The sequence below is a fragment of the Streptomyces monashensis genome, from assembly GCF_001866665.1.
Taxonomy (GTDB): Bacteria; Actinomycetota; Actinomycetes; order Streptomycetales; family Streptomycetaceae; genus Streptomyces; species Streptomyces monashensis.
On sequence record NZ_MLYO01000037.1, the window covers coordinates 1 to 55,998 of the forward strand.

The 55,998-nt window shown below is 73.5% G+C and carries 47 protein-coding genes, 2 tRNA genes and 2 pseudogenes; 29 read left to right on the forward strand and 22 right to left on the reverse strand.

Features of this window, described 5'->3' with window-relative positions; translation table 11 throughout:
- Nucleotides 1-172 precede the first annotated feature (172 nt).
- Nucleotides 173-2,050 (reverse strand): ABC transporter ATP-binding protein, encoded by a 1,878-nt coding sequence (locus BIV23_RS23500; protein ID WP_071382920.1) that lies wholly within the window; start codon nucleotides 2,048-2,050, stop codon nucleotides 173-175.
- 216 nt (nucleotides 2,051-2,266) lie between these two features.
- Here BIV23_RS23500 and BIV23_RS23505 point away from each other — a divergent pair, with 216 nt between their 5' ends.
- Nucleotides 2,267-3,184 (forward strand): lysylphosphatidylglycerol synthase transmembrane domain-containing protein, encoded by a 918-nt coding sequence (locus BIV23_RS23505; protein ID WP_071382988.1) that lies wholly within the window; start codon nucleotides 2,267-2,269, stop codon nucleotides 3,182-3,184.
- A gap of 39 nt (nucleotides 3,185-3,223) precedes the next feature.
- Complete coding sequence (locus BIV23_RS23510) at nucleotides 3,224-3,988, forward strand: crotonase/enoyl-CoA hydratase family protein (RefSeq protein ID WP_071382921.1); 765 nt, start codon at nucleotides 3,224-3,226, stop codon at nucleotides 3,986-3,988.
- A gap of 37 nt (nucleotides 3,989-4,025) precedes the next feature.
- On the opposite strand, the pseudogene BIV23_RS23515 reads toward BIV23_RS23510, so the two are convergent.
- Nucleotides 4,026-5,106: pseudogene (locus BIV23_RS23515) on the reverse strand (DUF5937 family protein).
- Nucleotides 5,107-5,123: 17 nt separating this feature from the next.
- On the opposite strand from BIV23_RS23515, the pseudogene BIV23_RS52040 reads away from it, so the two are divergent.
- Nucleotides 5,124-5,540 (forward strand): annotated as a pseudogene (locus BIV23_RS52040) (MFS transporter); the annotation flags it as partial.
- A gap of 51 nt (nucleotides 5,541-5,591) precedes the next feature.
- Here BIV23_RS52040 and BIV23_RS23525 read toward each other — a convergent pair.
- Genes BIV23_RS23525 through BIV23_RS23535 form a run of 3 tightly spaced genes read right to left on the reverse strand, consistent with a single transcriptional unit; the run spans nucleotide 5,592 to nucleotide 9,786 of the window.
- Nucleotides 5,592-6,905, reverse strand: coding sequence for an NAD(P)/FAD-dependent oxidoreductase (locus BIV23_RS23525; protein ID WP_071382923.1), 1,314 nt, complete (start codon nucleotides 6,903-6,905; stop codon nucleotides 5,592-5,594).
- A complete protein-coding gene (locus BIV23_RS23530) occupies nucleotides 6,902-8,347 on the reverse strand; it encodes an NAD(P)/FAD-dependent oxidoreductase (protein ID WP_071382989.1) in 1,446 nt (481 codons plus the stop codon). Before BIV23_RS23530 ends, BIV23_RS23525 begins: the two co-directional genes overlap by 4 nt.
- A gap of 8 nt (nucleotides 8,348-8,355) precedes the next feature.
- On the reverse strand, nucleotides 8,356-9,786 hold the full coding sequence (locus tag BIV23_RS23535) for an FGGY family carbohydrate kinase (protein ID WP_071382924.1): 1,431 nt from the start codon (nucleotides 9,784-9,786) through the stop codon (nucleotides 8,356-8,358).
- Between the two features lie 253 nt (nucleotides 9,787-10,039).
- On the opposite strand from BIV23_RS23535, the gene BIV23_RS23540 reads away from it, so the two are divergent.
- The 6 genes from BIV23_RS23540 (at nucleotide 10,040) to BIV23_RS23565 (ending at nucleotide 18,484) form a co-directional block, all read left to right on the forward strand.
- Nucleotides 10,040-11,014, forward strand: a complete 975-nt coding sequence (locus BIV23_RS23540; protein ID WP_177240007.1) for a hypothetical protein — start codon at nucleotides 10,040-10,042, stop codon at nucleotides 11,012-11,014.
- 48 nt (nucleotides 11,015-11,062) lie between these two features.
- On the forward strand, nucleotides 11,063-12,613 hold the full coding sequence (locus tag BIV23_RS23545) for an amino acid permease (RefSeq protein ID WP_071382926.1): 1,551 nt from the start codon (nucleotides 11,063-11,065) through the stop codon (nucleotides 12,611-12,613).
- Between the two features lie 181 nt (nucleotides 12,614-12,794).
- Nucleotides 12,795-13,892 carry a mechanosensitive ion channel family protein gene (locus BIV23_RS23550; protein ID WP_071382927.1) on the forward strand — a complete coding sequence of 366 codons (1,098 nt, stop codon included), beginning with the start codon at nucleotides 12,795-12,797 and terminating at the stop codon, nucleotides 13,890-13,892.
- Nucleotides 13,893-14,041: 149 nt separating this feature from the next.
- Nucleotides 14,042-16,261 carry an NADP-dependent isocitrate dehydrogenase gene (locus BIV23_RS23555; RefSeq protein WP_071382928.1) on the forward strand — a complete coding sequence of 740 codons (2,220 nt, stop codon included), beginning with the start codon at nucleotides 14,042-14,044 and terminating at the stop codon, nucleotides 16,259-16,261.
- A 95-nt stretch (nucleotides 16,262-16,356) separates the two neighbouring features.
- Complete coding sequence (locus BIV23_RS23560) at nucleotides 16,357-17,136, forward strand: N-formylglutamate amidohydrolase (RefSeq protein ID WP_071382929.1); 780 nt, start codon at nucleotides 16,357-16,359, stop codon at nucleotides 17,134-17,136.
- Nucleotides 17,137-17,215: 79 nt separating this feature from the next.
- Nucleotides 17,216-18,484 carry a cytochrome P450 gene (locus BIV23_RS23565; RefSeq protein WP_071382930.1) on the forward strand — a complete coding sequence of 423 codons (1,269 nt, stop codon included), beginning with the start codon at nucleotides 17,216-17,218 and terminating at the stop codon, nucleotides 18,482-18,484.
- Between the two features lie 15 nt (nucleotides 18,485-18,499).
- On the opposite strand, the gene BIV23_RS23570 is transcribed toward BIV23_RS23565, so the two are convergent.
- The 3 genes from BIV23_RS23570 to BIV23_RS23580 all read right to left on the reverse strand — a co-directional run bounded on the left by BIV23_RS23570 (nucleotide 18,500) and on the right by BIV23_RS23580 (nucleotide 21,128).
- A complete protein-coding gene (locus BIV23_RS23570) occupies nucleotides 18,500-18,925 on the reverse strand; it encodes a hypothetical protein (protein WP_071382990.1) in 426 nt (141 codons plus the stop codon).
- A gap of 122 nt (nucleotides 18,926-19,047) precedes the next feature.
- Nucleotides 19,048-19,686: an RNA polymerase sigma factor gene (locus BIV23_RS23575; RefSeq protein WP_177235203.1), complete on the reverse strand. Its 639-nt coding sequence runs from the start codon at nucleotides 19,684-19,686 to the stop codon at nucleotides 19,048-19,050.
- Complete coding sequence (locus BIV23_RS23580; RefSeq protein WP_071382931.1) at nucleotides 19,683-21,128, reverse strand: S8 family peptidase; 1,446 nt, start codon at nucleotides 21,126-21,128, stop codon at nucleotides 19,683-19,685. Before BIV23_RS23580 ends, BIV23_RS23575 begins: the two co-directional genes overlap by 4 nt.
- Nucleotides 21,129-21,205: 77 nt before the next feature.
- On the opposite strand from BIV23_RS23580, the gene BIV23_RS23585 reads away from it, so the two are divergent.
- Nucleotides 21,206-23,818 (forward strand): CHAT domain-containing protein, encoded by a 2,613-nt coding sequence (locus BIV23_RS23585; RefSeq protein WP_177240008.1) that lies wholly within the window; start codon nucleotides 21,206-21,208, stop codon nucleotides 23,816-23,818.
- Nucleotides 23,819-23,984: 166 nt separating this feature from the next.
- On the opposite strand, the gene BIV23_RS23590 is transcribed toward BIV23_RS23585, so the two are convergent.
- The gene (locus BIV23_RS23590) at nucleotides 23,985-25,709 is read right to left on the reverse strand and encodes a LuxR family transcriptional regulator AbsR2 (protein WP_071382932.1); all 1,725 of its coding nucleotides are present in this window, start codon (nucleotides 25,707-25,709) and stop codon (nucleotides 23,985-23,987) included.
- A gap of 95 nt (nucleotides 25,710-25,804) precedes the next feature.
- On the opposite strand from BIV23_RS23590, the gene absR1 reads away from it, so the two are divergent.
- A complete protein-coding gene (absR1, locus tag BIV23_RS23595; RefSeq protein ID WP_071382933.1) occupies nucleotides 25,805-26,890 on the forward strand; it encodes a beta-glucuronidase AbsR1 in 1,086 nt (361 codons plus the stop codon).
- A gap of 622 nt (nucleotides 26,891-27,512) precedes the next feature.
- On the opposite strand, the gene BIV23_RS23600 is transcribed toward absR1, so the two are convergent.
- Both BIV23_RS23600 and BIV23_RS53270 read right to left on the reverse strand, forming a co-directional pair.
- Complete coding sequence (locus tag BIV23_RS23600; protein WP_071382934.1) at nucleotides 27,513-28,397, reverse strand: glutathione S-transferase C-terminal domain-containing protein; 885 nt, start codon at nucleotides 28,395-28,397, stop codon at nucleotides 27,513-27,515.
- 77 nt (nucleotides 28,398-28,474) lie between these two features.
- Nucleotides 28,475-28,597 (reverse strand): putative leader peptide, encoded by a 123-nt coding sequence (locus tag BIV23_RS53270; protein ID WP_281250167.1) that lies wholly within the window; start codon nucleotides 28,595-28,597, stop codon nucleotides 28,475-28,477.
- A 190-nt stretch (nucleotides 28,598-28,787) separates the two neighbouring features.
- On the opposite strand from BIV23_RS53270, the gene BIV23_RS23605 reads away from it, so the two are divergent.
- The 7 genes from BIV23_RS23605 (at nucleotide 28,788) to BIV23_RS23635 (ending at nucleotide 35,987) form a co-directional block, all read left to right on the forward strand.
- On the forward strand, nucleotides 28,788-29,948 hold the full coding sequence (locus BIV23_RS23605) for an NAD(P)/FAD-dependent oxidoreductase (protein WP_071382935.1): 1,161 nt from the start codon (nucleotides 28,788-28,790) through the stop codon (nucleotides 29,946-29,948).
- A complete protein-coding gene (locus tag BIV23_RS23610) occupies nucleotides 29,945-30,265 on the forward strand; it encodes a (2Fe-2S)-binding protein (protein ID WP_071382936.1) in 321 nt (106 codons plus the stop codon). The genes BIV23_RS23605 and BIV23_RS23610 overlap by 4 nt, the downstream gene beginning before the upstream one ends.
- Entirely contained in the window at nucleotides 30,258-31,715 is a 1,458-nt protein-coding gene (locus tag BIV23_RS23615) for an FAD/NAD(P)-dependent oxidoreductase (protein WP_071382937.1), read from the forward strand. The genes BIV23_RS23610 and BIV23_RS23615 overlap by 8 nt, the downstream gene beginning before the upstream one ends.
- A 32-nt stretch (nucleotides 31,716-31,747) precedes the next feature.
- Nucleotides 31,748-32,644 (forward strand): dihydrodipicolinate synthase family protein, encoded by an 897-nt coding sequence (locus BIV23_RS23620; RefSeq protein WP_071382938.1) that lies wholly within the window; start codon nucleotides 31,748-31,750, stop codon nucleotides 32,642-32,644.
- 31 nt (nucleotides 32,645-32,675) lie between these two features.
- Nucleotides 32,676-33,677, forward strand: coding sequence for a proline racemase family protein (locus BIV23_RS23625; protein ID WP_071382939.1), 1,002 nt, complete (start codon nucleotides 32,676-32,678; stop codon nucleotides 33,675-33,677).
- Nucleotides 33,678-33,712: 35 nt separating this feature from the next.
- The gene (locus tag BIV23_RS23630; protein ID WP_425443516.1) at nucleotides 33,713-34,429 is read left to right on the forward strand and encodes a GntR family transcriptional regulator; all 717 of its coding nucleotides are present in this window, start codon (nucleotides 33,713-33,715) and stop codon (nucleotides 34,427-34,429) included.
- Nucleotides 34,430-34,610: 181 nt separating this feature from the next.
- Complete coding sequence (locus BIV23_RS23635) at nucleotides 34,611-35,987, forward strand: amino acid permease (protein ID WP_071382941.1); 1,377 nt, start codon at nucleotides 34,611-34,613, stop codon at nucleotides 35,985-35,987.
- A gap of 326 nt (nucleotides 35,988-36,313) precedes the next feature.
- On the opposite strand, the gene BIV23_RS23645 is transcribed toward BIV23_RS23635, so the two are convergent.
- Both BIV23_RS23645 and BIV23_RS23650 read right to left on the reverse strand, forming a co-directional pair.
- Nucleotides 36,314-36,387, reverse strand: a tRNA-Pro gene (locus BIV23_RS23645).
- 44 nt (nucleotides 36,388-36,431) lie between these two features.
- Nucleotides 36,432-37,859 (reverse strand): MFS transporter, encoded by a 1,428-nt coding sequence (locus tag BIV23_RS23650; protein WP_071382943.1) that lies wholly within the window; start codon nucleotides 37,857-37,859, stop codon nucleotides 36,432-36,434.
- Nucleotides 37,860-38,020: 161 nt separating this feature from the next.
- Between BIV23_RS23650 and BIV23_RS23655 the strand changes: the two genes are divergently transcribed.
- Nucleotides 38,021-38,599: a TetR/AcrR family transcriptional regulator gene (locus BIV23_RS23655; protein WP_071382944.1), complete on the forward strand. Its 579-nt coding sequence runs from the start codon at nucleotides 38,021-38,023 to the stop codon at nucleotides 38,597-38,599.
- A gap of 15 nt (nucleotides 38,600-38,614) precedes the next feature.
- Here the strand turns inward: BIV23_RS23655 and BIV23_RS23660 are convergent, their stop codons facing one another.
- Complete coding sequence (locus BIV23_RS23660; RefSeq protein ID WP_071382945.1) at nucleotides 38,615-39,145, reverse strand: hypothetical protein; 531 nt, start codon at nucleotides 39,143-39,145, stop codon at nucleotides 38,615-38,617.
- Between the two features lie 129 nt (nucleotides 39,146-39,274).
- On the opposite strand from BIV23_RS23660, the gene BIV23_RS23665 reads away from it, so the two are divergent.
- Nucleotides 39,275-39,619 (forward strand): cupin domain-containing protein, encoded by a 345-nt coding sequence (locus BIV23_RS23665; RefSeq protein WP_071382946.1) that lies wholly within the window; start codon nucleotides 39,275-39,277, stop codon nucleotides 39,617-39,619.
- Here BIV23_RS23665 and BIV23_RS23670 read toward each other — a convergent pair.
- Entirely contained in the window at nucleotides 39,609-40,235 is a 627-nt protein-coding gene (locus BIV23_RS23670) for a poly-gamma-glutamate hydrolase family protein (RefSeq protein ID WP_071382947.1), read from the reverse strand. The two genes, BIV23_RS23665 and BIV23_RS23670, sit on opposite strands and share 11 nt — an antisense overlap.
- 8 nt (nucleotides 40,236-40,243) lie before the next feature.
- A complete protein-coding gene (locus BIV23_RS23675) occupies nucleotides 40,244-41,275 on the reverse strand; it encodes a LacI family DNA-binding transcriptional regulator (RefSeq protein WP_071382948.1) in 1,032 nt (343 codons plus the stop codon).
- Between the two features lie 150 nt (nucleotides 41,276-41,425).
- On the opposite strand from BIV23_RS23675, the gene BIV23_RS23680 reads away from it, so the two are divergent.
- From BIV23_RS23680 to BIV23_RS23690, 3 genes are read left to right on the forward strand one after another with little or no spacing between them, the layout of a single operon-like run.
- On the forward strand, nucleotides 41,426-42,592 hold the full coding sequence (locus tag BIV23_RS23680; protein WP_071382949.1) for a phytanoyl-CoA dioxygenase family protein: 1,167 nt from the start codon (nucleotides 41,426-41,428) through the stop codon (nucleotides 42,590-42,592).
- Nucleotides 42,593-42,607: 15 nt separating this feature from the next.
- A complete protein-coding gene (locus BIV23_RS23685) occupies nucleotides 42,608-43,393 on the forward strand; it encodes an SDR family oxidoreductase (protein WP_071382950.1) in 786 nt (261 codons plus the stop codon).
- A 46-nt stretch (nucleotides 43,394-43,439) separates the two neighbouring features.
- Complete coding sequence (locus tag BIV23_RS23690; RefSeq protein ID WP_071382951.1) at nucleotides 43,440-44,453, forward strand: Gfo/Idh/MocA family protein; 1,014 nt, start codon at nucleotides 43,440-43,442, stop codon at nucleotides 44,451-44,453.
- Between the two features lie 71 nt (nucleotides 44,454-44,524).
- On the opposite strand, the gene BIV23_RS23695 is transcribed toward BIV23_RS23690, so the two are convergent.
- The 5 genes from BIV23_RS23695 to BIV23_RS23715 all read right to left on the reverse strand — a co-directional run bounded on the left by BIV23_RS23695 (nucleotide 44,525) and on the right by BIV23_RS23715 (nucleotide 48,776).
- Nucleotides 44,525-44,719 (reverse strand): hypothetical protein, encoded by a 195-nt coding sequence (locus BIV23_RS23695; RefSeq protein WP_071382952.1) that lies wholly within the window; start codon nucleotides 44,717-44,719, stop codon nucleotides 44,525-44,527.
- A gap of 130 nt (nucleotides 44,720-44,849) precedes the next feature.
- Nucleotides 44,850-45,758 carry a sugar phosphate isomerase/epimerase family protein gene (locus BIV23_RS23700; protein ID WP_071382953.1) on the reverse strand — a complete coding sequence of 303 codons (909 nt, stop codon included), beginning with the start codon at nucleotides 45,756-45,758 and terminating at the stop codon, nucleotides 44,850-44,852.
- Nucleotides 45,759-45,760: 2 nt separating this feature from the next.
- Nucleotides 45,761-46,672 carry an ATP-binding cassette domain-containing protein gene (locus BIV23_RS23705; RefSeq protein WP_071382992.1) on the reverse strand — a complete coding sequence of 304 codons (912 nt, stop codon included), beginning with the start codon at nucleotides 46,670-46,672 and terminating at the stop codon, nucleotides 45,761-45,763.
- A 5-nt stretch (nucleotides 46,673-46,677) separates the two neighbouring features.
- Complete coding sequence (locus tag BIV23_RS23710; protein WP_071382954.1) at nucleotides 46,678-47,757, reverse strand: ABC transporter permease; 1,080 nt, start codon at nucleotides 47,755-47,757, stop codon at nucleotides 46,678-46,680.
- Nucleotides 47,757-48,776: a sugar ABC transporter substrate-binding protein gene (locus BIV23_RS23715; RefSeq protein ID WP_071382955.1), complete on the reverse strand. Its 1,020-nt coding sequence runs from the start codon at nucleotides 48,774-48,776 to the stop codon at nucleotides 47,757-47,759. Before BIV23_RS23715 ends, BIV23_RS23710 begins: the two co-directional genes overlap by 1 nt.
- 177 nt (nucleotides 48,777-48,953) lie before the next feature.
- Between BIV23_RS23715 and BIV23_RS23720 the strand changes: the two genes are divergently transcribed.
- The 6 genes from BIV23_RS23720 to BIV23_RS23745 all read left to right on the forward strand — a co-directional run bounded on the left by BIV23_RS23720 (nucleotide 48,954) and on the right by BIV23_RS23745 (nucleotide 55,811).
- Nucleotides 48,954-49,745 (forward strand): GntR family transcriptional regulator, encoded by a 792-nt coding sequence (locus BIV23_RS23720; RefSeq protein ID WP_071382956.1) that lies wholly within the window; start codon nucleotides 48,954-48,956, stop codon nucleotides 49,743-49,745.
- Nucleotides 49,746-49,969: 224 nt separating this feature from the next.
- Nucleotides 49,970-51,283: an ABC transporter substrate-binding protein gene (locus BIV23_RS23725; protein WP_071382957.1), complete on the forward strand. Its 1,314-nt coding sequence runs from the start codon at nucleotides 49,970-49,972 to the stop codon at nucleotides 51,281-51,283.
- An 8-nt stretch (nucleotides 51,284-51,291) separates the two neighbouring features.
- Nucleotides 51,292-52,281 (forward strand): carbohydrate ABC transporter permease, encoded by a 990-nt coding sequence (locus BIV23_RS23730; protein ID WP_071382958.1) that lies wholly within the window; start codon nucleotides 51,292-51,294, stop codon nucleotides 52,279-52,281.
- Nucleotides 52,278-53,165 carry a carbohydrate ABC transporter permease gene (locus BIV23_RS23735; protein WP_071382959.1) on the forward strand — a complete coding sequence of 296 codons (888 nt, stop codon included), beginning with the start codon at nucleotides 52,278-52,280 and terminating at the stop codon, nucleotides 53,163-53,165. Before BIV23_RS23730 ends, BIV23_RS23735 begins: the two co-directional genes overlap by 4 nt.
- A 177-nt stretch (nucleotides 53,166-53,342) precedes the next feature.
- A complete protein-coding gene (locus BIV23_RS23740; protein WP_071382960.1) occupies nucleotides 53,343-54,722 on the forward strand; it encodes a PP2C family protein-serine/threonine phosphatase in 1,380 nt (459 codons plus the stop codon).
- 21 nt (nucleotides 54,723-54,743) lie between these two features.
- Nucleotides 54,744-55,811 (forward strand): MASE1 domain-containing protein, encoded by a 1,068-nt coding sequence (locus tag BIV23_RS23745; RefSeq protein ID WP_071382961.1) that lies wholly within the window; start codon nucleotides 54,744-54,746, stop codon nucleotides 55,809-55,811.
- A 28-nt stretch (nucleotides 55,812-55,839) separates the two neighbouring features.
- Here the strand turns inward: BIV23_RS23745 and BIV23_RS23750 are convergent.
- Nucleotides 55,840-55,916 (reverse strand) — tRNA-Pro (locus tag BIV23_RS23750).
- Nucleotides 55,917-55,998 lie beyond the last annotated feature (82 nt).

Here is a 55,998-nt window from a genome sequence, read left to right on the forward strand (position 1 = left end):
CTGAAGTAGCAGTAGCTGCCGAGGCCGTACGCCTGGTGGCTGGTGACGGAGTCGGCGACCTTGTAGGCCGCGTAGCCCTTCGCGGCACCGTTCATCCAGGACGACTGGTCCGTCAAGAGGGTGGGCAGCGGCCCCGCCGCTGCCCACCCGCCCGCCCCGCCGCCCCGCCCGCTCAGGCCGGTGCCACCTCGTCGCCCCGCTCGGCGAACTGCGTCCGGTACAGCTCGGCGTACCGGCCGCCGGCCGCCAGCAGCTCCTCGTGCGTGCCGCGCTCCGCGATCCCGCCGGACTCCACGACCAGGATCTGGTCGGCGGCCCGGACCGTGGACAGCCGGTGGGCGATGACCACGGCGGTCCGCCCCTCCAGGGCCTCGGCGAGCGCCTCCTGGACGGCCGCCTCGGAGGTGTTGTCCAGGTGGGCGGTGGCCTCGTCCAGGATCACCACGCGCTGGCGGGCCAGCAGCAGCCGGGCGATCGTCATGCGCTGGCGCTCCCCGCCGGACAGCCGGTAGCCGCGCTCGCCGACGACCGTGTCCAGGCCGTCCGGCAGGGACCGTACGACACCGTCCAGCCGGGCCCGGCCGAGGGCGTCCCACAACTCCTCGTCCCCGGCGCCGGGGCGGGCCAGCAGCAGGTTGGCGCGGACGGTGTCGTGGAAGAGGTGGCCGTCCTGGGTGACCATGCCGAGCGTGGCCCGCAGCGAGGCGGCGGTCAGGTCACGGACGTCGGTCCCGCCGATGCGCACCGCGCCCGCGTCGACGTCGTACAGGCGCGGCAGCAGCTGGGCGATGGTGGACTTCCCGGCGCCGGAGGAGCCGACGAGGGCGACGGTCTGCCCGGGTTCGGCGCGGAAGGAGATGCCGTGCAGGACCTCGGCGCCGCCGCGCGTGTCGAGGGTGGCCACCTCCTCCAGCGAGGCGAGGGAGACCTGGTCGGCGGCCGGGTAGGAGAAGCGGACGTCGTCGAACTCGACCGCGACCGGCCCCCCGGGGACCTCGACGGCGTCCGGCTTCTCCTCGATGAGCGGCGTGAGGTCCAGCACCTCGAAGACCCGCTCGAAGCTGACGAGCGCGCTCATCACCTCCACCCGGGCGCCGGCGAGCGCGGTGAGCGGGGCGTAGAGCCGGGTCAGCAGCAGGGAGAGCGAGACGACCGCGCCCGCCTGCAGGGTGCCGTGCAGCGCGAACCAGCCGCCGAGGCCGTAGACGAGGGCCAGCGCGAGGGCGGAGACCAGGGTGAGGGAGGTGATGAACACGGACTGGGCGGTGGCCGTGCGCACGCCGATGTCCCGGACCCGGGCGGCGCGCGCCGCGAACTCCGCGGACTCCTCCTCGGGCCGGCCGAACAGCTTGACCAGGGTGGCGCCGGGCGCGGAGAACCGCTCGGTCATCCGGGTGCCCATGGCCGCGTTCAGCGCCGCCGCCTCCCGCTGCATCCGGGCCATCCGGCTGCCCATGCGGCGGGCGGGGAGCACGAACACCGGCAGCAGCACCAGCGCGAGCAGGGTGATCTGCCAGGACAGGGTCAGCATCACCGCGAGCGTGAGCACCAGGGTGACGACGTTGCTCACCACACCGGACAGGGTGTTGGCGAACGCCCGCTGGGCGCCGATCACGTCGTTGTTGAGTCGGCTGACCAGCGCGCCCGTACGAGTCCGTGTGAAGAACGCGACCGGCATGCGCTGCACATGATCGAACACAGCCGTTCTGAGGTCGAGGATGAGTCCCTCCCCGAGCGACGACGACAGCCGTCGCCCGAGGATGCCGAGCCCCGCCTCCGCGAGCGCCACGAGCGCGATCAGCAGGGACAGCCGTACGACCTTCCCGGAGTCGTGCCCCGCCACGATCGCGTCGACGACGCGGCCGGCGAGCACGGGGGTCGCGACGGCGAGCAGGGCGGTCACCACCCCGAACAGGACGAAGCGGACGATGCCCGCGCGGTGCGGCCGGGCGAAGGCGCCGATACGGCGCAGCGTGGCGCGGGCGAAGGGACGGCGGTCGTCCTGGGCGTTCATGACGCTGTGCAGCTGCGTCCATGCGGTGGTCTCCATGCTCATGGGCAAGAACGTAGAACCTCAAGCTTCGTTGAGGTCAATGTCCGCCGCATTTCACTCCCGAAGGCCCCGATGACCACAGCCTGTAAACCGCCGTCCCCTAATCCGCCACCCGCCGTTGGGACGGCACGGAAAACCTCTCCGGGTGTGACCGCGCCACACTTCCCCGCCCTGCGCACGCGCCGCCTGCCGGCGCTCGCCCGGCGCCTGCCCGTGCGGCAGATCCTGTGTCTGCTGCCGCTCGTGCTCGTGACCGTCGTCGCCGTGCAGAACCGCTCGGTGCTCGTCGAGGGCTTCGGCCGGCTGCGCACGGCCTCGTGGCCCTGGCTGCTGGCGGCGGGCGGCGCCACGTGTCTGACCTGGGTGGCCGCCGCCTTCACCCGGCAGGGCGCCGTCGTCCAGCCGCTGCCGAGGTGGCGGCTGCTGGCCACCCAGTTCGCGGCCGGCTCGGCGAACCACCTGCTGCCGACGGGGCTCGGCGCCGGCGCGGTCAACCTGCGGTTCATGACCGTGTGCGGGGTGCCGCTCGCCCGCTCCTCCGCCGCGCTCGCGCTGTATCTGCTCGCCGAGTCGGTCGGCCGGCTGAGCCTGCTGGCCGCGCTGCTGTTCGCCTTCCCCGACGCGCTGCGGCTCGGCACCCTGATCCCGGCCGGGGCCGTCGGCCCGCTGCTGGTGATCGCCGGAGCGGTGCTGGTGGTGGCGGTCGCCGCGCTGGCGCTCGTACGACGGCTGCGCACGGCCGTGCTCGGCTTCGTCCGCACCGCCCTGGGCGAGGCCCGCTCCGTGCACACGCGGCCGGCCCGGGCGCTCGCCCTGTGGGGCGGCTCGCTCGCGTTCCCGGCGCTGCAGGCCGCCGGTCTGGTGGCGGTCGGACAGGCGCTGGGGCTGCCGGTGCCGCCCGCGCACATGGCGCTGGCGTACCTGGCCGCGACGGTGGCGGTGGCGCTGGTGCCCACGCCGGGCGGCATCGGCTCCGTCGAGGCCGCGCTGATCGTGGCGCTGGTCGCGGCGGGCGGCCCGGTTGCGGTGGCCACGGCGGTGGTGCTCGCCTACCGGATCATCACGGTGTGGGTGCCGCTGGTGCCCGGGGCGCTGACGCTGGGGGCGCTGGTGCGGTTCAAGGTCATCTGAGGCAGAGTGGCGCTCCCAGCCGAGACGAGGGAGTTCACCGTGCCGGTCCGTGTGGAGCGCGAGGGGTACGTCACGACGGTCGTCCTGTCCCGGCCGGAGTGCCGCAACGCGGTGGACGGCCCCACAGCCGTCGAACTCGCCGACGCCTTCCGGGAGTTCGAGGCCGACGAACGGGCCCGGGTGGCGGTGCTGTGGGGCGAGGGCGGCACGTTCTGCGCGGGCGCGGACCTGAAGGCGATCGGTACGCCGCGCGGCAACCGCGTGGCCGAGGACGGCGACGGCCCGATGGGGCCATCCCGGATGCGGCTGTCCAAGCCGGTGATCGCGGCCGTGGCCGGGCACGCGGTCGCGGGCGGCCTCGAACTCGCCCTGTGGTGCGATCTGCGGATCGCCGAGGAGGACGCCGTCTTCGGCGTGTTCTGCCGCCGCTGGGGCGTGCCCCTGATCGACGGCGGCACGGTGCGGCTGCCCCGGCTGATCGGCGCGAGCCGGGCCATGGACCTGATCCTGACCGGCCGTCCGGTGCCGGCCCGGGAGGCGTACGAGATGGGCCTGGCCAACCGCGTCGTGCCGACCGGGTCCGCCCGCGCCGAGGCAGAAGCGCTCGCGGCCCGGATCGCCCGCTTCCCGCAGGCGTGTCTGCGCAGCGACCGCGCGTCGGTCCTCGACCAGCAGGGGCTGACCGAGGAGGCGGCACTGCGCACCGAACTCCGCCACGGCGTGGGCGTGCTGGCGCAGAGCACGGAGGGCGCCGCCCGCTTCGCCTCCGGCGCCGGGCGGCACGGCTCGTTCGGCGAGAGCTGAGCGCGCGGCGCCGGTCCGGGCCTGCCGGTGTGCCGGCTCAGCGCAGTACGGCCGCCAGCAGGTCGGTGCCGAGGGCCGTCAGGGCGGGCAGATCGAGGGTGTGCCGGACGTAGCGGCCCTGCCGCCTGGCTGTCAGCAGGCCCGCGCGGCGGAGCACGGCGAGGTGGCGGGAGACCTCCGGAGGCGAGAGTTCCCAGAAGTGGGCCAGCTCACCGGTGGTGTGCGGGCCACGGGCCAGGGTGCGCAGCAGCCGCAGCCGTACCGGATGCGCGAGTGCCTCCAGCCGCAGGGTGACCGTCTCCAGCGACACCGGCTCCGCCGGGCCGGGCTCGGGGACGGGGTACTGCACCACCGGGTGCCAGCCGGGCGCGTGGACCGCCACCAGGTGCGGGCGGCCGAAGACGCTGGGGATGAAGGTGACCGCGGCGCGGGCGGCGGTCGCCTTGTCCTGCACCTCGTCCACGACGATGCGGTCGCCGTCCGCTGCCAGGGTGACCGCACCGGACACCGAGGCGAGGGCCGCCGCGACGCCCTGGCGTCCGAGCAGGTCGTTCTTCAGGCGCAGATCGGTGGCGAGCTGCACGGCGACCTCCGCCCACGCGGCGTCGAAGAACGCCTCGGCACACTGTTCGAGGGTGTCGCGCACCCGCGCCCGCACCGTGGCCGGGTCCGCGAGCAGCCGTTCCGAAGGCCTCCTGCAGCGCGCCGCGGGCCTGGGCCACGTCCAGGGCCCGCTCGCGCGCCGTCGCGTCGGTGAGCGGCGACGCCCCGGCGAAGCCGATCCGGTTGCTGCCGCACGTGGTGACGAGCGCGGCGGTCACGTACGTCTCGTCGTCGATCCGGTCCACGTCGTCCAGTTCCTCGGCGAGGGTGGGCCGCGGCCGGGCGGGGACCAGGAAGTCGGCCTGTGAGGAACGCCAGAGGAACTCCGCCTCCCGCAGCCGCTCGTCCAGTTCGGGCCGCAGCCCGGCCCGGACGTCCGCGGCCCAGCCGGCGAGCCGCGGATGGTGCCCGGGCTCGGCCAGCACGTGCAGCATCGCGGTCAGTTCGGCCAGCGGGGAGGCGGCGAAGCGCAGTCGCTCGGACGGCAGGCCGCTGATGTCGATCCTCAACGTCACCCCTCATCATCACCGACCGGACGGTGCTGGTGGTCACCCTCCAGGTCCCGGTCACCGTCGCGCTGTCCCGCTTCTCCCGGCGGGCCGTGCTGGCGCTCGCCGGTGTGGTGCTCGCCGTGTCCTACCTCGGCTTCCTCGCGGCCGCCTCGCCGGGCCACGGCTGGGCCGCCCCGGCCGTCGCCGCGGTGTCCGTGCTCTGCACCATGGGCGAGATCGTCTATGCGGGCAGCGCCACCGCGCTCGTCACCGCCCTCGCCCCGGCCCACGTCCTCGGGCGCACGCTCGCCCGCTTCCAGCTCTCCACGGGGTTCGGCCTCGCCGTCTCCCCGGCGGTCATCACCATGCTCGCGACCCACGGCCCGACCGCCCTCTGGGGCGACCTCGCCGCCGCGACGCTGCTCTCCTCCGGCGCCGTCGCCCGCGGCAAGGACCGCGAAGACCGGGGAGCACGGCCCGGCGACGGCCCGACCCGGCCCGGCCGCGGATCAGCCGCGGCTCACCCGCACCTCGCCGCCTCCGGGATCGACCCGGTCGTGCCAGCGGGCGGTGAGCGTCAGGGGACGGTGCGGCAACAGCGCCCCGGGCCACGGCCGTTCGCGGTGCAGCAGGCGGCCGTCCTGGTGGACGCGCAACACTGCGGGCCGGGGCGAGAGGGCGTCGTCGCGCAGGACGTAGCGCTCGGGCCGGGCCGCGGGCGTGACGCGGTTCGGGGCGATCCAGCGCAGCGGGGCCTCGACGGTGAGCGGGACGCCGGGGCCGGGCCAGGCGCCGCCCGCGAGGAGGTCCAGGACGGCGCGGGCCGCCCGGGCGCCCTCGCGGGCGGCGGTGCCGGCGGGTTCGACGGCGTGCAGGACGTTCCCGGCGGCGAACACCCCGGGCCGTGAGGTGTGCAGGGCGCCGTCGACGGCGGGGCCGCGGGTGCCGGGGTCCGGCACGAGGGCGCCGCGGCGGGCGAGTTCGTGCTCCGGGACGAAGTCGCCGGTGAACACGACGGTGTCGCAGGCCAGTACGGTCGTACGGCCGTCACGGTGGCGGACGCGGACCCCCGACAGGCGTCCGTGGCCGAGGAGTTCAGTGACGGTGGTGTCCGTCAGCAGCGGGACGCGGCGGCGCAGCCGGACCGACTGCGCCCGGAAGGCGGGGACGTGGGCGCGGGGCTGTTCGGTGACCAGGGCGACGACCTCGGCACCGGCCGCGCGCACGGTGTCGGCGGCCGCGTAGGAGACGCCCTCGGCACCGACGACGACCGCGCGGGTGCCGACGCGCTGCCCGAACAGGTGGACGGACTGCTGGAGTTCACCGGTGGTGTAGACACCGGCGGGCCGGGTGCCGGGCACAAGCCGGGCCGTGCGCGGCCGTTCCCGGGCGCCGGTGGCGAGGACGACGGCCCGCGCCTCGACGGTCTCGGGTCCGCCGGGACCGACGGCGGTGAGCACCGGGCACGGCGGCACGTCCCGGTCCGCGGCGCCCGGGGCGGCCACGGACTCCGGTACCCCCGTCACGCCCCAGTCCAGGACGGTCACCCCGGTCCGGATCACGGCGCCCGACCGCTCGGCGGCCTTCGTCAGCAGCCGGGCGTACGCGGGGCCGGTCAGCGGGTGCGCGCGGGTACCGAAGCCGCCGTGGGCGCAGTGCCGGGGCACTCCCCCGGCCTCCTGCTCACGCTCCAGCACCTCGACCCGGCCGGCACCGGACGCGGCCAGGCGGGCGGCGGCGGCCAGCCCCGCGGGGCCCGCACCGACGACGAGGACGTCGACCCGGCGGACCGGCGGCCCCGGCGCGCCTCGCTCAGCGGTCATGACCGCGCCTCCTCGCTCCGCGTCGCCTCGCCCTGTGCCGCCTCGCCCTGTGCCCGCTCGAACAACTCCCGTACCGCCGCGCCGCAGTAGAACCCCTGGCAGCGGCCCGCCCGGGCCCGGGTGCGGCGGCGCAGGCCGTCCAGGCTGCGCGGTGGGATCGGGCTCGCCAGCGCGTCGCGGATCTCGCCGCGGGAGACGCGCTCGCAGTGGCAGACGAGGGTGCCGTACTCGGGGTCGGCGGCGATGAGTTCGGGCCGCTGGTACGGGCGCGGGAAGGCCTCGCCGAGGTTGGGCATGGTCAGCGGCGCCAGGTCGCGGACCGGGCCCAGGTCGAGCCCGGTGTCCGCCAGCAGGCCGGTGACGTGCGCGGCGATCGCCAGGGACGCGGTCAGGCCGGTGGAGCGGATGCCGCCGACGGTGACGTACCCCTGCTCGGGGTGGGCGGCGATGCGGTAGTCCTCCCGGCCGGTCGCCGCACGCAGCCCGGCGTAGACGGCGGTGACCTCCTCGTCCAGCAGGGCGGGCAGGATGCGGCGGCCCTGTTCCCTGAGGGCGGCGAGCCCGGCGGCGGTGGAGCCGGTGGCCCGTTTGTCGTCCAGGTCCTCGGCGGTGGGGCCGAGCAGGACGTTGCCGTGGACGGTGGGCGCGACCAGGACGCCCTTGCCGAGCGCGGTCGGGACGGGCAGCAGGATGTGCCGCACGAGGGGCCGGGCGAGCTTGTCGTGGACGAGGAGCTGGCCGCGGCGCGGGGTGACGGTGAATTCCTCGTGGCCGAGCAGCCGGTCGAGGGTGTCGGCGTGCAGTCCGGCCGCGTTGACGAGGCGGCGGGCGCGCAGGGGGCCCCGGGAGGTGCGGAGCTGGTGGACTTCGCCCCGACCGACCTCCTCCACCGTGGTGTTGAGGTGGAGGTCGACTCCGGCGCGGACCGCCTGGGTGGCGTACGCCAGGGTCGTCGTCCAGGGGCAGATGATGCTCTCGCCGGGGACGTGCAGGGCGCCGAGCGCGCCGGGGCCGAGGTGGGGTTCGCGGGCGTACACCTCGTCGGCGGGCAGCAGGCGCGTCGCGTCGTAGCCGCCCCGCCGCGCCTTGTCGGCCAGCCGGGGCAGCGCGGCCCGTTGTTCCTCGTCCCAGGCGACGAGCAGGGCGCCGACGCGTTCGACGGGGATACCGGTCTCGGCGGCGTAGGCGCCCAGCCGCTCGTACCCCTCGCGGACCAGGCGGGCCTCCAGGGTGCCGGGGACCGCGTCGAAACCGGTGTGCAGGATCGCGGTGTTGGCCTTGGAGGTGCCCTGGCCGACGTCGTCCTGGGCCTCCAGCAGGGCGATGCGGAGATCCGGGTGGCGGGCGAGTTCCCGGGCGATCGCGCAGCCGACGACGCCGGCCCCGACGATCGCCACGTCGTACGGCTCGGCGGGCAGCGGGCCGTGTGCGGTGACGGTCACGGTGCCGGTCATGCGTCGAGCAGGGCCTGGACGGCGGTGCGGAAGCGGGCGCGGCGTTCGGCGGCCTGGTCGGCGCCGATGCGGGGTTCGTACACGGCGGCGGGCTCTGGGCCGGGCAGCACGTGGTCGACGCCCAGCGCGGGGTCCGCGCCGAGGCGGGCGAGCGTGGCGGCGCCGAGGGCGGTGGCGTCGGGCAGCGCGGACACCTCGACGGGGCGCTGCAGCAGGTCGGCCTGGGTCTGCATGAGGAGCGCGGAGCGGGTCAGGCCGCCGTCGACGCGCAGCAGGTCCAGGCCGGTGCCGAGGTCCTCGGCGGCGGCGTCGGCGAGTTGGGCGACCTGGGCGGCGATGCCCTCGCACAGGGCGCGCGCGACGTGGCCGGCCGTGGTGTCGAGGCCGAGTCCGGTGAGCGAGCCGCGCAGGTCGCCGCGCCACCAGGGGGCGGCGAGTCCGGCGAGGGCGGGGACGAAGGTGACGCCGCCGCTGTCGGGGACGGCGCCGCCGACGGCGTCCAGATCGGCGGCGCCGGAGAGGACACCGAGCTCGGTGAGCCAGCGGACGGCGGAGGCGGCCGCGAAGACCTGGCCGTCGAGGCAGTAGCTGGTCGTGCCGGCGATCCGCCAGGCGACGCAGCTGACCAGGCCGGAGCCGCCGCGCCGGGCCCGCTCGCCGGTGTGCGCGAGCAGGAACGCGCCGGTGCCGTAGGTGCACTTGGCGGCGCCGGGGCGGGTGACGCGCTGGGCGAGCAGGGCGGCCTGCTGGTCGACGGCCAGGCCGGTGAGCGGGATCTCGGGGCCGAAGGCCGTGGTCGTGCCGATGTGCTGGGCGTTGTCGGTCACCTGCGGGAGCCGCTCGTCCGCCAGGCCGTAGATCTCCAGCGCCCGCGGCGACCACTGTGCGCTGTCGAGGTCGAGGAGCTGGGTGCGGCCGGCGGTGGCGGCGTCGGTGGCACAGGTGCCGGTGAGGCGGTGGACGAGCCAGGCGTCGGAGGTGGTGACGACGCCCTCGCGGGTGAGCCGGCGCCGGATCCAGGCCATCTTGGGGGCCGCGAAGTACGGGTCGAGGGGCAGGCCGGTCAGGTGCCTCAACTCATCTGCGTGCGCGGCGAGTTCGGTGCAGACCGAGTCCGCGCGGCGGTCCTGCCAGACCAGGGCGTCGGTGAGCGGGCGGCCGGAGGCCGGGTCCCAGGCGAGGACGGTCTCGCCCTGGTTGGCGAGGCCGAGCGCCACGACCGGCTCGGAGGCCTCGGCGAGCGCCTGGCGCCCGGCGGCGAGCACCGAGTCGTACAGCTCGGTCGGGTCGGCCTCGACCAGGCCGCCGGGCAGGTACCGGGGGCGGACCTCGGCGAACCCGGTGCCGAGGACGCCGCGCTCCGGGCAGACCACGAGGGCCTTGGTGCCGGACGTGCCCTGGTCGACGGCGAGCACCGGCCCGGTCATCGCACCGTCTCCCGTCGCACCTCGAAGATCACACCGCGTCAGCCTGCCGTCGCGCCGTGTCCGGAGTCAAGCACCGACGGACCGTCAACTGGACCGGATTGGTAGTTGAGTTGACAACAATGGTGGGCCGGTACCTCCCCCTCTATAGTGACCGCCGACCACCGCACCACGCCCAATCCCCGCCCACAGGAGGGCTGTTGCCACGCCACCCCGCCACCTCGCCCGTGCTCCGGTGGCCCCGGACCGACGGCTGATGGCCAGAGACGGAGCACGTCCCTCCTACGACCCGGCCGGTCCCGACCGTGCGCTGCGCGCCGCCCTCCAGGATCTGCGCACCGGCCGCTGGATGGCCATGCGCACCCTGCTCGCCGACACCGCGGACCGGTGGCAGTGGACCCAGCGCACCCAGGTCCTCGCGGCGGCCGCCGCCGGCTCCGACGTGGTGCGCGCGTGGCTCGCCGAGGAGCCGGACAGCGCCCACGCGCTGGTGATGCACGCCCGGGTCGCGGTGGAGCGGGCCCTGCGCGCCCAGCGGGAGCGGCACCTGCGGACCCACGAACTGTGGATCGAGGCCTGGGACGCCGCCCAGGCGGCCACCCGGGCCGCCCCGCACGACGCGGTGCCCTGGGTGTGTCTGGTGGCCCTCGCCCAGCTGGACCCGGAGCAGCGCTGGGAGGAGCACCGGGCGGTGGCGCCCGAGCCGTTGCTGCCGCCGGGGCCCTGGGGCCTGCTGGCCGAGGCCCACAAGCGCGACCCGTTCAACCGCGAGGCCCACCACCGGATGCTCCAGTTCCTCTACGCGCGCCGCGGCACGGGCCGGCTCGCGGAGGCCGCCGGCTACGCGCAGTGGGCCGCCGGGCAGGCCCCGGCCGGCTCCGCACTGCACGTGCTGCCGCTGTACGTCCGGGTCGAGCGCTACCGGCGCGAGAGCGGGCACGACGCGGCGCTCGACCTGCACTGGGTCGCGGAGGAGGCGGCCCGCGAGGCACGCCGCGCCCTGCACTCCTGGTTCGAGCACACGCACCGCGGCGAACGCTCGCTGCTGGACCTCAACCACGTGGCCCACGCGCTGTGGGGCTCGCTCCAGTTCCCGGACGCGGCCCGGGTGTTCGACGCGATCGGCCCGTACGTCACGCCCACGCCCTGGATGTACCGCGCTCCCGGCCGCGACCGCGCCGTGGAGGTCTTCCTCCAGGCCCGGGACCGCTGCCGGGCGGCCCGCTCCTGACCGCACCGCCCCCGTCCGCAACGCCGTCGACCCGGAGGTCTCCCCCGTATGTCCGCCACCCCCGATCCCACGCCGGCGCCCCTGTCCTCGCCCTCGCCCGGCCTGCCCCAGCAGGACGAGGAGCAGCGGCTGCGCGAACTCGGCTACCGGCCGGTGCTGGCCCGCCGCATGGGCGGCTTCGGCAACTTCGCGATCAGCTTCTCGGTGATCTCGATCCTGTCGGGCTGCATGACGCTGTACGGCTTCGGCCTGAACACCGGCGGCCCCGCCGTGATGCTGTGGGGCTGGGCGGGCGTCGGCCTGTTCGTGCTCTGCGTCGGTCTCGCGCTCGCCGAGGTCACCAGTGCCTATCCGACCTCGGGCGCGCTGTACTACATGGCCGACCGGCTCGGCGGCCGGCGCTGGGGCTGGTACACCGGCTGGCTGAATCTGCTCGGTCTGCTCGGCGCGATCGCCGGTATCGACTACGGCGCCGCCCTGTTCACGGGGGCGTTCGCGAACCTCCAGTGGGGCTTCACGCCGACCCCCGGCAGGACCATGCTGGTCTTCTGCGCCATCCTGCTGCTGCACGCGGTGCTGAACCTGTTCGGCGTCCGCCTGGTCAGCGTGCTCAACTCGGTCAGCGTGTGGTGGCACCTGGCGGGCGTCGCGGTCATCGTCGGCGCGCTCGCGATCGTCCCCGACCACCACCGGTCGGCCTCCTTCGTGTTCACGAAGTTCGTCAACGAGACCGGCTGGCACAACCCGCTCTACGTGGCGGCGATCGGCCTGCTGCTCGCGCAGTACACCTTCTCCGGCTACGACGCCTCCGCGCACCTGTCCGAGGAGACCTCGCAGGCCTCGGTGTCCGCGGCCAAGGGCATCGTGCGCTCCATCTGGGCGTCCTGGCTCGCCGGCTTCGTCCTGCTCGCCGGGCTGACCTTCGCCATCCAGGACTACGACGCCACGCGCACCACCGCCACCGGTGTACCGCCCGCGCAGATCCTGCTCGACGGCCTCGGCACCGACGGCGCGAGCGCGCTGCTGCTGGTCGTGATCACCGCCCAGCTGTTCTGCGGCAACGCCGAGGTCGCGGCGGCCAGCCGGATGGTGTTCGCGTTCAGCCGGGACGGCGCGCTGCCCGGCTCGCGCCTGTGGCGCACGGTGAGCGGCCGCACCCAGACGCCGGTCGCCGCCGTGTGGCTCGCGGTGATCGTCGCCTGCGTCCTCGCCCTGCCCTCGCTGTACTCGGCGACCGCCTACAACGCGGTGACCGCCATCAACGTCATCGGCATCACGCCCGCCTACGCCATCCCGGTGCTGCTGCGGCTGCGCGCGGGCGACCGGTTCCGGCCGGGGCCGTGGCAACTGGGCCGCTGGAGCAGGCCGATCGGCTGGATCGCGGTGGTCTGGGTGGCCTGTGTGACCGTGCTGTTCTGCCTGCCGCAGGCCTCGCCGGTCACCGTCGACACGATGAACTACGCCTCGGTGGCGCTCGTCGCCGTGCTGGTGCTGGCGAGCGTGTGGTGGTACGTCGCCCGCCGCTCGTACGGCACACCCACCACCGCGGCGTACGGCGACGACCGCGAGCAGGCCGAACTCGCGGAGGGCATCATCTGATCCGCCGCTGCGCGGAGCGCCGGTCCGGGTGCGAACTGGTGTTCCGGATACGGCAGGATGAACGATCGCGCCGGTCACCGCGGTTCGGGGCCGGCGCGCTCGCACATCCCGCACATCGAGCAGGTGACCACGTGACGCGTCCTCCCCACTCCGCAGCCGCCGCGAGACCCGGAGGTGACCGGTGAACCGCGCGCCGACCCTGGACGATCTCGTCCTCGCCGGCATCGCGCTCGCCGCGGGCCTGCTGCTGGCCTTCCTGTCGCGCGCGGTGCTGCGCTGGCTGGCGGGGCACGCCAAGCGGACCAAGTGGAGCGGTGACGACGTCATCGTGGACGCGCTGCGCTCGGTCGTACCGTGGGCCGCGATCGCGGGCGGCGCGGCGGTCGCGGCGGCCGCGCTGCCCCTGACCCGCACGGTCCAGCACCACACCGATCAGATCCTCGAGGTGTGGCTGATCTTCGTGGCGACCCTGTCGGCGGCCCGGGTGATCGCCGGTCTGGTCCACACGGTCACCCAGTCCCGCTCGGGCGTGGCGGGCTCGGCGACCATCTTCGTCAACATCACCCGCGTGCTGGTCCTCGCGATCGGCTTCCTGATCGTCCTGCAGACGCTCGGCATCTCCATCGCACCCCTGCTCACCGCCCTGGGCGTGGGCGGTCTGGCGGTGGCCCTCGCCCTCCAGGACACGCTCGCCAACCTCTTCGCGGGCATCCACATCCTGGCCGCCAAGACCGTCCAGCCGGGCGACTACATCCGGCTCGGCAGCGGCGAGGAGGGCTATGTGGTGGACATCAACTGGCGCCAGACCACCGTCCGCCAGCTCTCCAACAACCTGGTGGTCATCCCCAACGGCCAGCTCGCCAAGGCCAACATGACCAACTTCACGCGCCCCGAGCAGCGGCTGACGGTGCTGGTGCAGGTCGGGGTGGCGTACGACGCGGACCTGGAGCACGTGGAGCGGGTGACCAAGGAGGTCGTCGCGGCGACCATGCGCGAGGTCCCCGGAGCGGTCCCGGAGCACGAGCCCGCCGTCCGCTTCCACACCTTCGGCGACTCCCGCATCGGCTTCACGGTGATCCTCGGCGTCGGCGAGTTCAGCGACCAGTACCGCATCAAGCACGAGTTCATCAAGCGCCTGCACCGCCGCTACCACGAGGAGGGCATCCGCATCCCGGCCCCGGCCCGCACGGTGGCGCTCCAGCAGGCAGCGGTGGTGATCCCGCAGCAGCGCAGCGGGGAGGACGTACTCCCGGGCGTGATCCCAGGGACCACGGAGTAGTGCACGCGTTCGACAGGGCGGGAGCGTCCCGGCCGGCGGCACCGCTCGATCGGAAAACGCCGGCCCAGTCGCGGACCCCTGTCGAGCCGACCCCGATCACGAGATATCTTGATGTCGAGCAATGTTGCAGACGTGGAGCGGAGCACCCGGTGACTGACTCGACCATCATCTACACCTACACAGACGAGGCCCCGGCCCTGGCGACGCATTCGTTCCTGCCGGTGATCCAGGCGTACGCCTCGCAGGCCGGTGTGCCGGTCACGACGCGCGACATCTCGCTGGCCGGGCGCATCATCGCCCACTTCCCGGAGTACCTGAACGAGGACCAGCGCATCCCCGACGCGCTGGCCGAGCTGGGCGAGCTGGCCAAGACCCCCGCGGCCAACATCGTCAAGCTGCCGAACATCTCGGCGTCCATCCCGCAGCTGAAGGCCGCCGTCGCCGAGCTCCAGGGCAAGGGCTACGCGCTGCCGGACTACCCGGACGACCCGAAGACCGACGAGGAGCGCGAGATCCGCGCCCGCTACGACAAGGTCAAGGGCTCCGCCGTCAACCCGGTGCTGCGTGAGGGCAACTCCGACCGCCGCGCCCCGGCCTCGGTGAAGAACTACGCCAAGACCCACCCGCACCGCATGGGCGCCTGGACCGCCGAGTCCAGGACGAACGTGGCGACGATGAGCGAGAACGACTTCGCCGCCACCGAGAAGTCCACGGTCGTCGCCGAGGACGGCACGCTCCGCTTCGAGCTGGTCGGCGCGGACGGCACCGCCACCGAGCTGCGCGAGCCGCTGAAGGTCGTCGCGGGCGAGGTCGTCGACGCAGCCGTGCTGCGCGTCGCCGCGCTCAAGGAGTTCCTCGCCGCGCAGGTCGCCCGCGCCAAGGCCGAGGGCGTGCTGTTCTCCGTGCACCTGAAGGCCACGATGATGAAGGTCTCCGACCCGATCATCTTCGGCCACGTGGTACGCGCCTTCTTCCCGAAGACCTTCGCGCAGTACGGCGAGACGCTGGCCGCCGCCGGCCTGTCCCCGAACGACGGCCTCGGCACCATCCTGGCCGGCCTGGCGAACCTGCCCGAGGGCGACGCGATCAAGGCCTCCTTCGACGCCGAACTGGCCGACGGCCCGGCCCTGGCCATGGTCGACTCGGACAAGGGCATCACCAACCTGCACGTCCCGTCCGACGTGATCGTGGACGCCTCCATGCCCGCGATGATCCGCACCTCCGGCCACATGTGGGGCCCGGACGGCCAGGAGGCCGACACCCTCGCGGTCCTGCCGGACCACAGCTACTCCGGCGTCTACCAGGCCGTCATCGAGGACTGCCGCGCCCACGGCGCCTTCGACCCGGCCACCATGGGCACGGTGCCGAACGTCGGCCTGATGGCGCAGAAGGCCGAGGAGTACGGCTCCCACGACAAGACCTTCGAGATCCCGGCCGACGGCACGGTCCGCCTGGTCGACGCCGCGGGCGACGTCGTCCTGGAGCAGGCCGTCGCCAAGGGCGACATCTTCCGCGCCTGCCAGACCAAGGACGCCCCGATCCGCGACTGGGTCAAGCTGGCCGTCACCCGCGCCCGCGCCACCGGCGACCCGGCGGTGTTCTGGCTGGACGAGAACCGCGGCCACGACGCGGTCCTGATCGAGAAGGTCAAGGCGTACCTGCCCGAGCACGACACCGAGGGCCTGGACATCAAGATCCTCTCCCCGGTCGAGGCCACCAAGCTGTCGGTGGAGCGCATCCGCCGCGGCGAGAACACCATCTCGGTGACCGGCAACGTGCTGCGTGACTACCTGACCGACCTCTTCCCGATCCTGGAGCTGGGCACCAGCGCCAAGATGCTGTCGGTCGTCCCGCTGATGGCGGGCGGCGGCCTGTTCGAGACGGGCGCCGGCGGCTCCGCGCCGAAGCACGTCCAGCAGCTGGTCAAGGAGAACTACCTGCGCTGGGACTCCCTCGGCGAGTTCTTCGCCCTGGTGCCGTCCTTCGAGCAGTACGCCGAGGCCACCGGCAACGCCCGTGCCAAGGTCCTCGCCGACACCCTCGACCGCGCCACGGCGACCTTCCTCAACGAGGACAAGTCCCCGACCCGTCGCGTCGGCGGCATCGACAACCGCGGCAGCCACTTCTACCTGTCCCTGTACTGGGCGCAGGAGCTGGCCCGGCAGACCGACGACGCCGACCTGGCCAAGGTGTTCGCGCCGTTCGCCGAGTCCCTCGCGGCCGACGAGCAGAAGATCGTCGGCGAGCTGCTCGCCGTCCAGGGCGAGCCGGCCGACATCGGCGGCTACTACCAGGTCGACCAGGCCAAGGCCGACGCGGTCATGCGCCCGTCGGCCACCTGGAACGCGACGCTCGCGTCCCTGAGCTGACCGCTCACGGCGGCCGGTCCGCCGTACCGCACTCCGCCCCGGCCGGGTACCTCCCGGCCGGGGCGCAGCCGTTGCCGAGCCTCCCGGAGCCGCGCGTGCCCTCCTTCGAACTGCTCCCCGGCGACCCCGGCTCGCCCGTCCTGCTGCACGTGCCGCACTCGGCGCGGGCGATCCCGGCGGACGTGCGCCGCGGGATCGTCCTGGACGACGCCGCACTGGAGCGGGAGCTGGACCACATCACGGACGCGCACACCGCCGAACTCGCCGAGCGGGCGGCCGAGTCGGCCGGGGTGACGCCGTGGCGGTTCGTGAACCGGCTGTCCCGGCTGGTCGTGGACCCGGAGCGGTTCCCGGACGAGCGCGAGGAGATGGCGGCCGTCGGGATGGGCGCCGTCTACACCCGGACCACGCACCAGGGCGAGCTGCGACGGCCGGACACCGATCCCGAACCCCTGCTGGAGCGCTGGTTCCGGCCGTACGCGCGCGCCATGACCGAGGCGGTGGCGGACCGGCTGGCGGCGACCGGGCGGGCCGTGATCATCGACGTGCACTCCTACCCGACCGCACCGCTGCCCTACGAGCTGCACGCCGCGGGCCCGCGTCCCGCGGTGTGCCTGGGCACGGACGCGTTCCACACGCCGCCGCGGCTGGCCGAGGCCGCCCGCGAGGCGTTCGCGGCCTGCGGGGAGACGGGGCTGGACAGCCCGTTCGCCGGGACGTACGTACCCCTGGAGTTCCACGGCGGGGACAGCCGGGTCGGCGCCCTGATGGTGGAGATCCGCCGGGACACCTACATGGCGGAGCCGGGCGGGGCGGCGGGGCCGGGGCTGGAGCGGCTGGCCGGGGCGCTGGCCGCGCTCGTCGACTCCGTCTGACACCGTCCGGCGCCCTGCCGGCGCCCCGCCTGGAGCACTCCCGCAGGACAGCGCCCCGCCCCCGTACCAGGGTGGGGGCATGACCGAGGAGACCACGCTCACCGGCCAGGCCCCGCCGCCCGTGCGGGACTGGTCCACGCCCGACCTGGACGGAACGGACTTCGACCCCTGCCTCGCCGGCCTCATGCGCGAGGGGCCGCTGACCCGGATCCGGCTGCCGTTCGGCGAGGGCTGGGCGTGGCTGGCGACCCGCTACGACGATGTGAAGCTGATCACCAACGACCCGCGGTTCAGCCGCGCCGAGGTGACACATCGTCAGGTCACCCGCATGGCACCGAACTTCGCGCCCCGCCCCGGCTCGCTCGCCTGGGCGGACCAGCCCGACCACAACCGGCTGCGCAAGCCGGTGGCCGGCGCGTTCACGGTGAGCGCGATGAAACGGCTGCGGCCCCGCGCCCAGGAGATCCTGGACGAGCTGATGGACGGGGTCGTACGGGACGGGCCGCCCGCCGAGCTGATCGAGCGGGTGCTGGAGCCGTTCCCCCTCAGCGTCGTCAGCGAGGTGATGGGCGTGCCCGCCGCCGACCGGGCGCAGGTGCACGCCTGGACCCGGGAGATCATCTCCACCAACGGGGTCGAGGCGGCCGGCCGGGCCAAGGAGGGCCTGTACGGGTGGATCACCGCGACCATCCGGGCCCGGGCCGCCAGGCCCTGTCGTGAAACTCCCGTCTGCCCCGCGACGACAGGGCCTGGCCCGGGCGAGGACGTCTACTCGATGCTCGGCGCGGCCGTGGCGCGCGGGGACGTCCGGGAGGAGGAGGCCGTCGGGCTCGCCGGGCCCCTCCAGATCGGCGGCGAGGCCGTCACGCACAACTGCGGCCAGATGCTGTACCTGATGCTGACCCGGCCGGAGCTGATCGAGCGGATGCGGGCGCGTCCCGAGGCGCGCGGCCCGGTGCTGGACGAGCTGCTGAGGTGGATCCCGCACCGCAGCTCGGTCGGGCTGTCCCGGATCGCCCTTGCGGACGTGGAGATCGCCGGCCACCGGATCGCCGCGGGCGACCCGGTGTACGTCTCCTACCTCGCGGCCAACCGGGACCCGGCCGTCTTCCCCGACCCGGACCGCATCGACCCCGACCGCGAGCCGAACCCGCACCTGGCGTTCGGCAACGGCCCGCACTTCTGCACCGGAACGCTGCTGGCCCGGCTGCAGACCGAGCTGCTGGTCGACACGCTGCTGGAGCGGCTGCCCGGGCTGCGGCTCGCCGTGCCGCCGGAGCGGGTGGCCTGGCGGCACCGGACGATGATCCGCGGCCCGCGAACCCTGCCGGTCACCTGGTCCGGCTGACCTCGCACCCCGGGTTCAGGCCCGCAGCCACTCCGTGACGATCACGTCCGCGCCGGTCCGCAGCCTGAGGGCGAACGGTCCGGCCGGGGGTGCGTCGCTGGTGAAGCGGCCGAGCGTGTCGACCATGACCGGGCGGGCGGTCTGCGGGCCGCCGAGCACCTCGACGCGCGCCGACCCCGCCGGCATCACCTGCCCGATCAGCCCGCCCTCCGTCACCTCGACGTCCACGGTCACCTCACCCGCCCGGAACGTCAGCATCCGCGGCGGGTCCGTGACGCCCCTGACGGGCAGCGCGTCCACCAGCGAGTCGAAGGTCAGCTCGGCGATCTGCGCGTCCAGGTCGTGCAACGCGTAGGCGTCCAGCGCCAGTTGGCGCAGGGCGTCCGGGACGGGGTCCAGGACGGTGGCCGCCTGCCGCAGCTCCTCCTCCAGCAGTGCCATCGCGAACTCGGCGTCGCCCGCGTCCTCGTCGGACGGCACGCCCTCGTCGTCCGCGCCCGCCGGGAGGAAACCGTCCGCTTCGTCCGCGCCCTCCGGGGGCACGCCGTTGCCGTCATCGCCGCTCATGCCGCACCTCGTGCGTCCATTCGCGCCCGCAGCCGGCGCAGACAGCGCTGGCGCAGAGGCCCGATACTGCCGACCGCGATACCGAGCGCGGCCGAGATCTCCACATAGCTGGGCGGCGGGGACGCGACCAGCACGCGCAGCAGCTGCCGGCAGCGCTCGCCCATCCCCTCCAGCTCCTGCCACAGGCGGCGCACCCGCTCGGCACGGTCCGCCGCCTCCTCCGAGTCGATCAGCGACTCCTCCGGTGTCCGGTCGTCGCTGGCCCGGTCCAGCACCTGCGGATCGTCCGTCAGGGTCAGCCGCGTCAGGCTCTTGAGCACCTTCAGGCACTCGTGCCGGGCCGTGCTGGCGAGCCACGAACCGGCCTTGTCCGGCTCGCGGATCCGCCCCAGGTTCTGGGCGAAGCGGAACCAGACGGTCTGGTAGACCTCATGGGCGTCCGCGTCGGAGAGCCGGTGTGCGCGCACCACCGACCACACCAGCGGACTCATCCCCTCCACCAGCGCCTTCCAGGCCGCGGCGTCCCCGTCGACGGCGGACTGGACCAACCCCCCGACCTCTGTACGGTCCACGGCTCCACCCCTCGTGTACGGCACGTCATCGTACGCCGTGGAGTGGAGGGTTCCGGACCTCATACCGGTACCGCCGGGTCGACGACGGCTGCCGGGCGCCAGGTGGGCGGCCGGAGCACCGGGACGCGCGCCCCGCGCACCTCCGCGCTGCCGGTGGCCGCCGCGAGCAGCGCGTCACGGGCGGCGCGCGGGTCGCGCTCCCCGTACGCCGTCATGTGCGCGGCGACGAGACCCGCGACCACCGGCGTGGCGAACGACGTGCCGCTCCACTGCGCGAGCCCGTCGAACATCACCTGGTGCGGCTTGGCACCGGTGTTCTCCCGGCTCTCGCTCAACGCGCCGGTGTGGCGCGGGAACTGGCAGGTGCAGGCGTAGTCGTAGTCGAACCGGCAGGCCTCGTAGGTGGAGTGCTGGTAGACGTACGGCACGGGCCTGTCGAAGCCGGTGAGGGCGCTGGTGAGGCGCTCGCCGGGGGCGAAGACCTGTACCCAGGGCCCGTGGTTGCTGAAACAGGCCTCGCACGTGCCGTCCGCGCTCAGCGCGCCGACCGACAGGACGCTGTCCCGGTAGGCGGGCACGCCGGTGTAGGCGGCGGGCCAGAACGGCGCGTGGCTGGAGTTGTTGCCGGCGGCGGCCACCAGCAGGGTGCGCTGCTCGCGCAGTTCCGCCATGAAGGCGTCCAGGCCGATGAGGCCGTCGGTGATGCCCTCGGTGGTGGTGCCGGCGGAGAGGCTGATGATGTCGGGCCAGCCGCCGTCGTCGACCGCCTCGAAGAGCCGGGCGCCGAACTCCGACTCCAGGATCGCGCCCGCGTCGCTCAGCGTGTTGCGGACGGTCACCTCGGTGCGGGGCGCGACGGCCGCGAGGATCCCGGCGATGAACGTGCCGTGGCCGACGTACTGGCGCAGCACCCCGTCGGCGTCGGTCTCGGCGGGCTGGACGTCGCCCGTGGTGTGGGCGAGCGGCGGGTAGGCCGCGTGGTCGTGCACGAGACCGGTGTCGATCACGAGGACCTCGACGGGGCTGCCGCGGCCCTCGGCACTCTCCTCGCCGTAACGGTCCTCGGCGACGGCCGGGTTGGCCCGCCGGGTGCGCGCGACGGGCACCGGCTCGTCGCCGGGGCAGGCGTTGACCGCGATGTGCACCACGTGGTTGCGGCTCACCAGCCGCCGGCCGTGGCGGCCCTCGGCCTCGCGCAGGGCGCGCAGGGCGTGCGGGACGGTGTCGTCGCCCTCGGCCGGGTCGCCGATCCGGATGCGGGTGACGCCGGTGCGGTTGGTCTGCGGGCCCTCCCGGCGCACCTGGTCGGGGACGAGCCCCGCGGTCTCCGTGAAGTGGGCGCGCACGGTGTCCTCGACGACCCGGGCCTCCTCGCCGTCCCGGGCGAGGACGACGCCCCGCTCGTACAGGAAGTGTCCGGTGTCGTCCGGGCCCATCGCCAGGGCGGTGCCGGGCATGGACCGCTGGATGTGGTCGAACTGCTCGTGGAAGCGCTGTGGTGCCATGGTGTCTCCTCCCCCGACAAGACGGTGTACGACAGTGGGAGTCCCGAGGACACCGTCTGATACAGCTGGCCACTACCATGCGAGACGTGACGCCGGGAAGCGAGTCAGTTTCCGAATTGCTGCCCCTGGTCTTCGCCGACCCGGGCGAGGCCCGGGCGCGCGCGGAACAGGTGCTGCGAGCCGGACCGCCGCCGCTGCACGCCAGCGTCGCCCACCAGGTCCTCGGCATCTGGCAGCGGGACTTCGGCGACCTGCGGATCGCGCTCGGGCACCTGCGCCGCGCCCGGGACCTCGCCGCCCGCGCCGACTCGGCCGACCGGGAGGCCGATGTGCTCGCGACCCTCGGGGTCGCACTGGTGCACGCGGGGCGCACGCGGCAGGGGCTCACCTCCTTCGAGCGCGGGGTCGCCCGGGGCAGCGGACACACCCGGGCCCGGGTGCTGTACCGGCGGGCGTACGTGTGGTGGGTGCTGGGGCACCACCGCGAGGCGCTGGAGGACGTACGGCGGGCACTGCCGGTGCTGCGGCAGGTCGGCGACGACATCTGGACCGCGCGGGCGCTGACCCTGCGGGCCACCGTGCACCTGGCGCTCGGCGCGGTGGACCGGGCCGTCGCGGACTTCACGGCGGCCGAGCGGCTGTGGGACACCACCGGCCAGGAGCACGACAAGGCCGACGCGGTGGAGAGCCGGGGCCTCGCCGCCTTCCGGTCCGGGGACGTCCCGGCCTCGCTGCGGCTGCTGGACGAGGCCGAGGAGCGCTACGCCAAGCTCGGCACGCCGACGTACATGCTGTCCATCCGGCGCTGCGAGGTGCTGATGGCGGCCGGCCTCGCCCCGGAGGCGCTGGCCGAGGCGGACGCGACGATCGCGCTGCTGGACCGCATCGGCGGGCAGTCCACCCGCAAGGCCGAGCTGCTGCTGGCGGCCGCGCGCGCGGCCCGCTCGGCCGGGGACCCGCACACCGCGGTCGCCCGCGCCGCCGTCGCCGTACGGCTGTTCGCGGCCCAGCGGCGGATGTGGTGGGAGACACACGCCCGGCTGGTGCTGATCGAGGCCCGGGTGGCGGCCGGGCGCAGCTCGGGGCGCCTCGTCGCGGACGCGGCGGCGGTCGCCGAGAAGCTCGCCTCCTTCGGTTCGCCCGCCGCGCCGGAGGCCTCGCTGCTCGCGGGCCGGATCGCGCTCGCGCTGGGCTGGACGGCGGACGCCGAACGGCACCTGGCGGTGGCCGCGCGCAGCCGGCACGCAGGGCCGCCGCCGGCCCGGGTGACCGGCTGGGCCGCCCAGGCGCTGCGGGCCCGGGCCGCCGGGTCCCGGCGCGGGGTGCTGGAGGCCTGCCGGCGCGGCCTGGACGTACTGGACGACCACCGGATGACGCTCGGCGCCTCCGAGCTGCGCGCCCGCACGACCGCGCAGGGCGCCGAACTGGCCGCGCTCGCCCAGGAGGCGAGCCTCGCGCAGGGCGGCCCGCGGCGGCTGCTGGAGTGGAGCGAGCGCTGGCGGGCCACGGTCCTGTCGGCGCCGCCGACCCGGCCGCCGGCCGACCCGGCCCTGCTCAGCGGCCTGACCGCCTACCGGGAGATAGCGGCCCGCGCGGAGGAGGCCCGCATGGAGGGCCGCCCGGTGCCCGCGCTGGAGCGGGAACAGCGGCGGCTGGAGCGGGAGATCCGCTCCCGTACCCACCACATCCACGGGGCCGCGTCCGACGAGGGGGACCGCTTCGACACGGCCCGGCTGCTGGAGCGGCTCGGCGACGCCCGCCTGGTCGAACTCGCCGTCGTGGACGGCCGGGTGCACATCCTGCTGTGCGGACAGGGCCGGGTGCGGCGGTTCGCCGGCGGCCCGCTGACGGAGGCGCTGGCCGAGGCCGAGTACGTCCAGGCGGGGCTGCGCCGGCTCGCCCACCCCGGCGCCGAGGCGCGACTGCCGATGGTGGAGGCGGGCGGGCAACGGCTCCAGGAACTGCTGCTGGGCGGCGCGGCCGGGCACCTCGGCGGCGCTCCCGTGGTGATCGTGCCGCCGGGCGCCCTGCACCGGGTGCCGTGGGCGCTGCTGCCCGCGCTGCGCGAGCGGGTGCTGAGCGTGTCGCCGTCCGCGAGCAGCTGGCTGCGCGCCCGCGAGACCGAACCGCCGCCGGGCGGCCGGCACGTCCTGGTGCGCGGCCCCGGCCTCGCCACCGGCGGCGCGGAGGTGCCGGAGGTGGCCGACCGGTACGGCACGGCGACGGTGCTGGAGGGCGACGGCGCCCAGGTCCCCCGGGTCCTGGAGCACCTCGACGGCGCGGCGCTCGCGCATCTCGCGGCGCACGGTACGTTCCGCGCGGACAGCCCGCTGTTCAGCAGCCTGCGGATGGCCGACGGCCCGCTGATCGTGCACGACTTCGAGCGCCTCGACCGCAGCCCGTACCGGATCATCCTCTCCAGCTGCGACACCGCCCGCCTCGCCTCGGTCGGCGCCGACGAACTCCTCGGCCTGGTCACCGCGTTGCTCCCGCTCGGCACGGCCGGTGTGGTGGCGAGCAGCGCCCCGGTCAACGACGCGGCGGTGGTCCCGCTGATGCTCGCCCTGCACAAGGGCCTCGACACCGGCCTCTCCCTGGCCGAGGCCCTGCGCGACGCCCGTACGACCCTGCCGAACGACCCGCTCCACCAGGCGACGGGCTGGGCGTTCGCGGCGTTCGGAGCGGCGTGAGCACCGGCCGGCGCTCTGCGGGTCCGGCGCAGTCCGGCGCGGTCCGGCGGCGCCCCGAAGGGGGGCGCGGGGCTCCCTCGACACGCGGCTCCGCCGCGTGGGCGCGACCCGCCGCGACGGACCCGCGGACGACCGACGGCACAGTGCGGCACTTCCGGCGGAGCGCTCAGGCCGACACGCACTCCGGCAGCGCGACGACCCTCGGCAACGCCCCCCGGTCCCCGCTGCCCAGCCGGGTGTACGCGCTGTAGAGATGGTTGCCGACCGTCCGCACGGACAGGGTCAGCCGCTCGGCGATCTCCCGGTTGCTCAGCCCGGCCGCGGCGAGGGTGACGATCTGCCGCTGCCGTGCGGTCAGTTCGCCGAGCACGAGCCCGTCCAGCGCGGACGTCCGCGCCCCCTGGCAGCAGCGTGCGAGCGCGACGGCCCGGGTACGGGAGAGCCGTGCCGCCCGCGGATCCCGGTGCACCCGTACGGCCTGTGCGTGCGCCTCCGCCGCGAAGAGCAGGAACCCGCGCTCCGCCAACGCCTCGGCGGCCCGGTCCAGTCCGCCCCCGTCACCGCGCCGCAGCGCATCGGCATGACGCGCGAACGCGCTCCCCTGCGGCAGCCGCCCCACCGCCCGCTCGGGCTTTCCCGAGCGCACCGCTTCATACCGGGCGAACACCGCATCCACGTCGTCGAACCTCAACCCACCCTCCGCCAGCCGGAGTTCCGCCTCGCAGGCCGCGTCACCCGGCGTCTCCCGCACCCCCTCGCGCGCCCAGGCGGCGGCGTCCCGTACCTCGCCCCGCAGCCGCGCGAACCGAGCCCGTACGGCGGCGTACCCGGCCGGGACCGGCATGCCCTCCGCGACCAGCCACTCCCCCACCGGGGCGGACGCCTCCCGGACGTCCAGCCGCTCGATCCCCCGTACCAGGGCGCGCCGTTCGGCCTCCAGGGCGGGGCCGAGGTCGCGCGGCCCACGCGTCAGCCGGCGGGCGCGCAGCCGGCCGGTCACAGCGCGCAGGGCCGGGCCGTGCAGGGGATGGGCGAGGGTGACGGCCGCCGCCCGGTCGTCGACGTGGATCAGGCCGTCCGTCTCCAGACGCTCCAGGGCGTCGAGGTCGAGGCCGTCCAGCGGCAGGGCGAGCGGCTCGGCGAACGCGAGGCGTTCCAGCGTCTCCCGTTCGCCGGGGCCGGAGCGCTCCAGCAGCGGGGCGAGCCGTTCGCGCACGGCCGGGGTGACCGGCAGCGGGCCGCGCAGGCTCCGCTCGCCGGAGCCGGGAAGGGACGTCAGCAGGCCGCCGGCCGCCGACGCGGCGACCAGGTCCCGCAGCAGCCGCAGATCGCCCCGGCACACGCCGTGCAGACGGCGCACGGTGAGCGGGTCGAGCCCGGCGGTGGCGAGGAGCTGCGCGACGTCCTCGTACGGCAGCGGCGACAGGGCCAGCCGGGGCAGCAGTTCACCGGTCCACAGCCGGGAGACCGCAGCGGGTACGGGCACCCCGTCCACCGCGGCGACGACCAGCCGGGTACGCCCGTGCACGGCGAGGTGGTGGACCAGGGCGGCCGAGGCCTCGTCCAGCAGATGGGCGTCGTCCACGACGAGGAGCCGCAGGCCGGACAGGATCCGGACCGCGCGCTGCGGCGAGACGGCGTCGGGCAGCAGGTGCGCGAAGGCGGCGAAGGGCAGCTCCCGGGCCGCGGGCGTGCCGGTGACCTGGGCGTGGTCGGTGCCCCGGACCGCCTCCGTGATCAGCCGGGTCTTTCCGTGGCCGGCCGGTCCGGTCACCACGACGCCCTGCCGGACGGCCGCCCACGCGCTGCGCACCCGCTCCAGTTCGTCGTCCCGGCCGGTGAAGGGCCAGGGCGGCCGAGCGGTCGTCGCGTCCTGTTCGTAAGTCGTCACATCATCAGGAGCGCGCGTACTCAGGTTTGATACAGGGCGACTTGAGTAGACCCCGACTCAGGCGCCCGGCAGCGCCCGGCGGGCAGTCTGGGCGCATGACCCGACGCCTGTGCTCGCTACCGCGGCGGCCGGCCCCGGACTTCGCACCGGGGCTGACAGCCGAGCGGCTGGGCGCGCTGCTCGCCGGGCGGCGGATGTGGGTCAACGGCACGGTGCTGCACTACTACTTCTACGACCACGGCTGCGACGCCTCCGTGATCCCGGTTCCCGGGACCGGGGAGCTGCGCCGGATGCCGTGGGCCGGTGGGGAAGCACCACGGGACGCGGTTCGCGACTGTCTGCGCGAGTGGCAGGAGCTCGGCATCGGTGTCACGTTCACCGAGGTCGGCGACCGGCACGAGGCGGAGCTGCGGATCGGGTTCCAGCAGGGCGGCGGCTCCTGGTCCGCGGTGGGCCGGGAAGCGCTGTCGGTCGGCCGGGGCGAGCGCACCATGAACCTGGGATGGGATGTGACGGGGCCCCAGGAGCGCGGCACGATCCTGCATGTGATCGGGCACGCGCTCGGCATGGTGCACGAGCACCAGAGCCCGTACGCCGGGATCCACTGGGACGACGAGGCCGTGTACGCCGAACTGGCGGGCCCGCCGAACTTCTGGAGCCGGGAGACGACGGACACCAACGTCCTGCGCGCGCTCGACGCGGGCGAGGCGAGCGGATCGGTGTGGGATCCGCAGTCGGTGATGACGTTTCCGTTCGGGCCTGGGCTGGTGCTGGAGCCGGAGCAGTACCGCGGGGGGCTGCGTCCCTCCGGTGCTCCGTCCCCGGCCGACAAGGAGTTCGTGCTCCGCTGGTATCCGCCGGCCTCTCCGGCCGGTCCGACCGCGCTGGTGCCGTTCCGTTCAGCGCCGCTCGGGCTCGGACCGGGCGAGCAGGCCGACTTCACCGTCGCGCCGCCGGAGACCCGCGAGTACACCGTGGGCACCTTCGGCGACGCCGACACCGTGCTCGTGGTCTTCGAGGAGCGGGACGGGGAGCCGCGTTTCCTCGCGGGGCACGACGACGGCGGCGGGCCGGACAACGCCGCCGTCCGCGTCCGGCTCGTCAAGGGCCGCCGCTATGCCGTCCGGGTCCGGTTGTACTCGACCTGGGGTTCGGGGGAGACAGCGGTCATGTGCTGGTGACGGCACAGGGACGACGACAACCACAGTCCGGCACCGGGGGAACGGTCGCGGACGTCACCTACGGGGGAGGTGACGTCCGCGACCGCGCCGTTTCCCCGTCGCACGGCGTGCTTCACCCGGCTGCTTCACCCACCGGGCTTCACGAGGCGGCCCGTTCGCTCCGGGCCGCGTCCGGGTGGGCGAGGGCCCAGGTGGTCGCGGATCGACCATGTGCGGGCCTCGGCGAGCCGGCGCCACTCGCGGGCAACGGCGATCGGGTTCGGCGGCCTCCTCGTCGGTGTCGACGAGCACGCAGGCCGCGGCGGGCGGGACGAGCAGGTCGCCGGGGCGGCGGCCGGCGCGGGCGGCACGGTGAAGGTGTCCGGGAAGTCGGACTCGGCGCGATGGCGGGGCTCCTGCCTGGGGCGGCACCCCGGTCGTCGCACGCCGCACGGGCGTGGGCCGCGACGGCGCTACGGCGCGGGGCGGCCCGCGGCGGCGCTCGGGACACCGGGGCGGGGCAGGGGCTGGACGGGCGACCGTGACGCGGCCGACCGTTTTCGGCCGCCGGTTGGGGCAGCCGGCCGCCGGTATGTCAACGGCCGTCCGCCAGACGGACGTTCAGCGTCCCCGCACGCCGCTCTCACCTGCGGGAAGCGTCCTCGGCGCCGACGGCGTGCGTCGCCCAGTCCAGGATCTGGACGGCCGCCCCGGCGGCTTCCAGTCCCTGGCAACGGCCGTGGTGGCGGCGGGAGATGCCGTCGAGGTCGAGGTGCCGGCCGAAGGCGGGACGCGCGGCCAGCCGGCGGGCCCAGGCCCACAGGGCGCGGTGGCCGGCGATGCGGTGCACGGCGGAGGCGTCGAGGTGGCAGCGGTGGACGGTGTCGAGCTGGACCAGGGTCACCCACAGTTCGACGTCGGCGGCGGTGAGCCGGTCGTCGACCAGGTACTCCTCCCCGGCCAGCCGCCTCTCCAGCCGGCTCAGGGTGTCGAGCAGCACGTCGAGGGCGGCGGCGCGCCCGTCCGGGTCGCCGCCCGCCTGTCCGGCCCGCTGCGCGGCCTCCCCGATGTCATCGCACATCCCCTCGACGGCCTCGATCACGGACTCCTGGCCGCACGGGTACAGCACGGCGCGCCCCTCGTGCGGGAAGCGGTCGAGGTCGCGCAGGATCTCGCGGGCCCGGGTGCTGACGATGCGGCCGGACCAGTCGTCGCTGAGCACGGGGGCGAGGGCCGGCCCGGTGTAGTGGTGGGCGCTGGCCTCGTACAGCGGGCGCAGCGCGGCGTGACCGCCGCCGGGACCGTCCGGGACGGCGGGCAGGAGGGTGACGGGACAGCTGTCGCCCAGGCCGAGGACGTCGTGTCCGACGGCGAGGCGCAGTCCGTCGGGACCGGCGGTGGATAGGTGGAGCCGGTAGCGGTGGGCCACGGCGTAGTGGCCGCTGCGGGCGTCCCGGCCGATCCGGCCCCGGAAGACGGGGGCGGCGCGGTGGACGGACGGGACGGCGGCGAGCGGAGTGCTGGACATGCGTCTCCCCGGGTGGTGGGCGTGCGGTGGGGCGCGCCGACGGACGGCGTCGGCCGGTGGGCGCGCGGGAGCCGGGCTCAGCGGCGCGGGCTGATCGCGCTGCACACACGCAGCAGATCGATGTGGCGGCGGGAGGTGAGCAGGGGGGCGCGGAGCGGTGTACGGCCGGTGCGGCCGGTGACCGATGCGAGGCGCGCCATCATTCCCTACCTGTTCACTAGGGTTCCCGCCCTGAAGTGTCGATCCGGCTCCGTGCGACGTCAAGAGGGGGGCCACGCCTCAGACTCCGGGCGGGAGGGAAAGGAGGACGGTGCGGCTCGGGACGATGCGCGCGCGGCCGCGCGTGTCCGAGGTCTCCCCAGACAGTGCGCCATGTGACATAGTACTGCCGTGGCAAAGCGACTGACCTGCGATGTCGTGGTCGTCGGAGCCGGCATGGTCGGCGCGGCCTGTGCTCTGTACGCCGCGCGGGCGGGCCTCGACGTACGGGTGGTGGACCGGGGACCGGTGGCCGGCGGCACCACCGGGGCGGGCGAGGGCAACCTCCTCGTCTCGGACAAGGAACCGGGCCCGGAGCTCGAACTCGCCCTGCTGTCGGCCCGGTTGTGGGAGCGCCTGGCGGACGGGCCGGGTGCGGCGGCCGAGTACGAGCCCAAGGGCGGCCTGGTGGTCGCCCGGACGCCCGCCGCCCTGGCCGCGCTGACGGAGTTCGCGGCCGGACAGCGCGCCGCCGGCGTCCTCGCCGAGCCGGTGAGCGCGGCCGAACTGCCGGACCTGGAGCCCCACTTGGCCGCGGACCTGGCGGGCGGGGTGCACTATCCGCAGGACGCACAGGTCATGCCCGCCCTGGCCGCGGCGCATCTGCTGCGCGCCTGTGGCGCCCGGCTGCACACGGGCCGGACGGTGACCGGGGTGATCCGCGGGCCGGACGGCACGGTCCGCGGCGTCCGCACCGACCGGGGCGACCTGTCCGCACCGGCGGTGGTGAACGCGGCCGGCACCTGGGGCGGCGACCTCGCGGCACTCGCGGGCGTCCGGCTGCCGGTCCTCCCCCGGCGCGGCTTCGTCCTCGTCACCGAGCCGCTGCCGCGCCTGGTCCGGCACAAGGTGTACGCGGCGGACTACGTGGCGGACGTGGCGAGCGACTCGGCCGCCCTGCGCACCTCGCCGGTCGTGGAGGGCACGGCCGCCGGACCGGTGCTGATCGGCGCGAGCCGGGAACGGGTCGGCTTCGACCGCTCGCTGTCCCTGCCCGCCGTACGGGCGCTCGCCGCCGGGGCGATCGGGCTGTTCCCCTTCCTGGAGCGGGTCCGCGCGCTGCGCACGTACGCCGGATTCCGGCCGTATCTGCCCGACCACCTCCCGGCGATCGGCCCCGACCCCCGGGCACCCGGGCTCTTCCACGCCTGCGGGCACGAGGGCGCCGGCATCGGACTCGCCACCGGCACCGGCCGGCTGATCGCCCAGGCACTCACCGGCGGGACACCGGAGCTGGACCTCACCCCGTTCCGCCCGGAGCGGTTCGACGCGGACGGAGGCGACACGCCGTGAATCCCCTGGAGTTGACCCGGGCCCGGCCGGGCCGGCCTTTCACCGTCACCCTGGACGGGCGGCCCGTCGAGGCGCTGCCCGGACAGACGGTCGCGGCGACGCTGTGGGCGGCCGGCGTGCCGGCCTGGCGCACCACGCGCGGCACGGGCCGGCCGCGCGGGGTGTTCTGCGGGATCGGGGTGTGCTTCGACTGCCTGGTGACCGTCAACGGCCGTGCGAACCAACGCGCTTGCCTGGTCCCGGTGCACCCGGGCGACGCGATCCGCACCCAGGAGGGGACAGGGCCGGCCGGAGGGACGGTACAGGGCGATGAGTGAGCGTGTTCATCTCGCCGTCGTCGGCGCCGGTCCGGCGGGCCTCGCCGGGGCGCTGGCGGCGGCTTCCCGGGGCGTGCGCGTCACCCTGGTCGACGCGGGCGACCGGGCGGGCGGCCAGTTCTACCGGCAGCCCGCCCCCGCCCTGAACGCCCGCCGCCCGCAGGCGCTGCACCATCAGTGGCGCACCTGGCGGCGGCTCGCGGACGGCCTGGCCCGGCACACCGAGGCCGGGTACCTCACGCATCTGACGGGACATCATGTGTGGTGCGTACAGCGGGAGTCGGACTCCCTCGCGGTGCACGCCCTGCTCGGACCGGAGCAGGAGGAGGGCGTCACGGTGCACGCCGACGCGGTCCTGCTCGCGACCGGCGGTTACGAGCGGGTGCTGCCCTTCCCGGGCTGGACGCTGCCCGGAGTCGTCACGGCGGGCGGTGCGCAGGCCATGCTCAAGGGCGGCCTGGTACTGCCGGGCCGTACGGTCGTGGTCGCGGGCACCGGACCGCTGCTGCTGCCGGTGGCCACGGGGCTCGCCGCGGCCGGTGCGCGGGTGGCCGCACTGGTGGAGTCCGCCAGCCCCGCGGCCCTGCTGCGCCGGGCGCCCGGCCTCGCGGCGCAGCCCGGCAAGCTCGCCGAAGGCGTCTGGTACGCGGGGCTGTTGGCGCGGCACCGGGTGCCCGTCCTGGCCCGGCACACCGTGGTGGCGGCGCACGGCACCGACCGGCTGACGGCGGTCACCGTCGCCGCGCTGGACCGCACCGGCCGGATCCGGCCCGGCACCGCGCGCCGCATCCCCTGCGACACCCTCGCCGTCGGCCACGGCATGCTGCCGCACACCGATCTCGCCGAGACCCTCGGCTGCGCGCTCGCCGGCACGGCCGTACGGGTGGACGCGGAGCAGCGCACCGACGTGCCCGGGGTGTGGGCCGCCGGCGAGGCCACCGGCGTCGGCGGCGCGGCCCTCGCCCTGGCCGAGGGGCACATCGCCGGCCGCTCGGCGGCCGCTCGCATGCGGGGCACCGTCCCCGACCCGCCCGCCTGGGCCGCCGCCGACCGGGCCAGGACCCGGCACCGGGCCTTCTCCACGGCGCTCGACACCGTGTACGCGCCGCCCGCGGGCTGGGCGGAGCGGATCCCGGACGACACGGTGGTGTGCCGGTGCGAGGAGGTCACCGCGGGCGAGGTCCGTACGGCCGCCCGGACGCTCGGGGCCACCGACCTGCGCTCCGCGAAGCTGCTCACCCGGGCCGGCATGGGCTGGTGCCAGGGCCGGATGTGCGCACCCGCGGTGGCCGGCCTCACCGGCTGCCCGCTGACGGCGGCACGCCGCCCGTTCGCACGCCCCGTCCCGCTCGGCGTACTGGCGGGCCTGCCGGACGCCCCGGACGGACCAAAAGCTCCGGGGGCTCCGGAGGACCGGGCGGCGGACGACAGCTCACCCGCACAACAGTGATATGTCACATACTCATTGATTGGGGACCGCTCATGACCCACCCGGAGAACCGCCCCTGGCGCGGCGTCCTCGTCGCCACCGCGCTTCCCCTGCGCGCCGACCTCTCCGTCGACCACGACCGCTACGCCGAGCACTGCTCCTGGCTGGTCGACAGCGGCTGCGACGGCGTCGTGCCCAACGGTTCGCTCGGCGAGTACCAGGTGCTCACCCCCGAGGAGCGGGCCCGGGTGGTGCGGACGGCGGTGGCGGCGATCGGCGGGGAGCGGGTGATGCCGGGCGTCGCCGCGTACGGCTCCGCCGAGGCGCGGCGCTGGGCCGAGCAGGCGGGCGAGGCGGGCTGCGCGTCGGTGATGCTGCTGCCGCCCAACGCCTACCGTGCCGACGAGCGCTCGGTGCTCGCCCACTACGCGGAGGTCGCCCGGTCCGGCCTGCCGGTGGTGGCGTACAACAACCCGGTCGACACGAAGGTCGACCTGGTGCCCGAACTCCTCGCCCGGCTGCACGGCGAGGGCCACGTCCACGCGGTCAAGGAGTTCTCGGGCGACGTCCGCCGCGCCTACCGCCTCGCGGAACTCGCCCCGGAACTCGACCTGTTGATCGGCGCCGACGACGTCCTGCTGGAGCTGGCGGTGGCCGGTGCCAAGGGCTGGGTGGCGGGCTACCCCAACGCGCTGCCGCGCGCCTCGGCGCAGCTGTACCGCGCCGCCGCGGCCGGCGACCTCACCACCGCCCTCCCCCTGTACCGGCGGCTGCATCCCCTGCTGCGCTGGGACTCGCGGACGGAGTTCGTGCAGGCGATCAAGCTGTCCATGGACGTCGTCGGCCGGTACGGCGGCCCGGTGCGCCCGCCGCGTGTCCCGCTGCTGCCGGAACAGGCGGCCGCGGTCCGCGCGGCCACCGAGAAGGCCGCCGCCGCGGGCCTCGCCTGAGCACCCACCCCGCGCAGGAGGGAGTCGGACCATGCGCAGCAAGCTCGTCCTGCACGCCGTCGACTCGCACACCGAGGGCATGCCGACCCGCGTGATCACCGGCGGGATCGGCACCGTACCCGGTGCGACGATGAACGAACGGCGGCTGTACTTCCGCGAACACCGCGACCCGATCAAGCAGTTGCTGATGAACGAGCCGCGCGGCCACTCCGCGATGAGCGGCGCGGTCCTCCAGCCGCCGAGCCGTCCCGACTGCGACTGGGGGGTTCTCTACATCGAGGTCTCGGGCTATCTGCCGATGTGCGGGCACGGCACGATCGGGGTGGCGACCGTACTGGTCGAGACCGGCATGGTGGAGGTCGTGGAGCCGGTGACCACCATCCGGCTGGACACCCCGGCGGGGCTGGTGGTGGCCGAGGTGGCGGTGGAGAACGGTGCCGCACGGCACGTGACCCTGAGGAACGTGCCCTCGTTCGCCGTCGCCCTGGACCGCGAGATCACCCTGCCGGACGGCCGTACGGTCACCTACGACCTCGCCTACGGCGGCAACTTCTACGCGATCCTCCCCCTCGACGCCTTCGGCATCCCTTTCGACCGCGCCCGCAAGGACGACATCCTCGCGGCCGGTCTCGCGCTGATGGAGGCGATCGACTCCGAGGCGCAGCCGGTGCATCCCGAGGACCCGTCGATCCGCGGCTGCCACCATGTGCACCTCTACGCGCCCGGCGCCACCGCGCGGCTCTCGCGGCACGCGATGGTCATCCACCCGGGCTGGTTCGACCGCTCGCCGTGCGGCACGGGTACGTGTGCGCGCATGGCGCAGTTGCACGCGCGCGGCGAACTGCCGTTGCACACCGAGTTCGTGAACGAGTCCTTCATCGGCACCCGGTTCACCGGACGCCTGCTCGGCGAGACCGAGGTGGCCGAAGTCCCGGCCGTGCTGCCGAGCTTCACCGGCCGCGCGTGGATCACCGGCACCGCCCAGTACCTGCTCGACCCCACCGACCCCTTCCCGGCGGGCTTCGTCCTCTAGACGCCCTCCCGACATCCTCTAGAATCCGCGCGGTGATGCGTGACATGGCACAGGAACAGCACAAGCCGGACCCGGACTCGGGTCTGCCGGCGCTCCCCCGGCTCGGCGGCCGGCGCAGCAGCTACCGGGAGCGGGTCGCCGACGCGCTGCGCGCCGCGCTGATCGCGGGTGAGCTGCGGCCGGGCGAGGTCTACTCCGCGCCCTCGCTCGCCGCCCGCTTCGGTGTCTCGGCGACACCGGTGCGGGAGGCGATGCTGGACCTCGCCAAGGAGGGCCTGGTCGACACCGTGCCCAACAAGGGCTTCCGGGTCACCGCGGTCTCCGACCGGCAGCTGGACGAGTACACGCACATCCGCGCGCTGATCGAGATCCCCACCGTGGCCGCCCTGGCCCGCACGGCCGACCGGGTCTCGCTGGAGGCGCTGCGGCCGGCGGCCCGGGAGATCGTCACCGCGGCGGCGGCCGGCGATCTGATCGCCTACGTGGAGGCCGACACCCGCTTCCACCTCGGTCTGCTGGCCCTGGCGGGCAACGCCCACCTGGTCGAGGTGGTCGCCGACCTGCGCGGCCGCTCCCGCCTCTACGGCCTGACCGCCCTGGTGCGGGCGGGCCGGCTGCTCGCCTCCGCCCAGGAACACCTCGAACTCCTCGACGCCCTGCTGGAACGCGACGAGCGGTCCGTCGTCGAGATCATGACCCGCCACCTGGGGCATGTCCGCAGCCTGTGGGCGGCGGGCGGAGACAGCGACTAGGCAGCCGAGGGCGCCACAGCATATTTCACGGCTCAGGCACTCTTGCGCTGCATTTTTTACGTCATCGCCCCGGCCGGACGCGACAAGGACCGGCAATTTTGCGGTTGGTGGGAGCTTCCCGGACCATACTCCCGTTCCGGCGATCCCGGGACATCTGTTCGATGAGAGGCAGACCACCCACATGGCCACGGCCGTCGACACCACACCCGCCGACACCACGGACGCCACGGACCCCGGCGGCGCCGGCAAGCACTCCCGGAGCTTCGGCCTCCCGGTCGCCACCGCGCTGGTCATGGGGAACATCATCGGCGGCGGGATCTTCACGCTTCCCGCCTCCATCGCCCCCTACGGCACGGTCAGCCTGATCGCCTTCGGCGTGCTGACCGTCGCCGCCATCGCCCTCGCCCTGGTCTTCGGCCGCCTCGCCGCGCGCGATCCGCGTACCGGCGGGCCGTACGTCTACGCCCGCGAGGCCTTCGGCGACTTCGCCGGCTTCCTGACCGCCTGGTCGTACTGGATCACCGGCTGGGTGTCGAACGCCGCGCTCGCCGTGGCCGCCGTCGGCTATCTGAACGTGGTGCTCCCGGTGGGTGGCAGCCACTGGTCCGCGTGCCTGACCGCCCTCGTCCTGCTCTGGCTGCCGGCCCTCGCCAACTTCGCCGGCACCCGGTACGTGGGCGCCGTCCAACTCGTCTCCACGGTGCTGAAGTTCGTGCCGCTGCTGCTCGTCGCGGTCGGCGGGCTGTTCTTCTTCGACCCGTCCCGCATGGGCCCGTTCAACTCCAGCGGTCACGGCGCGGTCGGCGCGGTGTCCGCCTCCGCCGCCCTGCTGCTCTTCTCCTACCTGGGCGTGGAGTCCGCCGCCGTCAGCGCGGGCGAGGTCAGGGACGCCCGCCGCAACGTGGGCCGCGCGACGGTCATCGGCACCACGGGCGCCGCCGTCGTGTACCTGCTGGGCACCCTGTCCGTCTTCGGCACGGTCCCGCACGACCGGCTGGTGCACTCCACCGCGCCGTTCTCGGACGCCGTGACCGCGATGTTCGGCGGCGGCTGGGGCGGTACGGCGGTGGCGGTGGCGGCGGTCATCTCGATGACCGGCTGCCTCAACGGCTGGACGCTGCTCAGCGCCCAGACCCCGTACGCCGCCGCCAAGGACGGCCTGTTCCCGGCCGCCTTCGCCCGGCGCCGCCGGGGCGTGCCGACCTTCGGCGTCGCCGTCACGGCCGTCCTCGCCTCGCTGCTCACCGCGTACAACTACCTGTCGGGCTCGACCAGGGTCTTCGACGTGCTGGTCCTGGTCACCACGTTCACGGCGACCGTGCCCTACCTGCTGGCGACGGCCGCGCAGCTCTTCCACCTGGTCTCCGGCAAGGGCGAGTCGGTGAACCGCTCCCGGCTGGTACGGGACGCGGTGATCACCACGGTCGCCGCCGGCTTCTCCCTGTGGCTGATGGCGGGCGCCGGCTACGCGGCGGTCTACCAGGGCACGCTGTTCCTGTTCGCCGGCGTCCTCGGCTACGCGGTGCTGGCGGCCCGCCGTCGGCGGAGCGCGTCGTAGGCCGAGGCGGGCGAGCAGGTCGGCGCCGCCTCATGGGCAGTCCCTGTCAGGGGCGGCGGCGATCCGTTCCCGCGCGGCGCTCAGCGCGTCCTGCGCATCGGTCTCCTGATCAGGTGGCACCGGCCCGGTGACCAGCCGCTGCCGCGCGTCCGCGTCGTGCGCTGCCCGGCTCCGGATCAGGCCGAGCGCGTCGGCGGCCTCGCCGTCAGCAACAGCCCCGCCCACAACGGCGCTTCGCCGGACGGCTCCGGCTCGCCGGTACCCGAGAAAGCACGTGAGGCTGTTACGGGAAACCCGTAACAGCCTCTGACCTGCGCTTTCGCAAGTCGGGACGACAGGATTTGAACCTGCGACCCCTTGACCCCCAGTCAAGTGCGCTACCAAGCTGCGCCACGTCCCGTTGCGATCCACCCGGGGTGCCCCGCGTGATCACGCAGGTCAACCTTACCGCACCCGTGCCGGTGCCCGCGTCACCTCCGTCGCGGCGGGTGCCGGTGTACGGCCTGGGCGGCGGGCCGGGACCAGGAGGGCGGCGCCGGCCGCGGCCAGGCAGAGGAGGGCGAGCAGCGCCCAGCCGTGGGTGTAGCCGGAGGCGTAGGGCAGGCCGGAGGGCTGGAGGCGACCGGTCACCAGGACGCTGGTGAGAGCGGCGCCGATGGAGCCTCCGATGGTGCGGATGTTGGCGTTCATGCCGGTCGCGGCGCCGGTCTGCTCGGGCGGGACACTGCCGACGATCAGGTTGGCCATCGAGGCGAAGGCGAGCCCGATGCCCAGGCCGAAGACGCCCGCGACCACGGCTGTCTGCCACTGCGCGTCATGCCAGAAGGTGAGGAACGCGCAGGCCAGCGCGCCGAGTGCGGCGCCTGTGGTGAGCAGCGCCTTGGCGCCGACGCGGGGCTCCAGGCGGCCGGAGAGGACACCGGAGAGGAACATCGCGAGCAGCATCGGCAGCATGAGCAGCCCGGAGGCGGTGACACTGGCGCCGAAGCCGTATCCGGCGGTGGTCGGGGTCTGGACGAAGCCGGGCAGGAAGGACCAGATCGCGTACATGCCGGCGCCGAAGAGCAGGGCGGCCGCATTGGTCGTCCACACCGCAGGCAGCCGCATCACGCGCAGGTCGATCAGCGGGCTGCGGGAGCGGGCCTCGGCGGTCAGCCACACGGCGAACAGCACGACGGCGGCGGCGAACAGGCCGAGCACCTTCGCCGAGCCCCAGCCCCACTGCCCGGCCTGGCTCAGCGGCAGCAGCAGGGCCACCAGCCACGCGGAGAGCAGCGCGGCACCGGCCCAACTCACCGCCCCCTGCGCCCGCCTGGGGGATTCGGGGACGTAGCGCACGGCGATCAGCACGGTCGCGGCGACGATCGCCACGGGGATCCAGAAGAGCCAGCGGTAGTCGAGCGCGGAGACGATCGGGCCGGCGGCCACCATGCCGACCCCGCCGCCGGCGGCGATCACCGCGGAGAGGTTGCTGATGCTCGTGCCGACCTCGGCCGCGGTGAACTCGTCCCGGATGATGCCGAAGGACAGCGGGAAGAGGGCGCCGCCGACGCCCTGGACGACCCGGGCGACGATGAGCACGCCGATGTCCGGCGCGAGCGCGGCCACGAGGCAGCCGGCGAGGACGGTCAGCAGGACGGCGACGAGCGTGCGCTTCTTGCCGGCGAGGTCGCCGACCCGGCCGAGGATCGGGGTGAAGACCGAGGCGGACAGCAGATAGGCCGTCATCACCCAGGTCGCGGTGGACTGGGAGGTGTGCAGGGCGTGCTGGACGGTCGGCAGGGCCGGCGCGATGAGCGACTGGAGCATGGAGAACACGCCCGCACCGGTCGCGAGGACCGCGAAGGTGAGGCGGGTGGACGTGCGGGGCATGGCGGAGCCTCTCCGGAAAACCGGGACGGGGAAGTGTGGGGTGCACGAGCGATTGCTAAAGTGGAGGTGCTCCTCCACTCTAGCGGAGGCGTACCTCCGCTTCAAGATTCGGAGGTGATCCTCCGGATCGTCCCGTCGTCCATGTTCCTCAGGAGGCAGCCGTGACGGCCACGCCGTTCCCCGTCGGCGAGCTCGTGGCGGCCCGCCGGCCGCACCGCAAGGACGCCGCCCGCAACTACGACGCGCTGCTCGCGGCCGCCCGCGAGGCGTTCGCCGAGCACGGCTCGGACGCCTCCCTGGAGGACGTCGCGCGCCGCGCGGGCGTCGGCATCGGCACGCTGTACCGCAACTTCCCCACCCGCCGCGATCTGTTCGAGTGCGTCTACGCCGACGAGGTCAACGCCCTGTGCGCGGCGGCCCTGGAGGTCGCCGACCGGGAGCCGTGGGAGGCGCTGACCGCCTGGCTGGACCGGTTCGCCGGGTACATGGTCACCAAGCGCGCGGTGCGCGAGGCCCTCAACGACGAGTCGGAGATCTTCCAGTCCTGCCGGGACTCGATGTACTCCGCCGGGGGCCCGCTGCTGGAGCGCGCGCAACGGGCGGGCGTGGCCCGGCCGGACATGGACTTCACCGACCTGCTGCGGATGGTCGCGGGGATCACGGCCACGGTGTTCGATGACGACGCCCAGCGCGACCGGGTCCTCGCGATCGCCCTGGACGGCGTGCGCACCGGCCGCTGAGCCTCTCGCGGGCGCCTACTTGATCAGCGCGTTCGCCACCACCACGACCATCCCGAGCAGCGCGTCCCCCAGCCCCATCAGGATCGCGGTGGGCCAGCGGCGGGCCGACCAGCGGGCGGTGATCAGGCCGAGGCCGAAGAGGATGACGAGGTTGAGGAGGAAGGCCGGGTACACCAGGCCCTTCGGGGGCCACCAGCCCCAGCCCGCGCCCGCGAGGACGAAGACCGTCGGCAGGACGGCCGTGACCAGCGGCCACTCGTCGCGCATGGCGCGCAGGGCGTCCCAGCGGCGGTGCGGGGCGCGTTCGGCGATGTAGTGGGCGTAGCCGTGGGCCAGGGCGGAGGCGAACGCGGTCACCAGCAGCCAGAGGGCGTCGTAGCGGCGGCCGGCCGGGCTCGTGTGGCCGTACTGGGAGAGCGCGGCGACCATCGAGCTGGCGAGGACGGCGCCGTAGACCCCGCCGAAGAGGACCGCCTCGCGCGTGCTGTGCTGCCGGTGCGGCTGCGGCGCGCCGGGCTCGGCGGCGGCCGCCGTGGAGTCAGCCATGCTCCCCACGGTCCCCCGGGCCCGGCACCGCCGCCAGCGGTGGCCCCCGACGAAGTGTCCCGTGACCGGCCCCGATGCCCCACACCCTGTCGCCCCCGGCCCGCCCGGCGCGCTGGCTAGGGTCGCCTCATGACGCACAGCTTCGCGCTCCACATCCCGGACGCCGACCTCGAACCCGAGCCCCTCGCCCCGGAGCAGATCGTCTCCGGGAACCCTCAGGTCAGCGGAAAGGTCGTCTGGGAGTCGCCGGACGGCAGGCGGATCCGCGGGATCTGGCAGATCACCCCGGGCGTGGTCACGGACACGGAGGCGGACGAGGTGTTCGTGGTGATCAGCGGCTCGGCGACGATCGAGGTCGAGGGCGGGGCGACGCTGAGCGTGGGGCCGGGGGACATGGCGGTGCTGCGGGAGGGCGACCGGACGCGGTGGACGGTGCACGAGACGCTGCGCAAGGCGTACGCGGTCAGTCTGTGAACTCGGCCGGCACGTCGGCGTGGCTTCCCGCGCCCCCGTGGCCCAGCGTCTCGACCCCCGCCGCCAGCGCCTCCACCACCGCGTCCGGCGGACGGTTCGTGCCGCCGCTCGTGCGGGCCGGCAGGGGCAACTCCACCTGGACGCCGGTGAGTCGGGTCAGGTTGACCGGGTTCCTGGGGTGCAGGCCGCGCAGGTCGGACGGGATCGCCGTGAGGTCGGTGACCGCCGGGAAGTGCGGGGCGCGGGCGGCCAGCGCCGCGGCCACGACGCGGGCCGCCGCCCGGTTGCGGCCGCCGAGGAAGACCGTGTGCGGTGCGCGCATGTGACCGTGCAGGGACACCGTGAGGGAGACCCGCGAAAGGAACTCCCGCAGCAGCGCGCAGTGTTCGACCGCCATGCGCGGTGACGTGATGTGCACCGGTCGCGGGTTTCCCGGCTGGGTGAAGACCAGGCTGGTGGCGCCGCAGCGCCGGGCCAGGATCCCGGCGAGTTCGGCGGTGCCGCCCTCGTTGCTGCCGTGCAGCGCCAGCAGCCCGACGCCGTCGCCGGGGACGAGGGTCGCGAGCAGCGCGACCCCCTCGATCGTGACCTGCTCCACGCGTGCGGTACGCGTCACCGTTCTCCTCACTCCCCCGGCTGGGCCGGCATGTTGTACGGCGTGACGACCTGGATCGCGGAGGGCGGCGGCGGTGCTGCCGGGGGCAGCGCGCCGTGCGCCCGCATGACCAGGTGGCAGGCCTCGCGCATGTCCTGGCGCAGATCGTGGTGGAGCACGGCGGACAGCCGGTGCTCGCGCAGCAGGCGGGTGTTCTCGTGGTCCAGGTCGTGGGCGATGAACACCGCGCACTCCCGGCCGAGGTCGGCGAAGGCGCGCAGCGTGGCGTCGTTGCCGCCGCCGATCGAGTACACGGCGCGGATCCCGGGGTCGCGTGCCAGCGCGGCGCGGACGAGGTCGTACTGGGTGGCGTCCAGGCCCTGCCCCTCGGCCGCCTCCACCAGCGTCCGCTCGGGGTACCGGGCCCGCATGACGCTGCGGAACCCCATCTCCCGCTCCTCCTCGTTGCGGAAGGATCCGCTGCTGAGGCTGGTGAGGACGTTGCCGGGGCGGTCGCCGAGCCACTGGCCCATCAGGTAGGCGGCGGTGGCGCCGGCGGCCCGGTTGTCGCTGCCGACGCAGCCGAGCCGGCCGCTCGCGGGCAGGTCGGTGACCAGGGTGACGACGGGAATGCCGGCCGCCATGAGCCGGCCCACGGCTGCGGTGACCTCGGGGACGTCGGGGGCCTTGAGGATCACGCCCTGCGAGCCGCGCCGGGCGATCCGGTCCAGCGTCCTGACCTGCTCGGCGGCCGGGCCGGTCTCGCGGAAGTGGAAGCGGGAGCGCAGTACCGCCGGATGCAGCGCGGGCAGTTCGGCCTCCAGGGCGGCGCGGACGGCGGTCGAGAACCGCTCGGGCGCCTGCACCACGATGTCGACCATGAACGTACGGCCGACCAGCCGGACCTGGGTGCGCTGCCGGTCGAGGTCGGCGATGGCCCGGTGCACCTCCTGCGCGGTGCTCTCGCGCACCCCTCCCCTGCCGTTCAGCACGCGGTCCACGGTGGCCTCGCTGAGGCCCGCCTGACGTGCGATCTCCCGGATCGGGAACGGATGGCCCATGCTCCGGCTCCTTGAGGGGTTTTTGATGGCTGGCTGCTGGTTGTTCGAGGGGTTTGTCAGGACAAGAATGACAGCACCGAGCCGCTCGCGCGGCCCGACGCCCCGGTCCCCGACCCGCTCGACGCCCTGATCCCCGAAATGAGGACACCCATGTCCGTCGCCTCCGCACCAGGCCGCGCCTGGCTGTCCGAGCAGGACTGCGACCTCGACACCTTCCGCGCCCTCGTCGACCGCACGACCCGACTCGCCGACCACCCGCACGCCACGTCCGTGCGCGACGGCGTCCTGCTGTACGACGCCGAACGGCTGTGCTCGGCCGGTGACCGGGGCGCGCTGCGCGCCGAGTTGGTGCGGGCCCTCGCCGACGGTCCCGGCATCGTCGTCGTACGGGGTGCCTTCGCGGACGCGGCGGTCGTGGACCGGCTCACCGCCGTCTTCGAGGCGCTCATCGCCGACCAGCGCGCCTCCGGTGCCGCCACGGGCGACCACTTCGCGAAGCCGGGCGCCAACGACCGGGTGTGGAACGCGCTGGAGAAGGCGGCCCTGTACGACCCGGAGGCGTTCGCCGACTACTACGCCAACGACGTCCTGGCGCTGGTGTCGGGCGCCTGGCTCGGCCCGGGCTACCAGGTGACCTCGCAGGTCAACGTGGTCAACCCGGGCGGCGCCGGACAGCGGGCGCACCGCGACTACCACCTCGGCCTCCTGAGCGACGCGGTCGCGGCCGCCTATCCCGCGCACGTGCACCGGCTCTCCCCCGTGCTCACGCTCCAGGGCGCGGTCGCCCACTGCGACATGCCGGTGGAGTCGGGTCCGACGCTGTACCTGCCGTACTCCCAGCTGTTCGAGCCGGGCTATCTGGCCTGGCGGCTGCCGGAGTTCCAGGCGTACTTCGAGGAGCACCACGTCCAGCTGCCGCTCGCCAAGGGCGACGCGGTGTTCTTCAACCCCGCGCTGTTCCACGCCGCCGGCGGCAACCGCACGGCCGGCGTACGGCGCACCGCCAATCTGCTCCAGATCTCGTCCGTGTTCGGGCGGGCCATGGAGACGGTGGACCGCGAGGCGGTGGCGAACGCGGTGTTCCCGGTGCTGCTGCGGCGCGCGGCCGAGGGCGTCGGCGAGGCGTGGCTGGAGCATGTGATCGCGGCGAGCGCCGAGGGCTATCCGTTCCCGACCAACCTCGACAGCGACCCGCCGGTGGACGGCCTGGCCCCGCCCTCGCCGGCGGACCTGGTGCGGCGCGCGGTGCGCGAGGGATGGGAGCCGGAGCGGCTGCGGGCCGCACTGCGGGCGGGCACCGAGCGGCGCGAGAGCTGAAAGGGCAGGCAGATCATGGGACGTGACGCACTTCTCGACGGCAAGGTGGTGCTCGTCAACGGCGGCAGCCGGGGTGTGGGGGCCGCGATCGCGCGGGCCGCCGTCCGCGCGGGCGCCACCGTGGCCTTCACGGGCCGGCGGAGCGAGCCGGGTGAGGCGCTGGTGAGCGAGCTGGCGGCCGCCGGCGGCACGGCGATGTTCGTCCGGGCCGACCTCGCGGACGCCGCGCGGGCGAAGGCGGCGGTCGCCGAGGTGGTGGACGCCCACGGCCGCCTCGACTGCCTGGTGAACTCGGCGGGCCTCACCTCCCGGGGCACGCTGCTGGACACCACGCCGGAGCTGTTCGACCAGCACATCGCGATCAACCTCAAGGCGCCGTTCTTCGCGATGCAGGCGGCGGTCGCCGACATGGTGGCCCGCAAGGCGCCCGGCACGATCGTCAACATCATCACCTCGTCGGCGCACGGCGGTCAGCCGTTCCTCGCGCCGTACGTCGCCGCCAAGGCGGGCCTCGTGGGCCTGACCCGGAACGCGGCGCACGCCCACCGCTTCGACCGGATCCGGATCAACGGCCTGAACATCGGCTGGACGGCGACGGAGGGCGAGGACGCCACCCAGCGCGCCTTCCACGGCGCGGGCGACGACTGGCGCGAACAGGCGGCGGCGAAGCTGCCGATGGGCAAGCTCGGCCAGCCGGACGAAATCGCCGACTTCGTCGTCTTCCTGCTGTCCGACCGCTCGGGCGTGGTCACGGGCTCGGTGATCGACTGGGACCAGAACGTGCTCGGCGGCCTTGACTAGATCCCTCCGCACCCACCCCCGCGACCCCCTAGGAGCAGCACCCCTCATGCGTATCGGAATCCTCGGCCTCGGCCGCATCGGCGCCTTCCACGCCGAGACCCTCTCCCGCCTCGACGCCGTCGAGTCGCTCGTCGTCACCGACCCGTTCGCGGACGCGGCCAAGGCCGCCGCCGAGAAGTTCGGCGCCGAGTTCGCCACGGTCGTCGACTCGCCGGAGGCGCTGCTGGCCGCCGGCGTGGACGGCATCGTGGTCGCGGCGGCCACCGACGCCCACCCCGCCCTGATCCTGGCCGGCGTCGAGGCCGGCGTCCCGGTCTTCTGCGAGAAGCCCGTCGCGAGGACGATGAGCGAGGGCGTCGACGTGCTCAAGGCCGTCCGAGGCAGCGGCGTGCCCATCCAGATCGGCTACAACCGGCGCTTCGACGCGGGCTTCGCCGCCGCCCGGGCAGCCGTGCGGGCGGGCGAGCTGGGCGCGCTGCACACGGTCCGCTCCACGACCCTGGACCCGGCGCCGCCGCCGGCCGCCTACGTCGCCGCGTCGGGCGGGATCTTCCGCGACTGTTCCGTGCACGACTTCGACATCATCCGCTGGGTGACGGGCCGCGAGGTCACCGAGGTGTACGCGGTCGGCGGCAACCGGGGCGCCGACTACATCAAGGAGGCGGGCGACGCCGACACCACCGGCGCGATCCTCACCCTGGACGACGGCACGATCGCGGTCGTCTCCAACTCCCGTCACAACGCCCGGGGTTACGACGTCCGCATGGAGCTGCACGGCTTCACGGACTCGATCGCCGTCGGTCTGGACGACAAGCTCCCGCTGCGCTCGGTGGAGCCGGGCGTGACCTTCCCGGGCGGCACCCCGCACGACTTCTTCATGGACCGCTTCACCGACGCCTACCGCGCCGAACTCAGCGCGTTCACGGAGGTCGTGGCCGGCACCCGCCCGTCCCCCTGCACCGTCGAGGACGCCCTCGAGGCCGGCTGGATCGCCGAGGCCTGCACGCTGTCCCTGCACGAGCACCGCCCGGTGACGATCGCCGAGGTGCGGCAGGCCTGACCTCCCGGGGGTACGCGTCAGGGGTACGGCGAGCACCGCCGTACCCCTGACGCGTACCCGCCCGGTGCCGCTCAGAGGCAGTAGCGCACCAGCCACTCGTCCGGGTTGTACGTGTCCCGCGCCGGATCCGGCGAGGTCGCCGGCCTGCTCTCCACCATGTCCTGCGGGCGTATCCGCTCGGGCAGCGAGCCGAAGCGTTCGTGGCGCGAGGCCGCCGCGCCGTCGGCCTCCCGGGGCGCCTCACGTGCTTGCGTACGGTGTGTCATCGCGTCCTCCCGTCTGCGCGGGCCTCCCCCGTCGTCCCCACAACGCCCGCGTGCCCCCGGTTGGTTCCCGGCCGCCGTGCGACCGAATCCACCGGGGGCACGCAGGAATGCCCGTGACCGCGCCGCTCGCTCAGGCCCCGCAGGAGCGCAGGAACCTGCGGGTGCGGACCGCGATCGGCAGGGGCCGGTCCGGCTCGCACGGGTACATGTCCTGCTCGACGATGGCGAACAGGTCCGCGCCCAGCCGCTGTGCCGCCTCGAGGACGGGTCCCAGCTCCGGCACGCCGGCGGGTGGTTCGCACATCACCCCCTGCGCGACGGCCGGTCCGAAGGGGGTGCCCTTCGCCCGGACGTCGGCGAGGATCTCCGGGTCCACCTGCTTGAGGTGCAGATAGCCGATGCGCTCGCCGTAGGTCTCGATCAGCTTGATGCTGTCCCCGCCGCAGTACGCGTAGTGCCCGGTGTCCAGGCAGAGGTTGACCAGCTCGGAGTCGGTCGAGTCCAGGAACCGTTCGACGTGGTCCTCGGTGTCGATGTGGGTGTCGGCGTGCGGGTGGACCACGATGTCCAGGCCGTACGTCTCCTTGACCTCGTGCCCGAGCCGCTCCATGCCCTTGGTCAGGTGCGCCCACTGCTCGGCGGTCAGCTCCGCCGGCTCCAGGATCTCGGCGGTCTTGTCGTCCCGCCAGAAGGAGGGGATGACCACCAGGTGCCGCGCGCCCGTGGCCCGGGTGAGCTCGGCGACCTGGCTGACGTGCGCCCAGGTCGCGTCCCAGACGGAGGGGCCGCGGTGCATGCCGGTGAAGACCGTGCCCGCCGAGACCTTCAGATCGCGCCGGGCCAGCTCGTCGCGCAGGCGGGCCGGGTCGGTGGGGAGGTAGCCGTAGGGGCCGAGTTCGATCCACTCGTAGCCCGCCTCGGCGACCTCGTCCAGGAAGCGGTCCCAGGGAACCTGCTGCGGGTCGTCGGGGAACCAGACGCCCCAGGAGTCGGGAGCCGAGCCGACCCGGATGCGGTCCAGCGGGGTGGGGTGCGCCATGGTCAGGTGTTTCCTTCCGGAGAGGTCGCCACGGGTGCGGTCAGGTCGCTCTCCTCGGGGAGTTCCTCGGTGTCGACGCCGCGTACCTGGGCCAGTTCGTGCTTGAGCGCGGCGAGTTCGGCGCCGCCTGCCATGTGGTTGGTCAGCTCCTCCAGGCTGATCTGCGCACGCTCGGCGGAGAGTTCGAGGGTGCCGAGGCGCAGGACGCTGAAGTGGTCGCCGACCATGTAGGCGTGGTGGGGGTTGTGGGTGATGAAGATGACGCCGAGGCCGCGGTCGCGCGCGGCGGCGATGTACTTCAGGACCACGCCGGACTGCTTGACGCCGAGCGCGGCGGTCGGCTCGTCGAGGATCAGGACGCGGGCGCCGAAGTAGACGGCGCGGGCGATGGCGACGCACTGGCGCTGGCCGCCGGAGAGGGTGCCGATGGGCTGTTCCAGGTCGTCCAGGACGATGCCCATGTTGCGCAGTTCCTCGTCCGCCGTGGCCTTCATCCCGGCGATGTCCAGGCGCCGGACCGGCCAGGGGCCCTTCGTCATCTCCGAGCCCAGGAAGAAGTTGCGCCACACCGGCATCAACGGCACCGTCGCCAGGTCCTGGTAGACGGTGGCGATGCCCTTGTCGAGGGCCTCGCGCGGGCTGCTGAAGCGCACCGGCCGGCCGTCGACCAGGAACTCGCCCTCGGTGTGCTGGTGCAGACCCGAGATGATCTTGATAAGGGTGGACTTGCCGGCGCCGTTGTCACCGAGCACGCAGGTCACGTTGTTCGCGTGCACGGTGAGGTCCACGCCGTGCAGCGCGCGGATGTTGCCGTAGGACTTGCCCGCGCCCCGCAGTTCGACCAGGGCCCCCTCGCCCGCGGGCGGGGTGTCGGCGAGCACGGCGCCGTGGGCGGCTGCCTTGTTGTCAGTCATCGCTCTCACCTCCGGGTCGCCGCGCGGCTGACCCACAGATTGATCAGGACGGCGCCGAGGAGCATCACGCCGAGGAAGGCCTTGAACCAGTCGGGGTTCCAGCCGGCGTACACGATGCCCTGCTGCACCATGCCGAACATGAACGCGCCGAAGACCGGGCCGATCGCCGAACCCGAGCCGCCGGTCAGCAGACAGCCGCCGATGACGGCCGCGGCGATGTAGAGCAGCTCCTGACCGATGCCCTCACCGGACTGCACCGTGTTGAAGGAGAACAGCTGGTGCATGCCGATGAACCAGGCGCCGAAGCCGACCAGCATGAACAGCGAGATCTTCGTGAACGTCACCGGGACACCGACGGCCCGCGCGCTCTCCTTGTCGCCGCCGACCGCGAAGATCCAGTTGCCGTACTTCGTGCGCAGCAGCACCCAGGTGGCTATGGCCGCGAAGACCACCCACCACACCACGGTGATCTTCACCTGCACCCCGCCGACGTCGAACGACGACGCGAAGACCTTCCTGGCCTGGTCGAAGCCGTCCATGTCGCTGATGTCGTCGGTGGCGACGTTTCCGGTGACGAGCTTGGTCACCGCCAGGTTCACGCCCTGGAGGATCAGGAAGGTGCCCAGGGTGACCAGGAAGCTGGGCAGCCCCGTCTTCACCACGACCCAGCCGTTGAAGAAGCCGATCGCGAGGGAGACGGCCAGGGCGACGATCACGCCCGTCCACACGTTCAGGGTCAGCTGGTAGCTGAGCATGCTCGCGGTGAGGGCGGAGGAGATCACGGCGACGCCGGAGGAGAGGTCGAACTCGCCGCCGATCATCAGCAGGGCCACCGGCAGGGCCATGATCCCGATGGTCGAGGACTGGTAGAGGATCGTCGCCATCGAGCTGCCCTGGCGGACCGAGGGCGCGACGGCCAGGAAGAAGACCAGTACGGCGGCGGCGCCGAGGAAGACGCCCACCTCCGGCCGGGCCAGCAGGCGCAGCGCCAGGGGGCGCCGGGCGGTGCGGCCGTCGGTCGTCCGGGGACCGGAGGCCGGGGGTGTCGTCCCCACGGCCGGCTCGGCGTGCTGGGCCATGCTCATCACCGGGTCCCCTTCGCGGCGAACGCGGCGACCTTGTCGACGTTGGACTTGTCGACGAAGGCAGGGCCGGTGAGCACCGGCTGGACGCCGCCGCCGCTGTAGTTGCCGTTGTTCTTGTAGAGCCACAGTGCGTCGACGGCCAGGTAGCCCTGGAGGTAGGGCTGCTGGTCGACGGCGAACTCGATGCTGCCGTTCTGGACGGCCTTGACGAGGTCTTTGTTCAGGTCGAACGTGGCGACCTTGGCCTTGCTGCCCGCGTCGCCCACCGACTGCACGGCGGTGAGGGCGAAGGGGGCGCCCAGGGTGACGACCGTGTCGATCGAGCTGTCCTGCTTCAGCTTCGCCGTGATCGTCGACCGCACGGACGGCATGTCGGTGCCGTTCACGTACAGGGTCTCAGTGGTGCCCTTGAACGTCTTCTGCACCCCGTCGCAGCGCTGGGTGAGACCCACGTTGCCCTGTTCCTGGATGACGCAGACGATCTTCTTGGCGCCGGTCGTGTTCAGCTTGTCGCCGAACGCCTCGCCCGCGACGCTCTCGTCCTGGCCGAAGAACGACAGCAGGCCGAGCTGCTTCCAGTCGCTCAGCCCCGAGTTGAGGCCCACCACCGGGATGCCCGCCTGCTCGGACTTGCCGATGACGCTCTTCATCGCGTCCGGCTTGGCCAGCGTGACCGCGATGCCGTCCACCTTCTGGTCGATCGCGTTCTGCACCAGGTTGGCCTGGTTGCCCGCGTTCGGGTCGGCGGAGTAGACCAGCTTGATGTTGTCCTTGGCGGCGGCCGCCTCGGCGCCCTTGCGGACGGTGTCCCAGAAGGTGTCGCCGGGCGCCTGGTGCGTGACCATGGCGACGGTCATCCGAGGGGTGTTGGCCTTGCCCGCCGAGGCGTTCTGGGCCGCCTCCTCGGCCTTTTTCCCACCGTGGGCGCTGGCGCACCCGGCGAGGGTGAGGGCCGCCGCCGCGGCCACCGCCACGAAGGGGGCCGATCGGCGAAAGCGGGAGGGAGAAGAGCGGTCCATCTTTCCAGCACCTCACTGTGCGTGCGACGGGGGAAGGACGCTGATGCGTTGGGACGGGATCCAAGTCCCTGGTGAGCCCGCTGTCAATACTTTGTTAAGACATCATTTCACGAACAGGTCCGAATGTAAGTACAAAGCGTTGACATCTGGACCTTCGCGGGCCTACACCTGACAGGCATGAGCCCAGTACACCGCACACCGCAGCGAACGGCACCGGGTGACCGGGCGCTCGACAGCCTCACGTTCGCCCTGGACCGCACGAGTCCGGTACCGCTGTACTACCAGTTCGCGCAGCAACTGGAGGCCGCCATCGAGCAGGGGGCGCTCGCCCCCGGCAACCTGCTGGGCAACGAGGTCGACCTGTCCGTACGGCTCGGCCTGTCCCGTCCCACCGTCCGCCAGGCCATCCAGTCCCTGGTCGACAAGGGCCTGCTGGTACGTCGCCGAGGCGTCGGCACGCAGGTCGTGCACAGTCAGGTCAAGCGCCCCCTGGAGCTCAGCAGCCTCTACGACGACCTCGCCGCGGCCGGACAGGGCCCGACCACCCGGCTGCTGCGGGGCGAGCGGATCGCGGCGTCCGCCGACGTGGCCGCGGCGCTCGACATCGCGGAGGGCGCCGAGGTCACCGTACTGGAGCGGCTGCGCTCGGCCCACGGCCAGCCGGTGGCGTTCCTGTGCAACTTCCTGCCGCCCGCACTGCTCGAACTCCCCACGGAGCGGCTGGAGTCGACGGGCCTGTACGAGATGCTGCGGTCCGCCGGGATCGTGCTGCACAGCGCCCGGCAGTCCATCGGGGCGCGCAGCGCCACCGCCGACGAGGCCGGCCTGCTGGACGAGAAGGAGGGCGCGGCCCTGCTCACCATGACGCGCACGGCGTACGACGACACGGGCCGGGCGGTGGAGTACGGCAGCCATGTCTACCGGGCCTCGCGCTACGCCTTCGACTTCCAGCTGCTGGTCAGGCCCTGACTCCCGCAACTCCGCCCGCACGTCACCGAAGTCGCAGGTGACGATGACGATTACGTTTCGGGCAAGAGACCCCCGAGTGCGAGCCGACCTATTGACGCATGAGCGGACATGGGGGTGTTATGACGCCCACGATGTTCGGTCGAGTTGGTTTCTGAGCGGTTTCGACAACCTTTCGGTGATCAACTCAAACCCTTGACCGAGCCCTGCATTCCTCAGGAGCCGCCATGCGCCTCTCGCCCTCCGGTGTTTCCGTCCCGGGTCCCAGCCGACGCTCACTGCTCCGCGGAGCGGGCGGCGCCGTCCTGCTCGCCGGGGCCGGCATCCCCCTGCTGTCCGCCTGCGGGAGCAGCGGTTCCTCCTCCGACCCGAAGACCGTCACGGTCGGCTCCAACGCCTCGGACGCGGTACCGAAGAAGGCCTTCGAAAGCGTCTACGCCGACTTCAAGAAGCAGTCCGGCCTCACGGTCAAGGTGAACACCAAGGACCACAACACCTTCCAGGAGCAGATCAACTCGTATCTGCAGGGCACCCCGGACGACGTCTTCAACTGGTTCGCCGGTTACCGCATGCAGTTCTTCGCGGCGAAGGGCCTGGCCTCACCGGTCGACGACGTCTGGGCGAAGATCGGGGACAACTTCCCCGACGCGATGAAGAAGCTCAGCAAGGGCGCGGACGGCAAGTACTACTTCGTGCCGGTGACGACCTACCCCTGGGCGATCTTCTACCGCAGAAGCGTCTTCCAGCAGCACGGCTACAAGATCCCGGCCACCTGGGACGACTTCGTCGCGCTGTGCAAGCAGATGAAGAAGGACGGCCTGGTCCCGATCGCCTTCGGCGACAAGGACGCGTGGCCCGCGATGGGCACCTTCGACCAGATCAACTTCCGGCTCAACGGCTATGACTTCCACGTCCAGTTGATGACGGGCAAGGCCTCCTGGACCGACGCCAAGGTGAAGGCCGTCTTCGACCACTGGGCCGAGATCCTGCCCTACCACCAGGACGGTTTCATGGGCCGTACCTGGGAGGACGCCGCGCAGACGCTGGTCGCGAAGAAGGCCGGCATGTACCTCCTCGGTTCCTTCGTGGCCCAGCAGTTCACCAACAAGGCCGACCTGGACGACCTGGACTTCTTCCCCTTCCCGGAGATCAACTCCGCGTACGGCCAGGAGACGGTCGAGGCGCCGACCGACGGCTTCATGGTCAGCAAGTCCCCGAAGAACCACGACGGTGTCCTGAAGCTGATGGAGTACCTGGGCAGCCCGGCGGCCGAGGAGACGTACCTCAAGACCGACCCGAGCGTGGTCGCCGCCTCCAACAAGGCCTCCACCTCGGCCTACTCGCCGCTGCAGAAGAAGGCGTTCGAGATGATCGGCGCCGCCAAGAACCTCACCCAGTTCATGGACCGCGACTCCCGGCCCGACTTCACCTCCACGGTGATGCAGCCGGGGCTGCAGAAGTTCCTCCAGAACCCCCAGGGCGTGGACAGCCTGCTCTCGTCCATCGAGCGCCAGAAGAAGACGATCTTCGCGTCCCAGTGAGCGACCCGATGACGACCGACACGACCGACACGACGACGCAGACCCCGGAGGCGGCCGCCGCGGCGCCCCCGGGGCCCATGCCCGACAAGAAGCGGGCCACGCAGAGCCACCGGCGTCTGCTGACCCGCCGCGACCGGATCACGCTCGGCCTCATGGCGGGCGTGCCGACGATCCTGCACGTGGCCCTCGTCTGGGTCACGGCCCTCGCCTCGATCCTCCTCGCCTTCACCACCTGGGACGGCATCGGGTTCGACTCGATCAAGTGGGTGGGCCTGGACAACTTCACCCAACTCTTCAACGACAACCCGCAGTTCTGGCCGGCCCTCCAGCACAACGTCGTCTGGTTCGTGGTGCTGATCCTGATCCCGACGCCCTTCGGCCTGTTCCTGGCCGTGCAGCTGGACAAGAAGATCCGCTTCAGCCGGGTCTACCAGACCGCCTTCTTCCTGCCGGTCGTCATCTCGATGGCCTGCATCGGATTCGTCTGGCAGCTCGTCTACAACCCGGACACCGGCCTGATCAACAGCATCATCGGCGCCAACAAGCCCGGCCACTACATCGACTGGATCGGCGACCCGCACCTGAACCTGTGGGCGGTCCTGATCGCCGCGTCCTGGCGGCACACCGGCTACATGATGATCCTGTACCTGGCCGGCCTGAAGAGCGTCGACCCGTCGCTGCGCGAGGCCGCCGCACTGGACGGCGCGAACGAGTGGCAGACGTTCAGGAGCGTCATCTTCCCCACCCTGCGCCCGACCAACACGGTCGTCCTCGTCGTCACCATCATCGAGTCGCTGCGCGCCTTCGACCTGGTCTTCGTCTTCAACAAGGGCGCCCAGGGCACGGAGTTGCTGTCGATCCTGGTGACGAACAACATCATCGGCGAGTCCAGCCGGATCGGCTACGGCTCCGCGATCGCCGTCGTCCTGCTGGTCATCTCCCTCGCGGTGATCATCCCGTACCTGATCGCCACCTTCCGGAAGGAGCGGCGCGCATGAGCAGCACCACTCTCCCGCTGAAGCACCGCGCCCCGATCCGCCCGGCCCGGGTGCTGCTGCACGTCTTCCTGGCCGGTACGGCGCTGGCCTGGCTGGCCCCGCTCCTGTGGGCGGTCTTCTCGGCCCTGCGGCCGTACAGCGAGACCAGCGCCAAGGGCTACGTCTCCTGGCCGTCCACACTGACCTTCGCGAACTTCACCCACGCGTTCCAGCAGTCGGACATGCTGCACTACTTCGGCAACACGCTGGTCATCGCCGTGCCGGCCGTGCTGCTGACCCTGTTCCTGTCCTCCTGCGTGGCGTTCTACGTCAGCCGCTTCGACTTCCGCGTGAACCTCGCCCTCCTGCTGGTCTTCACGGCCGGAAACCTCCTCCCCCAGCAGGTCATCATCACCCCGCTGTACCGGCTGTACCTGCTGACGGACCTGCCGGGCGTCACGGCGAGCGGCAAACTGTACGACTCCGCTCTCGGCCTGGTCCTCATCCACGTGGCGTTCCAGTCGGGTTTCTGCGCGTTCGTGCTGAGCAACTACATGCGCTCGCTGCCGCACGAGCTGACCGAGGCCGCACTGGTCGACGGGGCCTCGGTGTGGCGGCTGTACTGGCAGATCACGCTGCCGCTGTGCAAACCGGCGATGGCCGCCCTGGCCACCCTGCTGTCGATCTGGATCTACAACGACTTCTTCTGGGCGCTGGTGCTGATCTCGACCGGCGAGAACATGCCGATCACCTCGGCCCTGAACAACCTCTCCGGCCAGTACTTCACCGACCCCAACCTGGTGGCGGCGGGCTCCCTCCTGACGGCCATCCCCACCCTGATCGTCTACTTCGCGCTCCAGCGCCAGTTCGTCAACGGCCTCACGCTCGGCTCCAGCAAGGGCTGACAACGGCTGACCACGTCCTGGCCTGCGGCTTCCATCAGCGAACCGGGCAGCGCCCCGTACCCGCCCGGGCGGCCGGAGCCCGCGGCGGCGCGGGTACCGGTGCACAATCGAAGACGACGCAGCGACGGCCGCCGGCCCCGGTGGTGAGCGGGGCCCTGGAAGGACGGGGCGCCCGTGATGGCGGGAGAGAGGCAGGACAGACACCCCCGGCAGCCGCATCCCCCCGACCTGCACGCGCGCCTGCGTTCCGAGCTGGGCCGGATCGACGAGCAGCTGCGGGCCCTGCTGTCCTCCATGGACCGGCTCCAGGGCCTGCTGGACGCGGTGGTGGCCATCAGCCGTGAGGTCGAACTGCCCGCGGTGCTGCACCGCATCGTGACCACGGCCATGGATCTGGTCGGCGCCCGGTACGGGGCGCTGGGCGTACTCGACGCGTCCGGGGAGCGCCTGGAGCAGTTCGTCACGGCCGGCCTGAGCGAGCGGGAACGCGCGGCGCTGGCCGAGACCGGCCTGCCGCGCGGCCGGGGTGTCCTCGGCCATCTGATCCGCTACCCCGAACCCCTGCGCATCGACGACATCCCGGCCCACCCGTCCTCCGCCGGGTTCCCGCCCGGCCATCCGCGCCTGCACACCCTGCTCGGCGTCGCCATCAGCGTGCGCGGCGAGATCTACGGCGACCTCTACCTGTCCGAGCGGCACGACGGAAAGCCCTTCGACCTGCACGACGAGAACGTCGTCGTCGCGCTGGCCGGCGCCGCGGGCATCGCGATCGAGAACGTCCGCCTCTTCGAGCGGATCCGGGTCGGAGCCGAGCAGTTCCAGCGGCTGCTGCTGCCCACCCTGCCCGACCTGCGGCCCTTCACCGCGGCCGCCATCTACCGGCCCGCCGCCGAGCCGAGCCAGCTCGGCGGGGACTGGTACGACGCCGTCCCGCTGCCCGACCGGGTGGTGGCCGTCGTGATCGGTGACGTGGTCGGCCACGATCTGCGGGCCGCGGCCGCGATGGCCTCCACCCGGAACATGATGCGCGCCCTGCTGTTCGACCGGAGCGAACCGCCCGGCGCGGTCCTCGCCCGGCTCGACCGGGCGCTGGAGGGCATCACGGACAATCCCGTCACGACCACCACACTGGCCCGCGTCGAACCCGACGAACCGGGCTGGCGACTGCGCTGGAGCACCGCGGGCCATGTCCCGCCCCTGCTGCTCACCCGTGAGCGCCGCGCGACGTACCTGCTCGGCGAGCCCGGGCTGCCGCTCGGCGTCGACACCGAGCAGCCGCGGCCGGACCACTCGCGGCCGCTGCCCCCGGACGCCACCCTGGTCTTCTTCACGGACGGGCTGGTCGAGCATCCCGAGCACCCCATCGACGAGCGGCTGCACGTACTCGCCGGGCTCGCCGTGGAACACTCCGCGCTGCCCCTGCCCGCGTTCGTCCGGGCCCTGGCCGATCACCACCCCAGCGACGGTCACGACGACATGGCCATCCTCGCCGTGCGCACGCCGCCCGGCGACCTGGAGCATCCGGGAGAACCGGCGGATGATGGACCTCGGGGGTGACATCGACGCGGAGGTCGCCCGATGCCCGTCGCGCGGCAGGTGCGGCTCAGCCGCAGTGGTGCTGTGGCCGTTCTGGAGATCTGCACCCTGGCCGCGCTCTATTACGGCTCGGCCAGGCTGGGGCTGCTCCAGCAGCTGGTGCGCGGCCAGGTCACCCCGCTGTGGCCGCCGAGCGGGATCGCGCTGGCGGCCCTGCTCCTGCGGGGGCCGCGGCTCTGGCCCGGGATCGCGCTCGGCGCGTTCCTGGTCAACATCTCGCTGGGGCCGTCACTCCCTGCCGTGCTCGCCATCGCGGCGGGCAACACCGTGGCGCCCGTCTGCTCCTGTGCGCTGCTGCGCCGCGTGGGATTCAGGACGGAACTGGGCCGGCTGCGCGACGCACTGGCCCTCATCTTCCTCGGCGCGTTCACGGGGATGCTGATCAGCGCGACGACCGGCAGCGGAACCCTGATCCTCGCGGGCGTCCTGAACGCCGAGGGCTTCTGGCCGACGTGGTCGGTCTGGTGGACCGGCGACGCGATGGGCGTGCTCGTGGTCACGCCGGTCCTGCTCGTCCTCAGCTCGGCCCGCCTGCCGAAGGAGGTGCTCCCGCTGCGGTGGGTGGAGGGGGTGCTGCTGGCGGCGGCCACCGTCGGCGTCGGTGTCGTCGAGGCCGGGAACGCGCCGCTCCTGTTCCTCGGCTTCCCGCTGCTGATCTGGGCGGCCTTCCGCTTCCAGCTGGCCGGGGCCGCGCCCTGCGCGCTGGCCGTGTCCACCTTCGCGATCATCACCGCCGGGCGCGGAGCAGGCCCGTTCTCCCATCACGACCTGCTCACCAGCATGATCACCCTCCAGGCGTTCAACGGCTCCGCCTCGCTGACCGCGCTGCTGGTCGCGGCGGTCATCAGCGAGCGGAACGAGACCCAGCGCGAGATCGCGCGAGCCTGCGGGCAGCTCTCCGCGATGGTGGCCCGGATCGCCGGCGGCGACCACCGCCCGATGCTCCCGGAGGGGTGCGACGACGGGGAGGGCACGCCGAAGGAGGACAAGGGCGCACGGGACGACCGGGACGGACCCGCAGATACGAGAAAGTCGTCTCCTCATGCCTGAGAAGACGACCTCCGACCTGCTTCAAAGCTGGTCGGGACGACAGGATTTGAACCTGCGACCCCTTGACCCCCAGTCAAGTGCGCTACCAAGCTGCGCCACGTCCCGATGCACTCACTCGCGGTGACCCGCGTGATCGCGCGAACAGAACTTTACCCCACGTCCGGGGGTGCGCCGAAGAGCGGCCGCG

Excerpts from the sequence above, each read along its gene's own strand:
- BIV23_RS23705 (WP_071382992.1), bottom strand. The coding sequence starts at position 46,672 with ATGACTGACAACAAGGCAGCCGCCCACGGCGCCGTGCTCGCCGACACC.
- BIV23_RS23650 (WP_071382943.1), bottom strand. The coding sequence starts at position 37,859 with ATGCCCCGCACGTCCACCCGCCTCACCTTCGCGGTCCTCGCGACCGGT.
- BIV23_RS23570 (WP_071382990.1), bottom strand. The coding sequence starts at position 18,925 with ATGGCACTGCTGGAGGAGGAGCTGCGGCAGGCGGCCACCGTCCTGGAC.
- BIV23_RS23730 (WP_071382958.1), top strand. The coding sequence starts at position 51,292 with ATGACGACCGACACGACCGACACGACGACGCAGACCCCGGAGGCGGCC.
- BIV23_RS23575 (WP_177235203.1), bottom strand. The coding sequence starts at position 19,686 with ATGAGGTCCGGAACCCTCCACTCCACGGCGTACGATGACGTGCCGTAC.
- BIV23_RS23675 (WP_071382948.1), bottom strand. The coding sequence starts at position 41,275 with ATGGGCCATCCGTTCCCGATCCGGGAGATCGCACGTCAGGCGGGCCTC.
- BIV23_RS53270 (WP_281250167.1), bottom strand. The coding sequence starts at position 28,597 with ATGGCGCGCCTCGCATCGGTCACCGGCCGCACCGGCCGTACACCGCTC.
- BIV23_RS23535 (WP_071382924.1), bottom strand. The coding sequence starts at position 9,786 with ATGACCGGGCCGGTGCTCGCCGTCGACCAGGGCACGTCCGGCACCAAG.
- BIV23_RS23630 (WP_425443516.1), top strand. The coding sequence starts at position 33,713 with ATGCGTGACATGGCACAGGAACAGCACAAGCCGGACCCGGACTCGGGT.
- BIV23_RS23600 (WP_071382934.1), bottom strand. The coding sequence starts at position 28,397 with ATGTCCAGCACTCCGCTCGCCGCCGTCCCGTCCGTCCACCGCGCCGCC.
- BIV23_RS23710 (WP_071382954.1), bottom strand. The coding sequence starts at position 47,757 with ATGAGCATGGCCCAGCACGCCGAGCCGGCCGTGGGGACGACACCCCCG.
- BIV23_RS23625 (WP_071382939.1), top strand. The coding sequence starts at position 32,676 with ATGCGCAGCAAGCTCGTCCTGCACGCCGTCGACTCGCACACCGAGGGC.
- BIV23_RS23525 (WP_071382923.1), bottom strand. The coding sequence starts at position 6,905 with ATGACCGCTGAGCGAGGCGCGCCGGGGCCGCCGGTCCGCCGGGTCGAC.
- BIV23_RS23690 (WP_071382951.1), top strand. The coding sequence starts at position 43,440 with ATGCGTATCGGAATCCTCGGCCTCGGCCGCATCGGCGCCTTCCACGCC.
- BIV23_RS23635 (WP_071382941.1), top strand. The coding sequence starts at position 34,611 with ATGGCCACGGCCGTCGACACCACACCCGCCGACACCACGGACGCCACG.
- BIV23_RS23735 (WP_071382959.1), top strand. The coding sequence starts at position 52,278 with ATGAGCAGCACCACTCTCCCGCTGAAGCACCGCGCCCCGATCCGCCCG.
- BIV23_RS23740 (WP_071382960.1), top strand. The coding sequence starts at position 53,343 with ATGGCGGGAGAGAGGCAGGACAGACACCCCCGGCAGCCGCATCCCCCC.
- BIV23_RS23615 (WP_071382937.1), top strand. The coding sequence starts at position 30,258 with ATGAGTGAGCGTGTTCATCTCGCCGTCGTCGGCGCCGGTCCGGCGGGC.
- absR1 (WP_071382933.1), top strand. The coding sequence starts at position 25,805 with ATGACCCGACGCCTGTGCTCGCTACCGCGGCGGCCGGCCCCGGACTTC.
- BIV23_RS23745 (WP_071382961.1), top strand. The coding sequence starts at position 54,744 with ATGCCCGTCGCGCGGCAGGTGCGGCTCAGCCGCAGTGGTGCTGTGGCC.
- BIV23_RS23665 (WP_071382946.1), top strand. The coding sequence starts at position 39,275 with ATGACGCACAGCTTCGCGCTCCACATCCCGGACGCCGACCTCGAACCC.
- BIV23_RS23695 (WP_071382952.1), bottom strand. The coding sequence starts at position 44,719 with ATGACACACCGTACGCAAGCACGTGAGGCGCCCCGGGAGGCCGACGGC.
- BIV23_RS23545 (WP_071382926.1), top strand. The coding sequence starts at position 11,063 with ATGTCCGCCACCCCCGATCCCACGCCGGCGCCCCTGTCCTCGCCCTCG.
- BIV23_RS23540 (WP_177240007.1), top strand. The coding sequence starts at position 10,040 with ATGGCCAGAGACGGAGCACGTCCCTCCTACGACCCGGCCGGTCCCGAC.
- BIV23_RS23585 (WP_177240008.1), top strand. The coding sequence starts at position 21,206 with ATGCGAGACGTGACGCCGGGAAGCGAGTCAGTTTCCGAATTGCTGCCC.
- BIV23_RS23580 (WP_071382931.1), bottom strand. The coding sequence starts at position 21,128 with ATGGCACCACAGCGCTTCCACGAGCAGTTCGACCACATCCAGCGGTCC.
- BIV23_RS23565 (WP_071382930.1), top strand. The coding sequence starts at position 17,216 with ATGACCGAGGAGACCACGCTCACCGGCCAGGCCCCGCCGCCCGTGCGG.
- BIV23_RS23500 (WP_071382920.1), bottom strand. The coding sequence starts at position 2,050 with ATGGAGACCACCGCATGGACGCAGCTGCACAGCGTCATGAACGCCCAG.
- BIV23_RS23720 (WP_071382956.1), top strand. The coding sequence starts at position 48,954 with ATGAGCCCAGTACACCGCACACCGCAGCGAACGGCACCGGGTGACCGG.
- BIV23_RS23700 (WP_071382953.1), bottom strand. The coding sequence starts at position 45,758 with ATGGCGCACCCCACCCCGCTGGACCGCATCCGGGTCGGCTCGGCTCCC.
- BIV23_RS23660 (WP_071382945.1), bottom strand. The coding sequence starts at position 39,145 with ATGGCTGACTCCACGGCGGCCGCCGCCGAGCCCGGCGCGCCGCAGCCG.
- BIV23_RS23685 (WP_071382950.1), top strand. The coding sequence starts at position 42,608 with ATGGGACGTGACGCACTTCTCGACGGCAAGGTGGTGCTCGTCAACGGC.
- BIV23_RS23725 (WP_071382957.1), top strand. The coding sequence starts at position 49,970 with ATGCGCCTCTCGCCCTCCGGTGTTTCCGTCCCGGGTCCCAGCCGACGC.
- BIV23_RS23620 (WP_071382938.1), top strand. The coding sequence starts at position 31,748 with ATGACCCACCCGGAGAACCGCCCCTGGCGCGGCGTCCTCGTCGCCACC.
- BIV23_RS23715 (WP_071382955.1), bottom strand. The coding sequence starts at position 48,776 with ATGGACCGCTCTTCTCCCTCCCGCTTTCGCCGATCGGCCCCCTTCGTG.
- BIV23_RS23680 (WP_071382949.1), top strand. The coding sequence starts at position 41,426 with ATGTCCGTCGCCTCCGCACCAGGCCGCGCCTGGCTGTCCGAGCAGGAC.